Source organism: Helicobacter sp. MIT 00-7814 (assembly GCF_003364115.1).
Classification (GTDB): Bacteria; Campylobacterota; Campylobacteria; order Campylobacterales; family Helicobacteraceae; genus Helicobacter_F.
This window is the reverse complement of record NZ_NXLL01000012.1, coordinates 1-54,094: the sequence shown is the minus strand read 5'-3', so window position 1 is coordinate 54,094 and position 54,094 is coordinate 1. Positions and strand designations below refer to the sequence as shown.

Genomic DNA, 54,094 nt, shown 5'->3' with positions numbered 1-54,094 from the left:
AAACTTCACAAAAACGCTAATATAAGGCGTCATAAGCACGACTGCAACGACATTGTAGAATGTATGAAACACCGCGATTTTAAGCGCGTAATCCGTCTCTTTTATCCCGGCAAATTCGCTAATCACCTCCACAATCGCCCTAAAATAATCCAAAAAGATAAGCGCCACCGCCGCGATGATAAGGTTAAAGATAGTGTTAACAATCGCCAAACGCTTGCCCTCGATATTTGAGCCAAAGGACGCTACAAGCGCGGTTACGACGCCACCGATATTTGTGCCGATGACAAGCCCTAGCGCATTATCATAAGTGATAGTGTTTGACACAAGCGCAGAAATGATAATAGTGAGCGTGGCAAAGCTTGACTGCACGATGGAAGTGATGAGAATCCCAGCCATCACAAAGATAAATAAATCTTTCCCTCCACCGCTTGCATACGCGCTTAAATCCAGCGCGCTTTTGTAGCCTTCAAAGCCACTTTTAATCTCTGCAATTCCTAAAAAGAAAAACCCAATCCCAGCGCAAATATTCCCTAAACTTTTAATGTTTTTGTCTTTCTGAAAAGTGAGCAAAACCGCGATGACGATTAAAGGCATGGCGATTTTTGCGATATCCATTTTCATACCAATGCCAGCGATGATCCAGCCTCCGGTAGTCGTGCCAAGATTTGCCCCAAAGACAATGCCAATGGCTTGTGCGAGGCTGATAAGCCCGGCAGAGAGGAAAGAAATTGAAATGATTGTCACAAGCGTTGAGCTTTGCATTAAAATTGTCGTAACAATCCCAAAAAACAGGGCTTTGAGCTTGCTGTTTGTCCATTTAGCGAGAATCTTTTCCAAAAGCCCGCCACTAAAGCCCTTAAAGCCATTTTCTAAAAAAATCATACCAAACAAAAAGATCCCCACACCCGCGAAAATCTCTGTCAAAGACGCATCTGTGCTCATCAAATAAATCGCCACCGCACAAATTAAGGGCAACCAGCTGTGTCGCGCTAGATTTCTTAGATTCTCTTTCAAAGCCACTCCTTTAGATTCTTTAAGATTTTTAAAATCGTGCCAAAAAATCCTGTATAATATTTAAAAAATACTTAAAAGACAAGCAAGGAAAAGCAATGTATCATCTCACTCATGCCCCGATTTCTTTTGTGTTTTCCCCAAGTGCGCGGGATTTTGTCGTGCGTGAAAACGCCTTGTATGAGCCAAGCGGAAAGGGCGAGCATCTCTATATTTTTGTGCGTAAAAAAAACTTAAGCACTTTTGAGTTGGTGAATATTTTTTCAAAGATTCTGGGTATAAAAGCGCAAAATATCGGCTACGCAGGGCTTAAGGATAAACACGCAACAACTTATCAATTTCTCTCAATCCCGCGCAATAAAGAGCGCGCATTGAGTGAGAATCTAGCGCGCTTGGAGGAGCAAAATATTAAAATTTTAAGCACAAATACACATGAAAATAAGCTAAGAATCGGGCATTTGAAAAGTAATACTTTTTTTATGCGCTTAAAAAAAGTTACGCCCTTGCACGCTCAAAAGCTTTGCAATGTTTTAAGCACGCTCACAAAAGAGGGGATTCCTAATTATTTTGGCGCGCAGAGATTTGGGAAAAATGGGGATAATCACAAAGAGGGCGAGCAGATTTTGGAAAATCTCTTGCATTTTCGTAACAAAAAAATTGAAAAATTTTTGCGCTCGAGCTTTCAAAGCTATTTGTTTAACCTTTGGCTACAAAAGCGCGTGCGCCTAAGTAAGTATATAGAATCTTTTAGCGTGAAGGAATTGCTAGAGATTGAGGAGCTGCGCGCGCTTGAGCTAGGGAAAAATGAGCTAGATTCTTTAAAAGCGCAAACGCAGTTTTTTAAGCTTTTTAGCGGTGATGTGGCGATGCATTATCCACATGGCAAGGTGTTTGTTTGTGAGGATTTGGAAGCAGAGTGTAAGCGCTTTAGTAATCGCTTGATATCCCCAGCAGGCGTACTAAGTGGCAAAAAGCTTTTTGAAAGTAAAGGCATGGCACACAAAATTGAGGAGCCGTTTTTAGATTCTCGTTTTAGTGAATCTGGCTCAAGGCGCTATGCGTGGGTGTGGGCGGAAGGAATTGAGTTTAATTACAAGCAAGAAGAAGCGCAGTTTGACTTGCATTTCACACTTCCCAAAGGCTCATACGCGACAATTTTCCTCGAAGCGGTGAAAAATGAGAAGTTGGATTCTCATTTGGAAGCCTAAGATTTTTAATCAAATAATTAGAATTTTGCAAAGGAGAGTGAAAATGAAAAAAATTCTTTATGCATGCTGGGCGCTTTTTGGCGTGTATTTTTTGAGCTTTTTTGGTATGCGTTTAGCGATGCAAAATGCCTTTTTGCCACCATTACCTGAACTTAGGATAGATGAAGTTTTTGCGCTGTATAAAATGGGTGCATTGCTTGATATGCGCGCGATTTGTCCTATTTTGCTTGCACTTTTGGCGCTTTTTTATGCCGGGGAGATTCTAAAAATTACAACGCAAGCCACACAGAAACTTTTCCCTAAAATAAAATCCTATATATATATATATATATATATATAGGATACTTGCTGTGCGTGGGCGTTTGTAGCTTTCTTGTCATTTTTAGCGCTCTTGGGAATTTCTACTACTTCAAAACCTACCATACAAAAATCGATATTTTTATTTTTGGATTTAAAGACGACGACACAACCGCGATTTTAAAGATTATTTGGCAGGATTATCCTGTGCTTGTGATTTTGCTTGTGTGCGTGATTTATACGCTATTATGCGTGAGAATGACGCATAAGATTCTAAAGACGTACGATAAGTTTTGCAATGCAAGAGAATCTGACAAGCCTCGCAAGAATTTTAAGGCTATTTTTGCGCTTGTTTTGGCTCATCTCCTTACCATCGCGCTTTTAATCATCGGCGCAAGGGGCAGTGTGGGGACATTTCCTTTGCGTGAAGATTCTCATCATATCTCCCAGCTTCCGGCGCTAAACCACATTGCTACAAATCCGATACTCGCCTTTGGCTGGGCTTTGGGGCATTATGCAGAGCAAGAAAAGCTTCAAGTTATAGATGATGCAAAAAGTGTGCAATTACAAAAAGAGCTTTTTCCTATTTTTTCGCACAATGTTTCACTTTTAAGCCCTAAAACTCCGCCAAATGTGGTGTTTGTGCTGATGGAGAGTTTTGGAGCAAATATGCTTTCTTTGGATTCTCAAAAAGATTTTGATTTGCTAGGTGAGTTTCGACCCTATTTTGAATCCGGCAAAAAGCGCCAACAAGCACAGCAGGACTTTACTTTCACAAAGTTTTTATCTCATCATAATGGCACTGCGCCAAGCTTTGCCTCGATATTTTTTAACGCGCCTTTAAGCACGATTTCACTTTCTCGCTACAAGAATAAAACGCTCGCTCTTACGCCAATGCAAGTGTATAAAAACGCCGGCTACAAGGTGATTTTCATCACTTCTGGCAATCGTGCGTGGCATAATTTGGGCGATTATCTTTTGACGCAAGGCGTGGATTCTGTCTTTGATAGCGGTTTTTTGCTTTCTCATTATCCGGCAAGTAGGCAGAGTCAAAATACCTATGGTGTGAGTGATGAGTTTGCATATAAGTTGGCGCTTGAGCTTTTAAATGAAGCGCAGGAGCCACTTTTTATTTTTATGCTAACTACGACAAATCACCCGCCTTTTTCCCTGCCAGCGCATTTTAGCGCGCCACAATACAATTTAGAGGGCAAAAAAGAGTTTTTTAAAACCACCGATGAAGCAAAAATGCGCCTTATTAGTGGTGTTTTCACTTACTCAAGCAACGCGTTTGGCGAGTTTGTCGCGCAGGTGCGCCATTCCTCTTTGCAGGAAAACACCATTATTGCCGCAAGCGGGGATCATATGTGTAGGGATATCGCCACGCCAGAAAATCTCGCACTTGCCCATGGTGTGCCTTTATATCTCTCAATCCCGCGCGCAATTGCTAAGAATCTGGATTTTAACCCAAATACGCTTGGCTCGCATAAGGATATTTTCCCAACACTTTATGCGCTAAGCCTTAAGGAATACGATTATATGTCGCTTGGCGGGCGCAATCTTTTTGGGGATTCTCAAATATCTAGTCAAAATGCGCGCTCTAACTTTGCCTACAATGACGCCTTATTAATCACACCTGATTTTATCTTGCCAAATGGCGCAAAGGAGGGAATCGCGTATGAAATAAAGGGGGATTTTATTACCCCAACTTCGCAAAAAGTGGCTTTGCCAAAAGAGTTTGCGGATTTTTTCACGCGTATGCAAGAGCTTGATTGGTGGCAGTTGGGGTATCGATTGATGAAAGATGCGCGATAATTAACCAAATCAATGCCACAGCATAAAAACAGCTGGGGAAATATTAAACACCACATGAATGCCGTGCATAGTGGAATCTGCCCCAGCCATTTGCACGCGCTCCGCCCAGCGTTCGCCATAGAAGCTAGCTCTATACAAAATATCGATATTTACCAAAGGATAAAGCTTCAAAAGCCCAATGCCTGCTTCTATGTAGCCGCCATTAAATCTATGATTGTCTATTTTTGAAAAAAGCGCACCACCACCAAAGATAAGCGAAAAATATGGCTGTTGTTCGTAGTCCTCTCTATTGCCTAAAATAAAAGGCATTTCATAGTTTTGAAAAGGGTGGATATAGATGGCGGCTCCTATGCTGTGCGTATCGGCAAAAGTGTGAGAATACAAATACCGCAAGCGCGCGTCAAAATCCACACAGGAGGGTGGATCTTCTAAATATAGCAGGTAATTTATCCCAATGCTAGCACCTACATTGATTCCTGTTTTGGTATCGATATTTGCATGGGGCAAGCCAAAATCAGTGCTAGGACCCACATGAAGTGATAAAAATTGCAAGATTGTATTTGTAGTCTTAGAGTCAAATTTATCAGCAAACGCGGGAGCATTTAGGCAGAAAATTAGAATACAAATGAGCCTATACATTGAATCTAAAATGCATCACATCGCCATCTTGCACGATGTATTCCTTGCCCTCACTTCGCATGGCACCCGCTTCTTTTGCCTTTGCCTCCCCGCCGTATTTGATAAAATCGCTGTAGCTAATCGTCTCTGCGCGGATAAAGCCTTTCTCAAAATCCTTGTGTATCACGCCAGCGGCTTGCGGGGCTTTGGCGCCATTTTTGATAGTCCATGCGCGCACTTCTTTCACACCTGCGGTAAAGTAGCTAATAAGCCCTAGTGTGTGAAATCCTGTGCGGATAATCTGTTCTAAACCAGATTCTGCGCTTTTGCTTCCTGTGAGCTCGCACAAAAACTCTGCGCGCTCCTCATCGCTTAGCCCCACCATTTCTTCTTCGATTTTTGCGCAAAGTTTGATAACTTCATAGCCTCGCTTTGCGCCATATTCGCGCACCTCTTTGACAAAGTCATTATCTTCTGCAAGCGCGCTTTCATTGACATTCGCACCATAAATCACGCGCTTATTGCTTAAAAATCTTAGCTCTTTATCAAGTGTTAAGAATTCCTCGCTCTCGCGGTTTTCAAAGCTACTTGCTGGCGCGCTAGATTCTAAATGTGCTAAAAGTGCTTGCGCGATTTCTAGGGATTTGAGCGCGCCTTTTTGGGCTTTGGATTCTCGTGTGAGCTTTTCGATGCGTTTTTGCAAACTTGCAATGTCTGCTAGAATCAGCTCCAGCTCGATAATCTCAATATCTGCGATTGGGTTAATGCGATTTTCCACATGTGTAATGTCAGAATCTTCAAAACAGCGCACGATATGCAAAATCGCGTCCGCCTCTTTAATATTTGCCAAAAACTGATTTCCTAGCCCTTCGCCCTTGCTCGCCCCGCGCACAAGCCCGGCGATATCGACAAACTCGACTTGTGAGTGCAACACGCGCTCGGGATTTACGATTTTGCTTAGCTCGCTAAGCCTAGGATCTGGCACCTCGACGATGGCTTTATTTGGCTCAATCGTGCAGAAAGGATAGTTTGCTGCCTGCGCACTTTGGGTTTTGGTTAGCGCGTTGAAAGTGGTGGATTTGCCGACATTTGGAAGTCCTACGATACCGATGGAGAGCGCCATTTTAAGCCTTATTCTTTTTGGAATTTTTGTTTTGGGAATTTTTAGAATCTTGCTTGTTTTTTGGCGCGCAATTTTTTGAATCTCCTAAAATTTGCCTAGATTCTAAACTTTCTAAAAACTCCACGCACGCGCGCACACCAGCGCCGCTCGCGCCATAAGGGTTTATATCCCATTCCCTCTCCACAAAGGCAGGTCCGGCGATGTCGATATGTAGCCATTTTTGCTTGTATTCCTCGCGGATAAACTCGCCCAAAAACATTCCCGCGCTTATCGCGCCACCATAGCGGCTTGAGCCGACATTGCAAACATCTGCGATTTTGGATTCTATGAGTTTTTTTAGATGGCGGTTAAATGGTAGGCGCGCCATGAGTTCACCACTTTTGAGCGCGCTTGTTTCAAAATGCGCCTTTAGCTCCTCATTGTAGCCCATAATGCCGCTTGTATATTCCCCAAGTCCCACGACACACGCGCCTGTGAGCGTTGCAAAATCCACCAAAACATCAGGTTTCAAATCCTGCGCATAGCTTAGGCAATCACATAGCACCAAGCGCCCTTCAGCGTCAGTATTGCGTACTTCGATACTTTTACCTTCCCTTGAGAAAAGCACATCATCGGGCTTGTAGGCATCGCCACCGATCATATTTTCTGCTAAGCCTAAGATTCCATGCACTTCGATATCTAGCTTTAAATTAGCAATCGCATTCATTATGCCAAGCACTGCACATGCGCCACTTTTATCAGCCTTCATCGTTACCATATAATCCGCTGGCTTGAGGCTTAAGCCCCCGCTATCATAAGTAAGCCCTTTTCCGACAAGCACGACTTTTGCGCGCGCGTTTTTACTTTTATAGCGCAAATGCACGAGGTAGGGCTTATGCACGGAAGCGCGATTTACCGCAAGATACGCGCCCATGCGCTCTTTTTCTAGCTCTTTGTGCCCAAGTATTTTGCAAGTTATGTCAAGCTCCTGCGCCTTCTCTTCACAAATATTTGCAATGTATTTTGGCGTGGCAACTTGTGGCATTGTGTTGATAAGATCGCGTGCGATATTAAGGCTTTGGGTGAGAATCTGCGCTTTTTTACAAAGTTTTGGCAATTCTTTGTTATCCCCGATAATCTCCACCAAACGCAAGGCTGATTTTTTTTGCTCGCTTTTGTAAATCGCGCTTTCATACGCTCCAGAAGCAATCCCAAGTAGCAGCGCATAAGCAAGCTCGTTATCTGCAGGCGCTTTAATGCTTAGAGATTTGAAAGGAAGATTTTTTGCGTATCTTGTGATATTCGCGCCTGCTTCACGGATAGAATCTGCGTTTAGCTCATCGATTCCAACCAAAAGCAATTTTTTTGCTTGCAAGAAAAAAATCCCCTTGCCCTCAAAACCTAGCTCTTTGGCACTTATGATATCCATAGAATCTTTGCCTTTTTTAAGATTCTCAAAAATTTCCACGCGCAAAGGCGCGCTTGCGTTTTGGACTATTTTAAGCTCTAAATTCATTTTGTCTCCTTAATTTTTATTTTGCATAGTTTTTTGAATGCGCTTGATGCTTTTATCCACGCGCTTTGTTTGACTTTTGAAATACCACAGCACGCCACCGCCAAAGAGCAAGGCAAGCGGGATAAGTAAATAAGGGTGATTTTTAAACCAATCAAGCGCGATGAAAATTTCCTCGCCAAAAAACCAAGTCAGCACAATCGTAACCGCCGCCCACACCTGCGCGCTAAGGAAATTTATAAACGCAAATTTGCCCGCATTATAGCGCGTGGTGCCTATACTCATAGGGATAATCGTCCGCATACCATACATGTAGCGCTGGATGAAAATAATGCTCCAGCCGTATTTTTGCAAAAGAAGATGGGCGAGGGCAAATTGTCGGCGCTGGGCTTTGAAGCTTTTTTGGATTCCGTTGCGATTGAGTCGCCCAATGTAAAAATAAATTTGATCTCCCACAAATCCGCCAAATCCCGCAACAAAGATTGCCAAAGGCATAAACATTTTTCCATCATGCACAGCAAGCCCAGCAAAGATAAGCCCAAGCTCGCCCTCCAAAATCCCCCAAAAAAATAAAATCACATAGCCCCAGCGCTCGACATGCTCTTCCCAAAGTGTGGTGATAAACTGCTCGAGCGAAAATCCTGTACTTTTATAATACACCACAAGCGCGATGAAAAGTACAAAGAATCCGCCCCAAATAATGGCTTTTTTGGGTTTTTGTTTGATGAAGTTTGAGAGTTTTTTCATAATGCGAAATTCCTTAATTTATAGTCCCTTAAATATACGCCTAAATATCTAAAATATAAAAAACCTTAGCAAGTTCTTGCAATTTTTTTGCACCCTCAAGCTCTGCAAGATTTAAGATAAAAGTCGCTTCCACGCATTGTGCGCCTGCGCTTTGGATAAGCTTTACCCCCGCATGCGCTGTGCCACCTGTAGCGATTAAATCATCAATAAGCACCACGCGCGCATTTGGCACGCTTTCAAAGGCATCAATGTGAATCTCTAACTCATCAAAGCCATACTCAAGGCTGTATTTTTCGCTGATTGTGGTGAAGGGAAGCTTGCCTTTTTTGCGGATTGGGACAAAGCCGATATTAAGCGCATGTGCTAATGCCGCGCCAAAAATAAATCCACGAGATTCAATACCGGCGATAAAATCGATCTTTTGCCCTTCATAGCGCTTTTTCAAAAACTCAATAAGCTCATTAAAAACTTCTTTATTGCCAATAAGCGTGGTGATATCATAAAACAAAATGCCCGGCTTTGGGTAGTCTGGGATTTTGCGTAGAGAATCTGAAAGTTTTTTTATATCCATTGTTTGCTCCTTAAAAATTTAGAGTAGCGCTTCGATTTTTTGCTCGAGCTCTTTAATACGCGCTTTGTATTTGTCAGTTTCGATTCTATATTGAGAATTGCGCGCTTTGAGAAGTTTGACTTCATTTTTAAGTGCGTTCATTTCTGTTTGCATATTGTCAATATTTCCTAATGCGCGTTGAAGTTGCAGCTGGTGCTTGCGCACGAGAATCTCTGCTTCACTTAGCGTGAGCTTCATCGATGCCGAGCTTTTCTCCTCCTTGCGCGCGACACTTTTATAAAAAAATGTCCGCACAATCATATACAGCACAAAAAGTATAAAACCCGTAAGAAAAAACCATTGCGCAAAAAAAGTCCCTGTCATTATTGCCCTCTTGCTTTACAAAACTTGTGAATCTAGCTTTTTAACACGCTCGCTATGGCGTCCGCCCTCAAACTCTGCGCTTAAAAATGCCTCTACAATCTCTTGCGCCATTGTCTCGCCAATCAAACGCCCGCCAAGGCAAAGCACATTTGCATTATTATGCGCGCGCGAAAGTTTGGCAGAAAGAGATTCTGAACAAAGTGCGGCGCGAATGCCTTCAACGCGATTTGCAGCAATACTCATACCAATGCCACTTCCACAAACAAGAATCCCGCAAGCGCGCGGGATTTCTTTCACTTTTTGCGTAAGTGCAAAAGCATAGTCTGGGTAATCCACGCGCTGTGTGTCGCTTGTGCCTAAATCTTGTGCGTTTATGCCATTTGCTTGTAAGAATTTCACAAGAGAATTTTTCAGCTCAAAGCCGGCGTGATCGCTTGCGAGGAAAATTGTGCTAAAGGTTTTAGATTCTAAAGACATGGCTAATCCTTTTGCGCGTCTTGTGCGCTTTGCATATCGCGCTTTGATGGGATTTCGTGGTAGTAAATTAGTGGTGGCAGTTTGTTTCTTGAATAGTCAATCATCGGCTGATAGGACTTGGCATGCAAAGGTCGCGCGACAAATTCTTCACCAAAAGGAGAATCTGTCCTCTTGTCACGCTTATCTTTAGCAAGCTTATTTAGAGAATCCACGCTTTTAAACATTCTTTCCCAGCGCACTACATAGCGTTTGTTTCTATCCATATCAGCGCCTGCTTCTTCACTATTTGCCTTTGTGAAGCTTAGGTAGATAAACCACGGCGTGCCGACAATATTGCTATAAGGCACACTTCCCCAAAAGCGCGAGTCATAGCTGTTGTTGCGATTATCCCCCGCCATGAAAAAAGAATCTTCTGGCACTTTGTAATAAAAAATCACTTCATTATCGCTTGTGAGCCTATCCATTTTCGTGCCTATCCCATAGGGTGAGAGCATTTCTAAGAAGGTGATATTTTCTACCTCTACAAAAGAATCTTCTGGCGCATCTACAAAAGATTTCTTAAACAAATCGCAGTCTTTGCGCGAATCGGCTATGGATTCTCTTGTCTCGCCATCGCATATTTTTTCAAAAAATTTCTCACTTTTAGAATCATAGTAGTATTTTTCAAAATGCAGTGGGCGCGAGACTTGCAGTTTTGGCAAATCCTCAATTTTCCAATAAATAGGAGTGTATTCAATCCCGCCATACTGCCTAATAAAAGGATCTTGAATGTAGAGCTTGCCAAAAAATTCTTTCGTGCCATAATCTATTTTTGCGTAAAATAGATCGTTTTTAATCTGCTCAAGCTCTTCATCGCCACCTTTTGGACGCAGGAAATAGCCATCTTTGGTGAAAATCACTTCATCGCCACCTGTGGCAAATACGCGCTTGACATAGTAGGTATCTTGCTCTAATGGCGGGATAAAGACGACAACTTCCCCGCGTGCAGGACGCGGACCCTCAATCAAATGCCCGTTACCAAAAATATCAGGCATAATCGCCTTATCAACGATAGGCATTCTAGGAAGCGGGATTCCATAGCTAAACTTTTTTGCTAGTAATAAATCGCCCTCAAAAAAGCTCCCAACCATCGAGCGTGTGGGAATCACAAAAGGCTGCACGACAAAAAATATTAGTAGCAACACGATAATAATCGTGCCAACCCAGCTCGAGCAAAAATTCTTAAATTTTGTAAAAAAACCCATTTATTTCCTTTATTTATGAAAGTTTTTCGCGGCTTTGAGCGTGTTTTGCAAAAGTGTAGCGATTGTCATCGGACCCACACCACCGGGCACAGGCGTGATGAAACTGCATTTTTTGCTTACAGATTCAAAATCCACATCGCCCACCAAGCGCCCATTTTCCAAGCGATTAATACCAATATCTACCACAATCGCGCCTTGCTTTATCATCTCTGCATTTAGCAAATTTGGCTTGCCAACGCCTACGCACACGATATCTGCTTCGCGCGTGTAGGTGCTAATGTCGCGCGTTAAGATATGACAAAGGCTAGGCGTGGCGCCAGCATTTAGCATAAGTGCTGCAAGTGGCTTGCCTACGATATTGCTAGCGCCAATGATGGCGACATTTTTCCCGCGCACTTCGATTTTGTGATGCGCTAAAAGATTCATAATCCCAAGTGGCGTGGCAGGGCAAAAGCACTCTAGCCCCACATGCAAACGCCCGACATTGTAGGGGTGGAAGCCATCGACATCTTTTTGCGGTGCGATAGATTCTAGGATTTTAGAAGTGTCAATGTGCTTTGGCAAGGGAAGTTGGACTAAGATTCCATGCACGCTTGCATCATTATTAAGTTTTTGCGTAAGAGAGAGAATCTCTCCTTGCGTGCAAGTTGTGGGTAATTCAAACTTTAAAGACACAAAGCCAACTCTTTCGCACGCCTTTTGTTTCATATTCACATACGCCCTACTCGCGGGATCATCGCCTACTAAAATCACTGCCAAAGAGGGCTTTAAATTATGCCCTTTTAGCTCGGCGATGATTTGAGATTCTATATTTTGCGCTAGATCTTTGCCATTTAAGAGTTCCACTTTGTCCCTTTTTTGCTTTGGAATAAAATTTGTATTATACTATGATTACATTTCAAAAATACTTTTTGGCGGTGTGTATGTGCAAATTTATGTATAAATTTTTGTTTTGTGTGATTCTTTTTTGCGCGCAGATTCTAGCACAAAATGTAGAATCTAGCGAGCAAAATACGCAAAGTGATGAAGCGGAGGTGCTAGATTCTCAAAGTGCGGAATCTGGGGATTTTGTGGATTCTGCGCTGGATATTTTAGGCAATGAGGAAGAAGAGTTTGAGGGCTTTATAAGCTTTAAGGATTATGGAAAAAATCTCTACAAAAATCCGCGTGGCATAGGCTGTGATAAATGTCATGGTGCAAATGGTGAGGGCGGGATCATCGCAAGCTACACGCATAAAGGAAAGCTAAAAACGCTCAACGCGCCTTCAATCAAGAATCTAGAATTTAGCATTTTCCGCAAAGCGCTAGATTCTAAAAAGATAGGTGTGATGCCAAATTATTATTTGACAGATAAGGAAATCGAGGCGATTTATTTTTATTTGTATGAGTGATTTATTTTGAAGTGATTTTGCTTCGAGCAGTGCTGTTTTAAGATTCTAATGTAGGCGTGTTTTTATTTTGCAAGCTATTTTGTATATATTTTATATCTTGGAATTGCGTTTTGTGAATTTGAGAATCTATTGTGAGAGGTGAAACCCCCTTACAGATTGCTACGGCACACAAAAAGACGAGGTGCTCTGCTGTGTTCCCACCCTGAAGCGTTGCCTAGAATTTCCATTGCATAGGTCTATAAAGAGGCGGGCGCAATTATACACCCCTTAGCCTTAAAGAAAAATTACGAGCTTTCTTAGTTTTCTGTTGGGGCTTTTGGATAGCAGAATCTATAGCCTCTGCGGCGCACGGTTTCAATCGTGGCGATACCTAGAGGTTTGTCCATTTTTTGGCGGATTTGATTAATCGCAACTTCAATCACATTTGGCGTTACAAGCTCTGGCTCCTCCCAAATCGCATCAAGCAGCTGCTCTTTTGAAACAATTTGATCCCTGTGGCGTGCCAAATGCGTAAGCACTTCAAATGGTTTGCCTTTCACCTCGATTTCCTGCCCTTTGTAGGTGATTTTTTCTTCATCTGGATTGATGGTAAGTTCTTCAATCTCAATCACACTTGAGCCCCAAAACTTCAAGCGCGCCTCCATACGCACGAGCAAAACCTTAAGATTGAGCGGTTTTGCCACAAAGTCATCAGCACCATGTTTAAACGCTTGAATCTCGCGCTCGGGATCGTTTTTTGATGAGATAATGATTACAGGCGTGCGCGGGGATTTTTCTTTGATTTGTGTAATGATATCAAGCCCAGAGCCATCGCTCAAAGACCACTCGCTCAAAACCAAGTCATAATTTCGGATACTAATATAGTATTCCCCGTCTTTGAGATTTTCAGCCACATCGGTTTGATAACCATTTGTGTTTAACACTTCGCTTAGTGATTTATTAAGCGCAGAGTCGTCTTCTATGATTAAGATACGCATAGACTTTCCTTTTTATTGTGTTATCTGTAAAATAATTTCGGCGGGTATTATAGCGTAAAGATTGCAATTTTTTCAGAAAAATTTAATTTTTTGAAACTTAAAAAATGTTGCAATCCCCTAACTCTTAGTTTAAAACTACCTTAAGGAATTATTAAGAGTTAGGGCAAGAATCTTAGCTGTGTATTTGTGTTTTTAAGAATCTGATATGGCAGTGATAAATTGCGCGCACTCATAAATTTCAAAAGGACTATTTTTTGGGAAAAGCAATACATCATAGTAGTAGATGTTTTTATTGCTGTATAAAGTGTAGTCCAAAAGTAATTTAAGATTTTGGGTGTCAGAGAGTTCTACCGCGCAAAGCAATGTGCCAAAGTTATCAAAAATTAGTGCTTGATGGTAGCCTAAAGATTCTAAATAGCTGAAAATGCTTAAGGGGTTTTCATCTTGAGCTTGAAGGTGAAACATATCCCATTCAAACAAAACAAGGCTCTGAGTTTCTTTGAGCGTTTGCTGTGCGCTACGAAGCACTTTAAAATCAAATCCATCGGTATCGATTTTGATAAAATTTGGCTTAAAATTATGCTCTGACACGATAGAATCAAGTGTTTTGAATATAAGAGAATCGCTATGATTTGTAGGGTTTGATGAATCTGCGTGGTGTTTGGATTCTAAAGAATCTGCAGGAGTGATTTTTTCTAATCGTCCGCTACCTTGAGCAAGGTTAATATTGTATGTGCCATCTTTATCGGTTATGAAGCAGTTTTCTATTTTTATCCCCCCCCCCCCTTGTTGCTCTTTAAGGGTTTTTGCATAGTGTCTAAAGACATTCTTTTTTAACAAGTCAAAATAGCTTTTTTCTCCCTCAACCAGCAAAAAATCTGCATGCGCAATATTTGTCAAAACAGCGGTATCGCCAATGTTTGCACCAATATCAATCATTCTAAGCTGACCAGTTTTGCTTTGGATATACGAAGCAATTTTATGCAATTGCATATCGTAATTTGGATAAAGCTTTTGGTTGATAAAAAGTGTGTGCGAAAAAGGCATACTAAGTGTGAATCCGCGAAATTCTAGCGTGATAATAGGGTCACTAAATCGCAAAAATAATGCACGAAGTTTGGAGAATATCCTAAAACCCAATCGCGTTCTTGAAGAAAGAATTTGCCCGTAAATAAATGTAGCGAGTGATTTTGCTAACATTAAAACTCCTTTTGTTTGTGTGTTTGAAATATCTTCTTGTTTTTGTTTAAAACAAGAAGTTTTGTGATTATACAAGAAATCTTGCTAAATTTTTAATTAGAAATTTTCTGTAAAATATCCTTATTAAAAGGAAATAAATTTTTAATAAAATCGCGAAAATGTGGGAAAAGTATTGCTAAAAAAATCATTTTTTACTATAATTGCGCGCTTTGAAAATACATTGCATTGCAATGGGTTCTTTAATGAAAAGGATAGATTATGGAAAAGATTAGACTAAAACTCAAAGCCTATGATCATAGGGTTTTGGATCGTTCTGTGGCTGCGATAGTAGAGGCTGTAAAGCGCACTGGTAGCGAGATTAGAGGGCCGATTCCTCTTCCGACTAAAAAGCGACGCTACACGGTGCTTAAGTCTCCGCATATCAACAAAGATTCTCGCGAGCAGTTCGAGATTAGGGTGCATCACCGCATCATTGATATTATGTCTGCTACGCCTGATACCGTTGATAGCCTTATGAAGCTTGATTTGGCTCCTGAAGTTGATGTAGAAGTCACTTCTATGAGCAAATAAGCAATTTTATATGTTAAGTTAAGGATTGAGTTATGGAATTTATCGTTGAAAAAATCGGCATGAGCCGCACGATAGGCACAAAAAGCGAGGCAGTAACTTTATTGCGCGTGCTAAATGCTAAGGTGTGCGAGGTGTATGAGAACGGAAAAGCTCTTGTTGCCTATTCTAAAGGAAAGGCGCTTAATAAGCCAATTGCTGGGATTCAGAAAAAATACAATCTAAGCAAAGAATTTAATACATTCGCAACACTTGAAGTTGCTAATAAAGAGCAAGGCGATTTGAGTTTGGAAGCGCTTAGCGAGGCAAAAAGTGTCAAAAGCATTTTTAATACAAAAGGGCGCGGTTTTAGCGGTGCGATGAAAAGATGGAATTTTCAAGGTGGTCCTGCTGCGCATGGTAGCAGATTCCATAGAAGATTAGGATCTATTGGTAACCGCGAATGGCCGGGTCGTGTGCAGCCGGGCAAAAAAATGGCTGGACATTATGGTAATGAGCAAGTGAATCTAAGAAACGATGTGCTTTCTTTTGATAAGGAAAGTAATATTTTGGTGCTCAAAGGTTCTGTGGCGGGCTACAATGGCGCGTATGGCAAAATCAAAATTACCAAATAGCCAAAATAAATAGTTAAGAAGTGAGGGGTTAAAGTCAATGAGCAAAGCAATCGTATTAGATGCAAATCTAAAAAAGAGCAGTGAAATCGAGCTTCCTAAAGAATATGCGCAGGTAAATGAGCACAATCTCTACCTTTATATAAAGTCTTATTTGGCGTCATTGCGCTCAAATACTGCGCAAGCAAAAAAGCGCGGAGAAGTAAGCGGCGGTGGCAAAAAACCATGGGCGCAAAAAGGTGGCGGACGCGCAAGAGCTGGAAGTATCACTTCACCTGTATTTGTAGGTGGTGGTGTGGCGCATGGTCCTAGCAAAAGAAACTATGAACTTAAAATCAATAAAAAGCAAAAGCGCCTAGCCTTAGAATGTGCGCTTGCACAAAAAGCAGAATCCGGAAAGCTTTTTGTAGTGGATTCTGTAGCTGTGGCTAGCGGGAAAACAAAAGACGCATACGCGAAGTTTAAAACTTTTAATGAAAAAAATGTGCTTTTTGTTTCGCATTTTAGCGATGAGCCAACTTTCTTGGCGTATCGTAATTTGAGAGAGTGTGGGCTTGTAGATTCTAATGAATTGAATGCGTATTTGGTAGCGGCATTCCGCTGTGTGGTAATAGAAAAGGCTGTTTTTGATGAAATAACTCAAAAAGCGCCTAAGCAGGCATAAGGAGGCGTTATGGCAGACATTACAGATATCAAAGCAATCCTTTATACAGAGAAATCTCTTTCTTTGCAAGAAAATGGAGTGATTGTCGTGCAAACTGCAAATGGAGTGAGCAAAAACCAGCTTAAAGCGGTATTTAAAGAATATTTTGGCTTTGTGCCTTTGAAAATTAATTCTCTTAAGCAAGATGGTAAAACAAAGCGCTTTAGAGGCAAGGAAGGCAAAAGGGCTTCATTTAAAAAATTTTATGTAAAAGTTCCTGAGGGCGCAAAAATCGATGCGCTATCAGTGTGAGAAGGAGTGAAAAATGGCAATTAAAACTTATAAGCCCTATACGCCTAGCAGACGCTTTATGAGCGTTTTAAGCTCAAAAGATATCACTGCAAAAGCAAGCGTGCGTGGTTTGCTAACTAAGCTCGCGGTAAGCTCTGGGCGCAATAATAATGGACGAATCACAAGTCGCCACAAAGAAGGCGGAGCGAAAAAACTTTACAGAATCATTGACTTCAAGCGCAATAAATTTGGCATACAAGGCAAGGTTGCGGCGATTGAATATGATCCATACAGAAATTGTAGAATCGCCCTCATCCATTACCCTGATGGCGAAAAGCGCTATATTATCCAGCCTTCTGGTTTGAAAGTGGGCGATGTGGTGCTTGCAGCAGAATCTGGACTAGATATCAAAGTCGGCTTTGCAATGAAGCTTAAGGCAATCCCTATCGGAACAATCGTGCATAATATCGAAATGCACCCCGGCGCTGGCGGACAGCTTGCTAGAAGCGCAGGTGCAAGCGCACAGATTATGGGGCGCGAGGGCAAATACATTATCCTAAGAATGCCAAGTGGTGAAATGCGCTATATTTTAGAAGAATGCATGGCGACAATCGGCGTTGTGGGAAATGAAGACTTTATCAATATCTCTATTGGTAAAGCTGGGCGCAATCGTCATCGTGGTATCCGCCCACAAACGCGTGGAAGTGCAATGAACCCTGTAGATCACCCACATGGTGGTGGTGAAGGTAAAACCGGCTCAAGCGGACACCCTGTATCGCCTTGGGGCATTCCAGCTAAGGGCTTTAAAACTCGCAAGAAAAAAGCAAGCGATAAGCTCATCATCTCAAGAAAGAAAAAGTAAGGAAAAGCAATGTCAAGATCAATTAAAAAAGGTCCGTTTATTGACGCATGTTTGTTGAAAAAGGTGCTAAAAGCCAAAGATTCTAAAGACAATAAGCCTATTAAAACTTGGTCAAGAAGAAGCACGATTCTCCCTGATATGATAGGTTTTACTTTCAATGTGCATAATGGGCGCGCGTTTGTGCCAGTGTATGTGACAGAAAATCATGTCGGCTATAAGCTTGGGGAATTTGCTCCTACAAGAACTTTTAAAGGACACAAAGGCAGTGTCCAAAAGAAAATCGGTAAGTAAGGGGTAGGAAAATGAGTAAAGCATTATTACGACATATTAGGCTTTCTCCGACTAAGGCACGCCTAGTAGCTAGAGAAGTGCAGGGAATGAATGCCGAGCTTGCGTTGGCAAGTTTGGAATTCACGCCAAATAAGGCAGCAAGAGTGATTGCAAAAGTTATCGCTTCAGCCGTGGCAAATGGAAGTTACGACGCGCAAGAAGTGGTTGTGCTTTCATGCCGTGTTGATGCGGGTCCTGTGTTGCGTAGATTCACACCGCGTGCAAAAGGTCGCGCTACACCTATTCGCAAGCCCACTTCACATATTTTTGTCGAAGTAGGTAGCAAGAAGGCAGAGCAAAAGGCGCAAAAAGCGGATTCTAAAACAGAATCTAAAAAAGTAGAATCTAAAAAGCAAGCAACCAAAAAGGTAGAGCCTAAGGCAGATTCTAAGGTCGCGTCAAAAGATTCTACAGAATCTAAGCCAAAAGCGCCAAAAGCTACCAAAAGCACAAAAACAGCAGGTGAGACAAAGCCAAAAAGCACAAAAACACAGGCAAGCAAAAAATCAGAAGGTGAGGGCAAATAGTTATGGGTCAAAAAGTTAATCCGATAGGTCTAAGATTAGGAATAAACAAAAATTGGTCTTCGCGTTGGTTTCCTTCCACGCAGGTAGCACCTTCTAATATTTTGGAAGATTACAAGATTCGCAAATTCTTAAAAAGCGAAATGTATTATGCAGGTGTGAGTGAGATTATCATTGAGCGTGCAGCGCACAAAGTGCGTGTAACCGTGGTTGCATCAAAGCCCGGGCTTATCATTGGTAAAAAGGGCGTGGATATTGACAAGCACAAAGAATCTCTTAAAAAACTTGTACAAAAAGATGTTTCAATCAATATCAAAGAAGCAAAACGCCCACAAACAAACGCACAGCTTGCAGCGGAAAATATCGCAACACAGCTTGAAAAGCGTGTGGCTTTCCGCCGAGCGATGAAAAAAGTTATGCAAACGGCGCTTAAAAGCGGTGCGAAAGGCATTAAAGTAAAAGTTTCTGGACGCTTGGCTGGTGCTGAAATGGCAAGGACAGAATGGTATATGGAAGGGCGCGTGCCACTTCACACATTGCGTGCGAAAATTGATTATGGCTTTGCTGAAGCGATGACAACTTATGGAATCATCGGCGTGAAAGTGTGGATTTTCAAAGGTGAAGTCTTGCAAAAAGGTATCGCTCAAGAGCGTGAGGGTAGAGATTCTCGCGAAGGTAGAGATGGCAGAGAAAGAGGTGAGCGAGAGCCTAGAGAGAGCAGGGGCGAAGAAAGAAGTGAGCGCGCTAGATCAAGAAGAGGGAGGCAATAAATCATGTTGATGCCAAAAAAGACGAAATACAGAAAACAAATGAAAGGGCGCAATCGCGGGAAGTCTTTCCGCGGTGCGAGCTTGGCTTTTGGTGATATTGGGATTAAAGCCTTAGAGCATGGGCGCATAGATTCTCGACAAATAGAATCTGCGCGTATTGCGATGACTCGCCATATTAAAAGAGCTGGTAAGGTGTGGATTCGCGTGTTCCCTGACAAGCCTTTGACAGCGAAACCTTTGGAAGTGAGAATGGGTAAAGGTAAAGGTGGCGTTGAAAAATGGGTGATGAATATCAAGCCCGGTCGTGTAATTTATGAAATGATAGGGATTGAAGAGAATCTAGCGCGTGAGGCGTTGGCTTTAGCGCAGAGCAAGCTTCCATTTAAAACAAAAATCATAACGAGCGAGAGTGAAAATGAAATTTACTGAGTTAAAAGATAAGGACATTGCCGAGCTGCAAAAGTTGCTCAAAGAGAAAAAGTCGTTGCTATTTGAAACTAAGCTTAAGCTTAAGACAATGCAATTAACAAACTCTAGCGAATTACGCGTGGTGCGTAAAGACATCGCTAGAATCAATACCGCCTTAAATGCTAAAAAGGATACAAAATGAGTGAAAAACAAGCACATAAAAGAGTAATTCAAGGTCGTATCGTAAGCAAGGCTGGGGATAAAAGCGTTGTGATGTTGGTTGAGCGCAAAGTGGTGCATCCAAAATACCGCAAGATTGTAAAGCGCTTCAAAAAATACACAATCCACGATGAGCAAAACGCCACAAAAGTGGGAGATGTAATAAGCGCTATTGAGTGCAAGCCAATATCAAAACGCAAAGCTTTTACCCTGAAAGAAATTATTACTAAAGGAGTGGAGCTATGATTCAGAGTTTTACAAGATTAAGCGTAGCTGATAATAGCGGTGCTAAAGAGCTTATGTGTATTAAGGTGCTTGGCGGTAGCCATAGACGCTATGCACGCGTGGGTGATGTGATTGTAGCTTCTGTCAAAAAAGCTATACCAAATGGAAAAGTAAAAAAAGGTCAAGTTGTAAAGGCTGTCATCGTGCGCACGAAAAAAGAGATTCATAGAGAAAATGGCTCACTTGTGCGCTTTGATGAAAACGCAGCAGTTATACTTGATGCAAAGAGAGAACCGATAGGCACAAGGATTTTTGGTCCTGTAAGTAGAGAAGTGCGATACGCGAACTTTATGAAAATTGTATCGTTAGCTCCGGAGGTGTTATAGTGATAAAGTATAAAATCAAAAAAGGTGATATGGTTAAGGTTATTGCCGGTGATGATAAGGGCAAAAGTGGCAAGGTGCTACAAGTGCTTCCTAAAAAAGGGCAAGTAGTTGTGGAAGGCTTAAAGCTTGCAAAAAAAGCAATCAAGCCAAGTGATAAAGATCCCAAAGGTGGCTTTATTACAAAAGAAATGCCGATGAGTATTTCTAATGTAGCAAAAGTAGAGGGAGATAAGTAATGTTTGCACTAAGAAAAAAATACAAAGAGGAGATTTTTGAGAATCTCAAAAAAGATTTGGGTATTAGCAACGCGATGCTTGTGCCAAAATTGGAAAAAATCGTTATTAGTGTGGGTGCTGGCGATTATGCAAAAGACGCAAAGGTTATGCAAAATATCGCTGATACTATCTCGCTTATCGCAGGACAAAAAGCCATCATTACAAAGGCAAAGAAATCTGTCGCAGGATTCAAAATGCGCGAGGGAATGCCTATGGGTGTGAAAGTCACACTTCGTGGAAATATGATGTATAACTTTTTGGAAAAACTCATCGTCATTGCTTTGCCTAGGGTGAAGGACTTCCGCGGGATTAAGCGCAATGGCTTTGATGGGCGCGGGAATTATAGCTTTGGGCTAAACGAACAGCTTATGTTCCCAGAAGTCGTATATGATGACATTATGGTAACTCATGGTATGAATATTACGATTGTAACTTCAACTAATAGCGACAAAGAGGCATTCAGATTGCTTGAGCTTTTTGGTATGCCTTTTGCAAAAGGAAGATAATATGGCAAAAAAATCAATGATAGCAAAGGCTAAAAGAAAAGCAAAATTTAGCGCAAGGGCATACACAAGATGCCAAGTGTGTGGCAGACCACATTCTGTATATAGAGATTTTGGACTTTGTCGCGTGTGCCTTAGAAAAATGGGCAACGAAGGGCTAATCCCCGGACTTAGAAAAGCAAGCTGGTAAGGAGTAGGATATGGTAAATGATATTATCGCAGATTCTCTAACTAGAATCCGCAATGCTTCAATGAGACGCTTAGATTCCACGACTTTGTATTATGCAAAAATCGTGGTTTCAATCTTAGAAGTCTTTAAAGCAAAGGGTTTTGTGAAAGATTATCAAGTGATTGATAAGGACGGCAAGCAGTCTATTAGCGTGCAGCTTGAATATGATGAGCAAGGCAAGAGCGTTATTAGCGAGATTAAGCGCATTAGCACACCCGGAAGACGCGTGTATAAAGGGCATAATGAGCTAAAACGCTTTAAGAATGGCTACGGCACAATCGTAGTTAGCACGAGCAAAGGTGTAATCGCAAACGATGAAGCATACAAGGCTAATGTCGGTGGCGAAGCACTTTGCAGTATTTGGTAGGAGGGTTGTATGTCAAGAGTTGGAAAAAGACCTATTGCTATTCCAAAAGGCGTAGAAGTAAGCTTGCAAGGGAGCAAACTCACTTTCAAAGGTGCAAAATCTCAACAAGAGCTAGAAACTTTTGGGCGTGTGGGCATTGAGATAAAAGACAATAGCATTTGCTTTGCAAAAAGCGATGACACACCACAATCTCGCGCATATTGGGGCACATACCGCGCGCTAGCGAACAATATAGTCGTTGGCTTAAGCGAAGGATTTGTAAAAAATCTTGAAATTAATGGCGTGGGCTACAAAGCAAATGTAAATGGTAAGAATCTCGAGCTTTCACTTGGATTCTCTCACCCTGTGGTATATCCAATCCCTCAAGGTATTGAGATGAGCGTAGAAAAAAATGTCATCACCATCAAGGGAAGCGATAAGCAACAAGTGGGGCAAATCGCCGCTGAGATTAGAAAATTTAGACCACCAGAGCCATACAAAGGCAAGGGTATCAAATACAGCGATGAAGTCATTATCCGCAAAGCCGGAAAAACTTCTAAAAAATAAGGTGTGAATGATGAGAGAAAATATACAAGAGAGAAAAAAACTTTTGCGCGCAAAGCGCAAGCTACGAACACGCGGTAAAGTGTATGGAAGCAGAATCTATGGCAGTGCAGAAATGCCTAGAGTGAGTGTATTTCGCTCAAATCGCTATTTTTACGCACAAGCTATCAATGATACAGAATCTAAAACACTTGCCGCAAGCGATGGTAAGCAATTAGGCGTTGGAAATAACAAAGAAGATGTGAAAAAAATCGCCAAAGATTTTGCGCTCAAATTGCAAAAACTTGGCATCTCTAAAGCAGTGTTTGACAGAAATGGCTATTTGTATCATGGCGTTGTTGCGACATTTGCAGAAACTTTACGAGAAAACGGCATTACGCTGTAATTTAAAGGAAAGCTATGGAAATTAATAGAGAAGAATTTAGCGAAGTTGTTGTAAATATTGGTAGGGTTACAAAGGTTGTCAAAGGCGGACGCCGTTTTAGATTTAATGCCCTTGTGGTGGTTGGAAATAAAAATGGGCTTATTGGTTTTGGCTTGGGCAAGGCAAAAGAAGTGCCAGACGCGATTAAAAAAGCAATTGATGATGCGTTTAAAAACATTATCAAAGTCAATGTAAAAGGCACAACAATCGCACATGATATTGAATGCAAATATAACGCAAGCAAAATCTTACTAAAACCAGCAAGCGAGGGAACAGGAGTTATCGCTGGTGGTTCAGCGAGATCAGTTATCGAGCTTGCGGGGATTAAGGATATTTTGACAAAATCTCTTGGCTCAAACAATCCTTACAATATCGTGCGCGCGACCGTTGATGCCCTTTCAAAGATTAAAGCGTAAAGTTTAGAGAAGGAGAAATTATGGCGTTAGAGAAAATTAAGCCAGCACAAGGTAGCGTAAAGGACATTAAAAGAGTAGGGCGCGGTCAAGGCAGCGGTATGGGTAAAACCTCTACACGCGGTGGCAAAGGACAAACAGCGCGCACAGGCTATAAAGCAAAAAGAGGATTTGAAGGCGGACAGCAACCATTGCAACGCCGTTTGCCAAAAGTGGGTTTTACTTCTAAGGTGGCAAAGCCTTATGTTATCAATGCGGACAAAGCAAAAGTGCTAGATTCTTTGCAAGAAATCACTATGGAATCTTTGCGTGAGCATTTCAGCATTCCTTTGTATGTTAGCAAAGTTAAGCTCATCGGCACAAAGGCAAAAAGCTTTGCTTCTAAGATTAAAGACGAAGCAATCAAAACTAGTGGAAGCGCTCAATGAATAGAGCTATTGTAAATAAGATTCTTGTCACTCTTGCTTTTTTATTTGCATACAGAATCTTAGCTCATATCACCACGCCCGGCGTTGATGTCGAGGTTATTAAAAGCATCGTTAATCAATATTCCGATGGCGTGCTTGGCTTGTTTAATATGTTTAGCGGAAACGCGGTTGAGCGTTTTAGTATCATCTCACTTGGCATTATGCCCTACATTACAGCTTCTATTATTATGGAATTACTCTCTGCGACTTTCCCCGGACTTGCAAAGATGAAAAAAGAGCGCGATGGTATGCAAAAATATATGCAAATTATCCGCTATGCGACTATTGTCATTACAATCATTCAAGCAGTTAGCGTAAGCATCGGACTTGGTAGCGTGCAAGATGGTGGAAAAGGCGCGGTGGTGATTGATTTGCCTACTTTTGTGTGTGTGGCGGTTGTTTCGATGCTTGCAGGCACAATGTTGCTTATGTGGATTGGTGAGCAAATCACGCAAAGAGGCGTAGGAAATGGTATTAGCCTTATCATTTTTGCGGGTATTGTTTCTGGGATTCCATCAGTGATTGGCAATGTGTTTGATTTGGTGAGCACAGATCAAATTAGCATTCTTGTGTTCCTTGGGCTTTTTGTGGTGGTGATTCTAACCGTGCTAGCGATTATTATCGTCGAGCTTAGCGAGCGTCGTGTGCAAGTTTCTTATGCGCGTAAGGTGATTATGCAAAATCAAAATAAGCGCATTATGAATTACATTCCGATTAAAATCAACCTTAGCGGGGTGATTCCGCCTATTTTTGCTTCTGCGATTTTGGTGTTCCCCTCTACGCTTTTGCAAGCCTCTTCAAATGAAGTGGTGCGCGCGATTGCAGATGTGTTAAGCCCGCATGGATATGTGTTTAATGCGCTTATGTTTTTGCTTGTGATTTTCTTTGCGTATTTTTACTCATCAATTGCTTTTAATGCAAAAGACATTGCGGATAATCTCAAGCGACAAGGTGGCTTTATCCCCGGAATGCGTCCGGGCGAAAATACCGCAAGCTTCCTTAATGGCGTAGCAAGCAATCTTACTTTTTGGGGCTCGCTATATCTTGCGCTTGTGACGACTTTGCCTTGGATTATTATCAAACTCACAGGCTTGCAGCAGTTTGCTTTTGGCGGGACAGCTGCGCTTATCGTGGTGCAAGTGGCGATTGATACAATGCGTAAAATCGAGGCGCAAGTTTATATGAATAAATACAAAACGCTTAGCGCGGTGGGATTGTAGAGAATCTATGGCAATCAGCATCAAAAGTCCCAAAGAAATACAAGCCTTGCGCTTGCCAAATAAAATTGTCGCGCAGACTTTGGCTTTGGCGCAAAAAAGCGCAAAAGAAGGTATGAGTCTTTTGGAGCTAGATTCTCTTATTGAAGATTCTATCCGATCGCTTGGCGCGCGTCCGGCATTCAAGGGATTGTATGGATTCCCAAATGCGGCGTGCATTTCAGTAAATGAAGTCATCATCCATGGAATCCCAACAGATTATAAGCTTAAAAGCGGGGATATCGTGGGCGTGGATATTGGCACAGAATGCAATGGCTGGTATGGCGATGGCGCGGTGACTTTTGGTATAGGGGCAATTAGCACGCAGGATGAAAAGCTTATCGCTTGCTCGAAAGGCGCGCTTGAAATGGCTATTAGCACTATAAAAAGCAATATGCATTTTAAGGAACTTAGCAAGGCGCTTGAAGATTTTATTTTGCAATCTGGCTTTGTTCCGCTAAAGGGCTTTTGTGGGCATGGCATAGGGCGCGCACCGCATGAGGAGCCAGAGATTCCTAATTATTTAGAATCTTCAAATCCTAAGCAAGGTCCTAAAATCCGCGATGGTATGGTGTTTTGCATTGAGCCTATGATTTGTCAAAAAAATGGAGAGCCTAAGATTCTCAATGATAAATGGTCGGTAGTTTCGGCAGATGGGCTTAATGGAAGTCATTATGAGCATACAATTGCGGTGATTAATGGACGAGCAGAGATACTAACGGAGGTATAAATGGCAAAAGATGATGTGATAGAAGTTGATGGCAAGGTGATTGAGACATTACCAAATGCGACTTTTCGCGTGCAGCTTGAAAATGGGCATGTTGTGCTTTGCAGGATTGCGGGGAAAATGCGTATGAATTACATTAAAATCTTGCTTGGTGATAAGGTGAAAATCGAGCTCACACCTTACAGCCTTGATAAAGGACGCATTATTTATCGCAACAAATAGCGCGAAAAGTGCTAAAAGTATAGTCGCAAAAGTAGGTGCTAAAAGCCAAATAAGCGAGAATGTAGCCGTAAGAATTTTTGTAAAAAAGAATTTTTACCGCTGGATTCTTAAAATTTACAGAATCTAAGTAGCTTTTAATGATTAATTGCGTAGAATCCGCAGTTTTATTTCAAGATTCTAGCAACAATCAAAGCAAAGGAGTAGGTATGAAAGTGAGACCTTCGGTCAAGAAAATGTGCGATAAATGTAAAATCATTAAACGCAAAGGCGTGGTGAGAGTGATTTGCTCAACCCCAAAACATAAACAAAGACAAGGATAGAAAATGGCGAGAATTGCTGGTGTAGATTTGCCAAAAAAGAAAAGAGTAGAGTATGCGCTCACCTATATTTATGGGATTGGGCTTAAGAGTTCAAGGGACATACTTAAATCTGTAAATATCTCTTTTGATAAGCGAGTTAATGATCTCAGCGAGGACGAAGTTTCTTCGATTGCAAAGAAGATTCAAGAAGGCTATATGGTCGAGGGAGACTTGCGTAAGAAAGTAACAATGGATATTAAGGCACTAATGGATTTAGGAAGTTATCGTGGTTTGCGCCATAGGAAGGGCTTACCCGTCCGCGGTCAGACGACTAAAAACAACGCCCGCACACGCAAGGGCAAGAAAAAAACGGTCGGAAGTAAGTAAGGAGTAACTCATGGCAAAACGCAATGTAACAAAAAAACGAGTTGTAAAAAAGAATATTGCTAGAGGCATCGTGTGTATTTCTGCTTCATTTAACAATACAAATGTAACAGTAACTGATGAAGCTGGAAATGTGATTTGCTGGGCGACAGCTGGTGGATTAGGATTTAAGGGAAGTAAGAAATCAACCCCTTATGCCGCACAGCAAGCTGTTGAATCTGCTTTGATGAAAGCAAAAGAACATGGTGTCAAAGAAGTTGGAATCAAGGTTCAAGGTCCCGGCAGTGGGCGCGAAACAGCGGTTAAAAGCGTTGGCGCAATCGAGGGAATCAAGGTTTTATGGTTAAAAGATGTAACACCATTGCCTCATAATGGTTGCAGACCGCCAAAAAGAAGAAGAGTGTAAGGGAGGAAATCAATGGCAAGATATAGAGGACCTGTTGAAAAATTAGAAAGACGCTTTGGCGTGTCCTTGGCATTAAAAGGTGAGCGCCGATTAGCTGGTAAAAGCGCACTTGATAAGCGCCCTTATGGACCCGGACAGCATGGACAAAGACGCGGGAAAGTTTCAGAATATGGCTTGCAGCTTGCAGAAAAGCAAAAAGCAAAAGCAATGTATGGCACAAGCGAAAAGCAATTCCGCGCGCTTTTTAAAGAGGCAAATAGATTGGAGGGTAACACAGGGGAAAACCTTATCCGCCTTATAGAATCTCGCCTTGATAATGTCGTTTATCGTATGGGATTTGCAAGCACAAGACGCTTTGCGCGCCAGCTTGTGACACATGGACATATTTTAGTCGATGGCAAGAGAGTGGATATTCCTTCGTATTCTGTGCGTGCAGGGCAAAAAATCGAAGTGCGTGAAAAAAGCAAAAAGAATCCGCAGATTTTGCGCGCGCTTGAGCTTACAGCACAAACCGGAATCGTGCCTTGGGTAGATATTGATAAAGACAAGATATTTGGAATTTTCACGAGATTTCCACAGAGAGAAGAAGTGGTTATTCCGATTGAAGAAAGGCTCATTGTCGAGTTGTATTCTAAATAATAATTTAAAAGGTGGTAAGAGATGAAAGTAATTAAAACAGAGCCTTATATTCCCGAGAATATCGATGTGCTCGAGGTAGGTCCTAATCGTATTACAATTGCAGTTTCACCTTTTGAATCTGGGTATGCGATCACTTTCGCGCACCCTTTGCGCCGCTTATTGCTTTCAAGCTCTGTGGGCTATGCAGCTGTTGCGTTGAAAATTGATGGTGTAGCGCATGAGTTTGATTCTATTCGCGGTATTATTGAAGATGTAGCGCAGTTTATTACAAACCTTAAAAACATTCGCTTCAATATAAAAGACAAGGCAAATGATTCAAGTGTGGAGCTTAGCTATTCTTTCAAAGGTCCTATGGTGCTAAGTGGCAAGGATTTGGCAAATGAGGTGACTGATATTGTGAATCCTGATGTGTATCTTGCGACGATTAATGAAAATTTTAGTCTTAATTTTTCGCTTATCGTTAAAAAAGGTATCGGTTATGTGCCAAGCGAGACAATCAGAGGAGAAACAGCAGAGGGTTATATCCCGCTAGATGCGTATTTTACGCCTGTTAAAAGAGTGGTGTATGAGATTAGCAATGTGCTTTTGGAAGATAATCCAAACTTCGAAAAGCTCGTGTTTGATATCGAAACTGACGGGCAGATTAAGCCAATTGATGCGTTTAAAGATGCGATTGCAGTAATGTATAAGCAAATGAGTATTTTTGGCGTGGATTTGAATGAAGTTTCAGCGCCAAATCATAGCAATGACGATAGCGGCGAGCTTAAAGTGCTTTTCACACCGCTAGATTCTCTAAATTTGAGCGCGCGTTGCTTCAATTGCCTTGATAGGGCGGGGCTAAAATTTATCGGTGAGTTAGTAGCGCCAGCTATGCAAGAAAATGAGATTAAAAACATTAAAAATATGGGTAAAAAATCTTATGATGAGATTGCCGAAAAACTTCAAGAGTTGGGCTACCCTATTGGCAGTGAGCTAAGCGATGAAGTGAGCGCGCTTTTTAATCGCAGATTAGCTAAACTTAAAGCGTAAGGGAGAGAAAATGAGACATAATCATGGTTATAGGAAGTTAGGCAGAACTTCTTCACACAGAAAGGCGTTGCTTAAGAATCTAAGTATCGCCCTTATCACATATGAGAAAATCGAAACAAGCGTTTTCAAAGCAAAAGAGCTTCAAAGCTATATCGAAAAGCTCGTAAGTAGCGCGCGTGTAGAGGATCTTAACACGCATCGCTTTGTATTTGCGCATTTGCAAGACAAAGTAGCGACTAAAAAGCTCATCGCTGAAATCGCGCCAAAATATAAAGAACGCAAAGGTGGCTATACGAGAATCCAGCGCACAAGATTGCGCCGTGGTGATGCTTCTCAAATGGCGATTATCGAATTTGTGTAAGACTTTAAAAATGGCAGAGACAAAGGAATAAAGAAAAGGTTGATTTGTCGTATGCTTCAAGTCCTACAAAAACCTTTCTTTATAAATCTTAGATTCTCCAAACTCGCGCAGGACTTAGCGCTTGCGTTTTGGGAATCTTAAATAACGGATACTAAACGGATACTAATATGTATAGTGTTGATTTAGGCATAGAGTTAGACGATAATGCGCTTATTACTTCAAAAACTGACTTGAAAGGTGTTATTACCTACTGCAATCAAGACTTCTATAAATACAGCGGCTACTGCGAAGATGATGTCCTCCACAAACCCCATAATATCGTGCGTCACAAGGATATGCCCAAAGCGGTATTTAAGCTTTTATGGGAATACATACAATCAGGCAGGGAAATTTTTGCCTTTGTGAAAAATCGTGCTAAAGATGACAGGCATTATTGGGTGTTTGCAAATGTGACGCCCTCCATTGACGCACAGCGCAATATTATAGGTTATTATTCTGTGCGTAGGAAGCCAAATCCTAAGGCACTTAGTATCATCGAGCCGCTCTATCAGCAAATGTATGCCATTGAGCATTCCCAATCCGTGCATGCGAGCACGCTTATCCTTAATAAAGTCTGTCAAAATTCTCAAAAAACCTACAACCAACTTATTTTCGAGCTGCAAAGGAATAGTTAATGCGGAATGCGTTGTTTGATATTGTGCTTGTAGGCATTGGTATAATCGCGGGTATTGCAAGTGCGATTTTAGGCTTGTGGTGGGTATGTGCGCTTTTTGGCGCGGTGGTTATTATCGCGTTTGTGCGTTTTGTGCTAGTGCGCAAAGAGGCGTATTTGATAGATTCTCTAAAAAATGTCAGCGCGCAATACGCACAAGGAAAGTTTGAAAGCAGAATCGTGCATATTAAAGGCACAAGCGCGATTGCAGATATTTGTGAGAATCTAAACAACTTCATCGATCATCTCGAAGCCTTTTTGCGCGAAACGCAAACTGCTATTGAATGCTCGCAAAAAGGTGAATATTTCCGCTATGCGCTAAAGCGTGGGCTTGAAGGGACATTTGCGCAAAATATTATAAATCTCAACCACGCCCTTGAAAAAATCGAGCAAAACGCCAAGCAAAGCGTTACGAATGCACTTTCAAAAAATCTTATGAATCTTAACCTTAGTCACCAAACGCACAATCTTAGCGAGATTGCCAGCGAGCTTAATGAGGATATTTCATTTATGAAAAAAGTGGATTCTAATATCCACGAAATCCGCAATTCTTCTCAAGAAAGCAAGGACACCGCAAGTATTCTCGTGCGCTCTATCCAGCGACTTTCGGAGTTGATAGAAAACAACAATGCCCTTTGAAGGCTTTGTGCAAAAGTCAAAGGATATTGATAATGTGGTGAGTATGATTAGCGACATTGCCACGCAGACAAATTTACTCGCGCTCAATGCTGCTATTGAGGCAGCGCGCGCAGGTGAGCATGGCAGGGGCTTTGCAGTGGTAGCCGATGAAGTGAGAAAGTTAGCAGAAAAAACCCAGCAAGCTACAAATCAAATCTCTACTTCCATGCAAACCATGCAAGAAGAGATACAAGCTATCCAAGATGGTAGCCAGCAGGTGAGCCAAATCGCCCAAGATTCAGAATCTAAAATTACAGAATTTAATGAAGTCTTTGGGCGCGTGGATACAAATAGCACTTCGCTTGAAAGTATCTTTTCAGAGCTTGCTGAAGGGCTTGTGCTTTCTGTTACAAAGCTTGATCATATTTCTTTTAAATCTAAAATTTATGAGAGCTTAAACACACAGCGCGCGATACAGACAGATGCGCTTGCGCCAATTTCCTTGCTTGTAGATGATGCGAGCATAGCAAATATTTTTGAGAAGCGCATTTCACATAGTGAGATTGCGCGCTTTAAAGAGGATTTGTTGCACTCTTGCAATGAGGCGCTAAAAGACATTACACAGCCAATTACGCAAGAGAGTTCAGAACATATTATCGATTGTGTGAAAGCGCTTGAGGACACTTCCGCCACGCTTCTAAAAACGCTTAAAAGCTAGTGCGGAAGTTAAAAAATTGAAGTCTGAAGTTATCGCGCGATTTTTAGGCATTTGCTTATAAAAAGCACGATAAGGCTCACAAAGAGAATCTTAAAGCAGAGCTCGCTTTGGAAGTGGATTGATTGAAATTCTGGCGTGCTAAAATCTGTCGCCCCAAGAATTGCTGGCGTGTAATAAAGCACAAAAAGCAAAATCGCAATCACGCTAATGCCACCGCTCAAGCTTGTAAGGAGCGTCGAAGTGCGGAAAATACGCATACCGAGCAACTCAAAAACTATAATCGCCACAGCAATAATCAAAAAGACATAATTTGTTTTTACAAAAATATCTCCCATAAGCTTGCCACTTTCAGCATTTGTCAAAGATGGCATGTTCAAAATGTCCCCAGCGTGAAACACCACAGACGCGCTAAATACACAAGTAATAATCGCGCCTATGCCCACGCCAACTAGCAAAAGATAGATAGATTCAAAGAATCTTAGAAACTTGAAATTTCCCATTGTTTTTCTCCTTAAAATAAGATGCAATCTCAATTCTAGCTTTTAAATGCTTAAGGGAATATGATAGCGCGCGTATTTTGCGCTTTTTAGAGAATCTCAAGGGTAAGTTTTGCACTGCGATAAAGCAAAGAGAGCGCAAAGACAAAAAACAGCACGCTACAAATTTTATCTATCAGCGCGAAAGTTTTGTTGCTAAGGTATTGCTTGCAAAAGATAGAGGCAAAAATCACCACCAAAAACGCGCTAAGAAGGCTCACAAAAAGCACGATAAGGCTTAGGCGCAGGTTTGTATCCATAAATGGCGTTATGATAACGCCAAAAAAGAGGATTGCCTTTGGGTTGCTTAGGTTAATAAGAAGCGCTTTGAAAAAGCCTGTGGCTTGGTGAGAATCTGCCTGCGTGTCCGAAGGTGGCTTTTTATAAAGCATAAAGGCGATATAAAGTAAATACAGCCCTCCAGCAAAACCGATGAGAATCTGCACAGGCGCGCCTTTAAGCACATTTGCAAAACCAAAATAAATAATGCCTAAAAATACCACCCACCCAGTAGCGATGCCACACAGCGCGCGGATTCCAGCGAGTGCGCCAAAGCGCAAGGAATTGTGCATAACAAGCAAAATATCAGGTCCGGGCGTAATCGCCCCGATAAACCCCACGGCAAAAAGCATGACAAAATCCATCTTTCCCCTCTTTGTGTGTTTTGTTTGTGGGTATTTTAGCGTATTTTGCGCCAAAGCCGTTGTGTTCAAAAAAGTTTGGTGATTGAGCTTTAGTTGTTGGGAGCTAACTAATTGTGTTATAATGCAAAAAAATCAAAGGACTTTAAAGGAGTTTGAAATGGCTTTAAAGATTGAAATTAGCGGGTTTGACAAAGAGTTTTTACCTGTTTTTGAGAGCTTAGCAAAAAGCTTAAAGGCTTCTTATAAGCTGATTAACTTTGAAACACAGCAAGAGCAAAAAGAAAATTCTATGCAAAAAGCCATTAAAGAGCTAAAAAATGGAGAATACGAAACCTTCAAGGGTTTTGACGAATACAAAAAGGCAATGCGTGGAATATGAGATTAGAATCTCAAAGGAATACAAAAAGAACTACAAAAAGCTAACTTTGTATGAAAAAGACTTAGTAGATGAGATAGTCTGTCGTCTTTCCAAAAATGAAATTCTTGAAAAAAAGTATAAAGATCATAAACTCAAGGGAGAATTTAAAGACTACAGGGAATGCCACATAAAACCAGACTTGCTTCTTGTCTATCAAAAGCAAGATAATATACTTGTGCTAACTTGTATCAATGTGGGTTCACATAGTGAGTTGTTTTGATTGTTTTTGTGTTTCTCTTTTTACCAGCCCCCCCCCACTTTCAGGCATAATTCATAAAATACTAGACTTTAGCTCCCCTATTTGCATTTTTCCCTAAATATCCCTATAATGCCCCTAAAATTTAATAAACGAAAGGAGAACACCACTATGGCTAATGGTATAACACAAGCAGCACTTTGGGCAGCAGTCTTTACACCTACAGCTGATGAGATAGCACGAGAAATCGTGCAGCAAGAATGGGAAATGAGACAAGAGGAGGAAAAGGTTTATTGGATAGGTTGGGATAGGGAGTTTAAGAGAGGCTTTATTCAAGACTTAAGAGAGCATAAAGCAGGAGTTAATCTACTTACTTTCAATAAGCAACCACTTTATCCTCATATAACTCAAGATATGCAGGCTGATATGATTGAAAGCGGGGAATTGAAAATTATAGATCTTAAAAGTATTAATACCGTAGTTGCTGTTTGGGCTGATGAAAATAGAGAGGAAGCAAAAGATCCTATCTACCAAGAATATTTTTCTAAAGTCAAAGATTTACTAACCACAGAAAAACACAGAATTATCTCTTAAGATTTCTTAAGGGACAATTCCTTTAGCCGAACCGAATGTTTCCATTGTTACATTTCCCCCATTCCCTCCATTAGTCAGCGCATTATTAGCCCTGAAAGCTTTATTCTCCATCATTTGGTTATATTTCCCTAGACCTACAGCATATCTACTATTTGCACTAATTACTCCAGTATTCGTAGCTAGTTTAGCCACACCACCACCAGGAGCTATCATAGCTACATTTGATACAGTAGCAGTAGCAAAGTTCCAGCCTGACTCTACCGTACCCATAGCTCTCATACCTGTAACACCTCCTGCTTGATAAGAAGCTGCAGCTGTAACATCTCCCATATCTACTCTATATCCACCCTGAACGCTTAACCTACTATCAAAACTTCCATGATATTGTCCATCTACACCAGAAGCAAGATTAAAGCTTCTACCTTGGAAAGTCCCTCTTAGGGTAGAACCTCTTGTAGCTGCAAAGAAGCGGTTTGCAACTTCAGCAGGAAGCTTTTTTTACAAAAATTAAATTTTGCGAAAAAATAGAAAATCTGCAAAAATTTCATTGATTTAAAAATGCGGAAGTATGTGGTGGAGTTGTGGGGAATCAAACCCCAGTCCAAAAATCAAATCCCCTAAGAATCTACATGTTTAGACAAGATTTTTAGTCTTTTTATCTAGCAAGCAAATCTCCAAACTCCGCTAAATAAGCAACCTCATTTGTCTTTTTGTCTGTGCGAGGTGATACAGCCAAGCACCTAGCCGCGTTACGACTAATGATAAAACGCTAGGAATTCTATCTTAGTCGGCTCCTAAAGAGTAGTTAAACTTATGCTACTTTTGCATAAGCTGGAGCGTAATTTGTATTGTTTGCGTTTAATTTTAAAAATGGCAGTTTTAGAGCATGCCAGCTCACATGCACTTAGCTTTTTTGACTCCTGTCGAAATTCTTTTCAACCCCATAAGCCTTGAGCTCTGAAATCCTTTTTGAGAATCTCACAATCTCTAAGGAAGGCGCGGATTGTAGCTAAAAAGAGAATCTAAGTCAAGCCCGCCCCACGATATTTGCGCGAGATTTGCCAACCCACGCAGATTCTTATATATTGCGCACAAATCCACGCAAACCGCCTAGATTCTTAATCCCCTAAGCTGTATTTTTCCAAAACCTCTCTTAGCTCTTCTTCCAAATCCTCTAAACTAATATCATCAGTGCTAATGACTAATTCAGCGTTAATCACGACACGCACTTGCGTTGCAGAACGCTTGCCCTCGCTACTAAGCGGCTCAAACTCCAAATTCAAATCCATTGTCTTAATCTCCTAATTTAGACTTTATTATTTCTCATACATGCCTTCTAGAGCCTTCCACACGACTTCTAGATTCTTACTTTTAAAGCCTCTTTGCACATAGTAAGCGCGCATTTTACGCAAAGTCTCTTTCTCAAAATACGAGCCAATGCGCAAACCTTCCGTCCCTTTCACCACGACATAAAAGCCCAAATCGCGATTATTTGCATACTGCTTCAAATGCCCGAGGTTAGCGTAAGTCACCAAATCATTTAAGCGCACGCATTCTTTTTCAAAAAACTCCAAAAGCTCGGGTGTGGATTCTGTGATTTTTTTAGCATGTTTGTAATGCTTGAATTTTTCTTTCATTGTTTCTCCTTGTAAAACGCAAAATCGCCATCAATTGTATAATAATTTTTTCTATTTTTTGAAGTTTTTTTTAAAAAAATCTCTTAAATTTTTTTAGAAAAGTTACAGAAATACAAACTCTTAAATAAAGTTAATAAAAGAAAACTTGTAATACAATCGCACGCACAAATCCAAAATTCATTACGGAGTAGGCAATGAAAAAGAAGGTGTATGCCTCTAGGGTGGAGCTTTTAAGTGAGTCTGCGACTATCGCGATAAGTTCTTTGGCGCGTGAGCTGAAAGCGCAAGGGAAAGATATTTTGAGTTTTTCTGCGGGAGAGCCGGATTTTGACACGCCTCAAGCGGTGCGCGATGAAGCCGTGCGCGCGCTTAATAGCGGTTTTACGCATTATACTGCAGTTGCTGGGATTCCAGAATTACTCAAAGCCATAAGCGGAAAGCTAGAGCGTGAAAATGGCTTGTCCTATGCGCCAAATGAGATTCTTGTGAGCAATGGCGCGAAGCATTCACTTTTTAATATTTTCCAAGCATTGCTAAATGATGGCGATGAGGTTATTATCCCTGCACCATTTTGGGTGAGTTACCCAGAGCTAGCCACTTATTGTGGGGCAAAAAGTGTGATTTTGCAAACTGATGAAAGCACAAATTTTAAAATCACGCCAAAGCAGCTAAAAGACGCTATCACGCCAAAGACAAAGATTCTCGTGCTAAACTCGCCTTCAAATCCCACCGGAATGGTGTATTCCAAAGAGGAGCTAGAAGAGATTGCAAAGATTCTCAAAGGAAGCGATGTGTGGGTGGTGAGCGATGAAATTTATGAAAAGCTTGTGTATGACGCGCAGGTGTGCTCTATCGGCTCGCTTAGTGCGGATATGCTAGAGCGTAGCATTGTGGTGAATGGACTTAGCAAGGCTGTGGCGATGACTGGCTGGCGCGTGGGGTATCTTGCGTGCAAGGATAAGCAGTTGCTAAAATATATGAATAATTTGCAAAGTCAATGCACTTCAAATGTCAATTCTATCGCGCAAAAAGCAAGTGTCGTCGCGCTTAATGGCGAATGCGATGCGGATATTGAGGAAATGCGCCTAGCGTTTAAAGACAGAATGGAATCTGCATTTAAGCTTTTTAACACACTTCCGGGATTTAGCGTGCTAAAGCCACAGGGCGCGTTTTATTTGTTTGTGAATATTTCAGGCTTACCGCGTTTTGGCGGGGATTCTATGCGATTTTGCAAAGAATTGCTTGAAAATGAGGGCGTGGCACTTGTGCCCGGCTGTGCGTTTGGCAAAGATGGCTATGTGCGTTTTTCATTTGCGTGCTCGATTGATGAGATAACACGCGGAATCGAGCGCATTGCGAAATTTACGAAATTTTAAATTTATAAGGTTTTTGGGCTAGAGGGATGAGGCAAAAGGCTATTTTGTTTGCATTATGCGTTTTTTTTGTAGGCGTTGGAAGTTATTTGCGCCTGCGTGAAAGTGGCTTTGAGGTAAATAATGCGCGCTTTGTCACTACGCATTCCCCGCTAGATTCTAGCCATGTGCTTTTAAAATCAGATTCTCAACCTAAGCCCTACAATCTCACGCGACAAATTGACATTCCCACAGACAGCGACATTTCCCAGCTCAATTTTTTTGAATCTAACACTTACACGCTCATCCCAAATTTTGAAAAAAGCGCGCATGCAAGCACTTTGGTTGATTTAGATTCTCGACTTATGGTGCTATTTTTTGCCGGGAGCAAGGAAGGTGCGCGCGATGTGAAAATTTATCAAAGCTTTTTACCCAAAGGGAGCGTGCATTGGAGCGAGCCTAGGGCGATTTTGGATGCACCTACGCTTTCACGCCTAAGCGGGAAATTTATAAAAAAGCTAGGCAATCCGATCGCGTTTAGGGATTCTCTTAATCGCGTGCATGTGTTTGTCGTGGGCGTTAGCCTCGGTGGCTGGGCGACAAGCAAGGTGTATCAATTCCTTTTTGATGAAAATTTTGAAGGACTACAATACAAGGGCGAACTACATTTGGGCGCGTTTTTGAACTTTTCTCATCTTGTGAGAACGCCTGCTGTGGCGCTTGAAAATGGCGGCTTTATGCTTCCGCTTTACCATGAGCTGGCGAATAAATATCCGCTTGTGGCGTTTTTTGACGCGGATTCTAAATTGCTTTTTACAAAGCGCCTAAATTCCTTAAAATCCCAGCTTCAGCCTAGCATTATCGCGCTCAATGAAAGCGAGTGCTTGGCAATGTTTAGAATCCATCGAGGATACGAGAATAAAGCCTTTTTGCAAAAATGCAAGGATTTTGGCAACACTTGGGAAGCGCCAGTGCAGAGCAATATTCAAAATTTTGATAGCTCAAGTGTGTTGCTTGCATTGCCCAAAAATCCACCAAAAACGCCATTAAAGAATCCAAAACAAGCACAAAAAGATTCTAAAAAATCACAAAAGCCCCAAAATACACAATCACAAGAGCCACAAGAGCCAAAAAGCGAAGTGCTATTAATCCACAATGATGGGCTAAATAATCCGCTGCTTTCAATGTATGATCTCTTTTATGAAAAAGTGAGAATCCACCCGCGCGCGAGCATTAGCCTTTTTTACTTGCGCGATGCGGAGAAGGGGATTTTTGAGCGATTGATGACAATTGATGCACTTAAAAGTGGCGAGGTGAGCTATCCATCTGCAAGCCTAGATTCCCAAAATCTCTATATCACCTACACTTATGATAGAGCGCAGATAAAATATTCCGTAATCCCGCTAGATAGCATTTTTGAGCTTATCCGACAAAGTCGAGAATCCCCACAAGAGATAGAATCTGCGCGTGATATTTCGCTTGTCAAACCCCAAAATGCGTTGCAAGATTCCCAAAATTCCGCAGATTCTCAAAATCCGCAATTCCAGCAGGATTTGTTAGATGATGATGAGGATTTGCCACAAAAAGGGGATTTTATGCAAATCATAGAATACCACTATATGAGCGATGTAGGATAAGTGATGTTTGGCGTTGGCGTGTTGAGTTTAGGGATTTTAGCGTTTTTGTCGCAAGTGCTTTTTAGGCATAAGTTTGCGCGCTTTGTGTTTGTGGCGCTATTTTTTGCGCTAAGTTTTGTGCCATTGGTTGAGGGCTTTAACACAAATGCTTTGATTTATTCATTTTTTGGCGCACCGAGTGTGTTTTGCACACTTTTGCTGATGATATTTGTTTTGAAAAGCTTTGGGCTTACATTTTCTTTTTTAAACCACTCACTCAAGCCCCAAACGCTTTTTGTATTCGCGCTTTTTGGTGTGTTGCTCTATCTTAGCGCGCTTAATCTTTTGCCTTTTGATTTGGCGCATTTATCAATTTTGGTGCAAGGTGTGGTTGTGCTAATTTTTATTTTTTGCATTGCGTGCGTTGATAGATTTGCGCTTAAACTCCTTTGCTTAAGTCTTGGGCTGTATGCGCTTGCGCTTTGTTTAGAATCTTTTAATCTTATGCCCCCCCCCTTCGATGGCAATATTTATCTTTTTAGCCTTTATGAAGTTATCATTTGCCCTTATTTGTGGCTGTATGCGCTTGGATTCTCAATTTTTGCGCTATTTAGGCACCCATTTTGCGCACTTTGGGGCAAGATTTTTAATTTATTTTTTCGCAAGGACAGATGATGAAGCGTAGTTATTTTTTTGAAAAACTTTTATGGAAAAGCTTGATTTTTTTTATCTTTTTGTATGTTGTGTGTTTTGGATTCCGTGCGTTTTTTATTTTGTATCTTGGCGTGTGGGGTGGCGCGATAGGGGAGAGTAGCGGGGAATATTTACAGACTTTTATTAATGGCGCACGCTATGATGGGCAGATTGTTGGCGCTTTGGCGGTGGTGTATTTTGTCCTTGCGCTTTTCCTTGGGACAAGTAGGATTGGTGAAGGCATAAGGAAGCTTTTTGTAAGTCTTGTTATTTTTGTTTTGTGCTTTGTGAATATCGCAAATATCGGCTTTTATCAAATCTATGGCGATGTGTTTAATACAAATCTTTTGGGGCTTGTGTTTGATGATAGAATGGCGATTTTTGAAACTGCACTTAGCGGGCAGTATCATTTGGGTGTGAAAATCTTTGCCTGCATTGTGATAAGCATTGCGCTTATGTGGATTTTGCGCGCGTTTTTTAGTTTGGTTGATTTTGTGTATTGCACAAATGAGCTTATAAGCTCGCGTATGCGCCAGAAAAAAGAAAATCATTTGTGGAAAAATTTAGCGCTTTTTTGCGTGTTTGTGTTTGGTGCGCTTTTTGCGATTAACGGGCATTTTGGCTTGCAAGGGATTTCGCTTGGCAAAGAGATTAAACCTGTGGAAAATGTCTTTTTACGCAAGGCTACAAGTGGCGCACTGCGTGATTTGCACCTTGTGTATAGGGCGTATAGCAAGATTTCGCATTCTTCTTTTGATGATTATGTGGAGGAAAGCCCGATTGTGGCGACGCAAAAATATTTTAATCTTCCTAGCGCGCCAGAAAATACAGAATCTTCGCATTCTTACAATCTCTTAGAATTGCTACAAAAAACCTCAAGCAATACAAGCGATGTGCAGATTAATCATATTTTTTATATTGTTGCTGAAAGTATGAGTGAGTGGCATTTTGATAAAAAATTTGATGAGCTTAATCTCACAAGCGAGCTTAAAAAGCTTGTTGAACAAAAAGGCGCATATAAGGCAGATGTGTTTTTGCAAGGCGCGGGAAATACGATTGGGAGCTTAGATTCTCAAATTAGCGGGCTTTTGCATACAGAGATTCCGCTAAGCCTTATGGTTGGGCGTATGGAGGAATTTAAGAGCGCGCCAGCGGTGATTTTTAGGGATTTGGGCTTCAAAACACATTTTTATTATGGTGGCTCGGGCACTTGGCAAAAGCTTGATAGCTATATCACCGCGCAGGGCTTTGATGATATTTTATACTCTACGCATATTATTCAAAATGCGAAAAATCGCGACTACGCGCAACCTTACGAAAACTCATGGGGCGCGTATGATCATCTTTTGTTTTTGTTTGTGCGCGATAGAATCTTGCTCAATAACGAGCCAAAAACTTTTAATATGATTATGACAACTTCAAATCACCCGCCCTATGATGTCCCACTGCAAAGCTTTGGCGCGCCGATGGAAGAGATTGAAGCGTTTTTGAAAGCACACCCAGAAATCACGCAAAAATCCACAACAAAGCAGATTCTAGGGCATATTTGGTATCAAGATAAGATGATTGCGAAGTTTGTGGAGGAGATGAGCGCGCGATTCCCAAATAGCATTTTTGTGATAACAGGCGATCATTATGATAGGGAATATCCCTTTGCCGGGGCAAATGTGCGCATAAACAATAGCGTGCCACTTATCATTTATGCGCCAAAGCTTAATCCAGTGCTAATTTCTGGCGTTGGCTCGCATATTGATATTACGCCGACTTTGGTTGAGCTCACCGCACCAAATGGCTACAAATATGTGAGTTTTGGCGCGCCACTTTTGAGCAATAAAATGATGGTGTATGAGGACAAAAATGAGGCGCTCGGGCTTAATGTGGTCGCTACGGATAGATTTATTTATGATGGCTATAAGGTTGAATATTTTGGCGATGGACTGCAACGCGCTAAGGACACGCAACGCGCGCAGGAGCTTTTTTCTGACTTACAGCGTGCAAAGGCGCTGAGCTGGTGGATTCTCAAAAATGGCTACAAAATAGAGCAAAATTAAGGAAAACGCATGAAACTACTTTCTTTGGATTTGATTACGCAAGCGCATAAACGCTTGGAAGGCATTATCACGCATAACGCACTTGCTTACGCACCGCGCCTAAGCAAAATGGCAAATGCGCAGGTTTTTTTAAAAAAAGAGAATCTTCAGCTCACAGGCGCATTTAAAATACGCGGGGCGTTTAATAAACTCGCATGCCTTAAGGAAGCAGATATTGCGAATAAAACGCAGATTCTCGAACAGGGCGTGATTTGCGCAAGTGCTGGGAATCACGCGCAGGGCGTGGCGTATGCGGCACAACACTTCAAAACGCGCGCGGTGATTGTGATGCCTGAAGCCACGCCTTTGCTTAAGGTTACGGGCACAAAGGCGATGGGCGCGGAAGTCGTGCTTGCGGGGAATAACTATGACGAAGCCTATGCCTACGCGCTCAATCTTGCCAAAGAGCGCAATCTCACTTTTATCCACCCCTTTGCAGATAGCGAAGTCATCGCAGGGCAGGGCAGTATCGCGCTTGAAATGATAGAAGAAGAAAAGCTTGATATTGTAGTCGTGCCAATAGGCGGTGGTGGGCTTATTAGCGGGATTGCGAGCGCGTATAAAGCGCTAAGTCCTAACACAAAGATTATCGGCGTGAATGCCAAGGGTGCAAACGCGATGAAAAATAGCTTTTATCAAAAAAAGATTCTCAACTCTCAAGCTGTGCGCACTATCGCTGATGGCATTGCTGTGCGCGATGTGAATGAGGGCGTATTTGAGTGCATTTTGCAGGGCGTTGATGGGATTGTTGAGGTTGATGATGAAGAGATTGCAAGTGCGATTCTCTTTTTGTTAGAATCCCAAAAACTCGTCGTTGAAGGCGCTGGGGCTGCTGGTGTGGCGGCACTTTTGCATCATAAGCTTGATTTGGAGCCACGCCAAAAAGTCGGCGTTGTACTAAGTGGCGGAAATATCGATGTGACGATGCTAAATATCATCATCGAAAAGGCGCTGTTAAAGAGCGACAGGAAGATGAAGTTTCAAGTTATTTTGGTTGATAAGCCCGGAAGTTTGCAAAAACTCACAGAATTGCTCACAAAAGAGGGTGCAAATATCGTGTTTATCAACTATTCTCGCGTAAGCACGAAGCTTGAATACGGCGATGCGATCGTCGAGCTTGCACTTGAAATCAAGGGCAAAGAACATAAAGAATCTGTCCAACGCGTGCTTTTAGAGCATGGATATAAATTTAGCGAAATGTTTTGAATTTTGTGAAATATCAATCCCCCAAGCGCAAAATCCCGGTTTGCGCTTGGATTTGTTTTGTTTAGAATCTACTTCTCACTTTTCACCCCGCGTGTCATCATAAAGCTTTGTTCATAAAAGATAATAAAAGTTATCAACGCGCCTGCCACAAGCAAAACAGAGACAAAAAGCATAATTGTGAGGTTATTAAAAAACGCAAGGAGATAATCTAGTTGGTTTGGTGCATCGGCGTTTTTGGCAAAGGCGAGCAGGGAAAGAATGCTTTTATACCCATAGCTTCCGGGGAAAAGTGGCAAGAGCGAGGGGAAAACAATCGTTTCTGTCGGCACTTTGGCGCGTTTGGCGATGAGAAATGCCACAATCCCCATACAAAAACTCGCGCAAAAACTCGCGCCAGCAAGGCTAAAGACGGGGATTTGCAAAAGCATAGAGCGGATAAAATACCCCAGCCCAGAAATGAACATAATGCCCCAAAGTATGTGCCTTGGCGGATTAAAAGGGTATGAGAAGCCAAATCCTGCTACCATCGCAAAAAGCATACGCAATAAAATGTCGCTAATGTCGTTGCCTTCGAAAAATTCCGCGTGTAAAATGGCGAGAATCTGCGGGTATTCTTGCAAAAAATCAGACATGGATAAGGCTCACTTTTGCGATGCTTAGCGTCATATACGCGCCAAAGGAAATGCAAATCAGCAAAATCATCATATTAACGCCCCGACTTAGCGCCATCAGCGTGTATTCGTGCAGCACATCTGCAAGCGCGTTGATAATCTGAATGCCGGGTATGAGGTAGAGAATGCTAAGACCTATGGCGATTTCTGGCGTGCCTGTGATGCCAAAATGCACACCGATATAAGCGACAAATGACGAGATAAACGCCACGAGGACATAGATTCCGCGCACATCGACTTTGAGTTTGGTTAGGATATGTTTGCTTGCAAAGCCTGCAAATGTCCCTAAAAAGACGCATAAAAGTGTGCCCACATCACCGCCAAAAAGCTTGCAAAAGGCGGTGTTTGCGAGGCTTGCAAAAAGGAGCGAGTAGAAAAAAGTGTAATTTTTAGATTCCATAATATTTTTAAAATGCTCTTTGGCGCGCGTGAGCGAGATTTTTTCATCATGTATTTGCCAGCTAAGCGCGCTTAAGTCTGAAATTATACGGAAATTTGCGCCAAGTGGCGGATTTGAGCTTACTTGTGTGCGACGATTTTGGTAATTACTGCGCTCAGAAATGCTAAGAGTGATGTTTTTTAGCCAAATAATCATGCTCACATCATAGCCATAGCTTTCGCCTATGCGCTTTGTGCAACGCGAGACTCTTGAGGAATATGCGCCATTTGAAAGGAGTGCTGCGGCGTATTGAGCCAAAAATACGCTTAGCTCTTCTATTTCGCTTTCGTGGTTTTGCTCACTTTTACGATTTTGCTTATCCTCGTAATTTTGCTCGCTTTTGGCGTGCTTGTCTTTTATAACTTGGCTTTTTGGCTTTTGTTTAGGGGTTTTCGCACTCATTTGATAAACCTTAAAGATTCTCTATTTGTAGAGAAAATAAGCGCAATCATAACGCTAAAATTTTTAAATCTTTTTTAAAAAGCTAGAATTTGCTAGCGTAAAATCTTTGTTTGGATTTTTTGTAATTTTAGTTTGAATCCGCAGTGTTACTTTCTTGCAATATGTTTTATTTTGTATAGTTATGGATTTGACAAGTCTTTGAAGTTGTTAGTTTTTGCTTCCTATAATAAGCCTAAATCAAGAAAAGATAAGAAAAACTTTACCTAAATTACCAAAAGGTAAAGTAAAGTTTAATTCCCAATAAACCACACAAAGAGGACACATGCAAGGACATTTAGCGCTTTTTGAAAGCAATGTATATGATATTTTTTTAAAAAGCGATATTTTTTCTCCGCAGACTTGCGAGATTCTAAACGAAGTCAATGAAACAAGGCTTGATTATCTCCCGTTGCATTCTCATAAAAGCCAATTTATTAAGCCAATCATCGCGGTGGTGGGCAGTGGAGAAGTGACTGAAGATTTTTTGAGAGAACTTGTGGAATCTAAGCAAAATCCCGCTTTTAAATACTTTTCAGAGTTAGAGATTTTCAATGTTTTGCCACAAAGTTTTGTTGGGCTAAATGGGAATTTTGGGAATTTTAAACTTCTTTATACAGAATCTAGCGCGCAAAAACCGCTTGTGCTTGAGGTTTCTCAAGTGGTATTTTTCACAAAGTTTGAATCTGTGGCAAGCATTAAAGGCGTGCATTGGGTGAGTGAATATGCGAATGCAGACGCGCTTATTAACGCACTGCATGGGAATTGTGGCGTATATAGCTATGAAGCGCCTATTGTTTTTAGTCCAAATCTTTGTGACTTCCAACATCGCAGGGCTAAAAGTGATGGAAGTGGCTACTGCTCGGCGTGTGTGAGCACATGCGCGACACGCGGGATTTTTAGCGACATGAAAAAGATGGAGATTCTCTTAAGTCCGCTAGATTGCGTGGCGTGCGGGGAGTGCGTGAGCGTGTGCCCTACAGGTGCGCTTATGCGCGAGAGTGAGAGTTTGCTTTCCCTCACTTCTCAAGCGCGCGTTTGCAAGGGATTTTCACTTATCGTGCATACAGAATCTGCCAGCGCGCAGGTTTTGCAAGCTCTTGCAAAAAATACAAATGAAGGCGCAAATAAGGGCGCATTGCCTTTTGTAATGGGACAGCCACATATTTTGAATGAAACTTATTTGCTAAGTCTTGTGCAAGAGAGCGCTAGCACGCTTATTTTGTATGGTGAGATAAACGCGCATATGGCTGAAAGCATAAAGGCAGTAAATGCGCTTTCTCAAGCAATTTTCGGCAAAAGTTGCATTTTGCTAGCAAGTAGTGAATCCGAGCTAGATTCTGCACTTTTGCAGATAGAGCCTTTGGAGCAAGCGCATTACATTTACACACCGCGCGAAAATGAGGGACTAAAAGAGGTTTTTTCACAAAGGGCGTTTGCGTGGGTGCGGGGCAATGACTTTGGCAGAATCCACATGCCAAGATCTGGCAATGTGCTGATAGATTCTCAAGGTTGCACGCTGTGTCTTTCCTGCGTGGAGGCGTGCAAGACAAAGGCGCTTATTAATAACACTTCGTCTTTTGAGTTGCTTTTCAAGCAGTCTCTTTGCACAGGGTGCAACTACTGCGCGGACGCGTGTGCGGAGAAAGTCATAAAGATAGAATCTAGCGTGCTTGATGTCAAAGCAAGTAGCTTTGCGTATGAGACAAAAGCGCAAGATGAGCCTTTTAAATGCGTGGAATGTGGGAAAATCTTTGCGACAAGCAAATCGATTGCAAGGATTAAAGAGCTTTTAAGTAGCGCGTTTGCAGGGGATTCTATGAAGCAAAAAAGTATCGAATGCTGTGCGGACTGCAAAGTGAAAATCATCTTTGCGCCAAAAGAGCATTCTTAAAAGGAAAAATATGGAATCCACACTTTCAAATCAAGAACAAACTTTCAGCCAAACGCTCAATTCTGCGCGTGCGCTGTATTATGACTTTTTTGCGGGATTTTTCTTGTTTGAGTTGTTGCCAAAGCGCAAAGAGCTGTTTTTAAAGCAAATTGACATTTTGTCGCAAAGCCCGATTACAAGCGAAGATTCTGCGCGATTTGCAATGCTTAAAAGCTATTTGCAGCAAACAGATACACAAAGTCTCGTGCGCGAGTATAGCCAGACTTTTAACCTTCCTTTTGCAACAAAGAATCTACCGGCTTTTGTCGGTGGGCGCAAAGGACAGCGCGCAAATGTGCCAAATCCGCAGGTGTTTTTATACCTTAGCCATTATAAAAATGGTTGCCTCAATGGCGAGGCGCTTTTGGAAGTCAAAAAGCTTGTAAAACAAACGCATTTTAGGCTTAATAGCAAGGAGTTTAAAGAGAGCGAGGATCATTTTGGATTTTTGCTACTTTTGATGCGTTATTTACTGCAAGATAGCGCGGAATCTACAGATTCTAGCCACGCATCAGAGGCGCTTTCAAGGCAGATTTTTACGGAATGTATTAAACCTATGGGCGTAGAGATTGCAGAGATTCTAAGCATGAGGGAGGATTTGGCTTGCTATAGCTTGGTGGGTGCGTTGCTTGCAAGCTTTTTGCAGTTAGAAGAATACGCGTGATGTCCTTATCTAAGGGCTTTTGAAATAGAGCCTTTAAATGGGGACACCCAAGCACAAATCTCATCAAAAGGAGGAAAAATGTCTCAAGCACAAGATAAGAATCTTAGCGCGCGCCGTAAGATTCTCAAAAATGCAGGACTTGGCGCGGCGGTTGTGGCGGTAGGTTCTGTGGCGCTTAGTGGCTGTAAAAGTGGCGTAGAGCAAAAAGAAGTCATTAAGGGAAAGAGCAAGAAACAAGAAGTGCTTTATCGTAGCGATACGAAGTATTGGCAGGAATATTTTGCAGTAGCAAAATAGCGTGTAAAAAGCGCAAATTAAGGCAGGCGGTGGCTTTTTTGAAAATCCTTGAAATCTTAAGGAATCTAAAAAGCTTAGAACAACAAATTTAGCAAGGAGAATTAACATGAGCGAAACAACAAGACGAAACGCTCGCCGTTCTTTCCTAAAGCTTTCTGCATTAGCGTCAGTTGCTGGTGTGGGAAGTGCGTTTGGAAATGATAGTGAGCGTGTGATTCGCCAAGCAAGCCAAGCGGAAATCAAAGAAATGTTCCCTAAGGCAAAGCGTGTGAAAACAATTTGTACGCATTGCTCTGTGGGCTGTGGCATCATCGCAGAAGTGCAAGATGGCGTGTGGGTGCGTCAAGAAGTGGCGCAAGATCACCCAATCTCACAAGGCGGGCATTGCTGTAAAGGTGCGGACTTAATCGATAGAGCGAGAAGTGAAACACGCTTGCGCTATCCGATGGAAAAAGTCAATGGCGAGTGGCAGCGCACAAATTGGGAATCTGCGATGGATAAGATCTCAAAACAGCTTATGCAAATTAGAGAGGAGAGCGGACCTGACGCGGTTATGTGGATAGGAAGTGCGAAACTCTCAAACGAGCAATGCTATTATTTAAGGAAGTTTTCGGCATTTTTTGGCACAAATAACCTCGATCACTGCAATCGCGTTTGACATTCCCCAACAGTCGCCGGTGTGGCGAATACATTTGGATATGGCGGAATGACAAACCATTTAGGTGATATGATGTTCTCAAAATACATTCTTATCATCGGAGCAAATCCAGCGGTGAATCACCCTGTGTCAATGGTGCATATTTTGCGCGCAAAAGAGCGTGGCGCAAAGCTTGTGTGTATCGATCCGCATTTTAGCAAGACAGCGGCGAAATGCGATGAATTCCACAGAATCCGCAGTGGCACGGATATCGCGTTTGTGTATGGATTGCTTCATGTGATTATTGAGAAAAAACTCTATGATGAAAAATATCTCAAAGATAGGGTGCATGGGTATGAAGAGATTATGAAAGAAGCCAAGAAATTCCCACCAGAAGTGGTAGCGGATATCACGGGGATTCCAGCGGATTCTATTATCCATATTGCTGAAGAGATGGCAGCAGCAAAGCCAGCAAGTGCGATTTGGAATCAAGGGCTTACCCAACACACCGTTGGCACGAGCAATACGCGTATCGTTCCGATTTTGCAAATGTTCTTAGGAAATATTGGCAAAAATGGCGGTGGCGTGAATATTTTGCGCGGACATGACAATGTGCAAGGAAGCTCGGATATGGCGGCAAATCCAGATGTTTTGCCCGGATATTATCCGCTTACAGAGGCAGCGTGGAGACACTTTGCAAAACATTGGCGCGTGGATTATGAGTGGCTGCAAGGACGCTATAAGAATAAGCAAATGATGGAAGCAGGCGGTTTTGCGCATTCTACTTGGAAATTTGGTGTGCTTGATGAAGAGAATGCAAAAAACAATGGCGGAACAATGTTGCGCGCGCTTGTGGTGATTGGCACGGGGATGACGAGCGTTTCATTGCTTGACTTGCAACGCAAGGCGATGAATAAGCTTGAGCTTGTTGTGTTTATCGATCCATATGTTAATGACTTGGCAATTTATTGCGAAAAAGAGAATAATCTTTTTGTATTGCCTGCAGCTAGCCAAATGGAGACTTCCGGCTCACTTGCCGCGACAAATAGAAGCTATCAATGGCGCTCAAAAGTGATGGATCCGCTCTATGAATGCCGCGAGGATCAAGAGATTCTTTTTGATTTTGCAAAGCGCATGGGCTTTTTGGAGGAGTTTCAACGAAGCTTGTATGAAATTGCAAAAGCTGATGGTAGGGATCAATTTATTTGGCCTGAAGATGCGACTACAGAGCTTACGCAAAGTGTCCGCAGTATCGGCTTGCAGGGTATGAGTCCTAAGCGTTTGAAGGCGCATCAAGAAAATTGGCATATGTTTGATAAAGTCACGCTCATGGGTAAAGGTCCATTCAAGGGCGAATATTATGGACTTCCATGGCCTTGCTGGAGTGAGAAACACCCCGGAACGCCGGTATTTTACGATGATAGCAAGCCGGTTATGGAAGGCGGAATGGGCTTTAGGGTGAATTGGGGCGTGAGTGCGCCAGATGGTGCTACGATGCTTTCACCTCATATTCTGCCCGGTGCAAAAATCGGCGGTCACCCAGCTGTAAGCGCGCAAAATATAGAATCTCTGGGCGTAAAACTTACAGATGAGGAAAAAGAGGCGATTAAGGACTTTAGCGCGTATTCTTTTGGAATGGGGAATAATATCCTTGTTGAAAAGGCGCTAGAAGCGGGACTTTGCCCTTATGGCAATGGAAAAGCGCGCGCGATAGCGTGGAACTGGTATGATAAGATTCCATTGCATAGAGAGCCGATACATTCTGTGCGTCCGGATTTGATTGACAAATATCCAAGCTTCCCGGATAAAGAGAATCTTTTCCGCGCAAATGTGAAGTATCGCACACGCCAAAAAGAGAAAGATTGGACAAAAGATTATCCTATCAATATGCTAAGCGGGCGTTTAGTCGCGCATATGGGAACAGGGACAGAGACAAGAAGTGCAAAGTATTTGGCTGAAGTCTATGGCGAAATGTTTGTAGAAATCCACCCAGACAAGGCGTTTGAGCTAGGTATCAAAGATGGTGATATGGTATGGGTGCATGGCACAATGGAGACAAAGATTCTCACCAAAGCCAAACTTTCATATCGCGTGGATTACAACAGCGTGTGGTTGCCACAAAACTTCTCTGGAATGGATCAAGGTAAGAATCTGCTTAAAAACTATCCAGAAGGCACAGCGCCTTACGCGATTGGCGAGTCAGCAAATATGATTTCAAGCTATGGCTTTGATTACAATTCAGGCTGTCCAGAGACAAAATGCGGACTTTGTCGCATAGAAAAAGCATAAGGGGGAAACTATGAGTGAAAATCTAATGAATGGTTTTAATGATCCCGGGCATGCGCGTATAAAATTCTATTGCGATGATACGCGATGTATTGATTGTCATGGTTGCGATGTGGCTTGTAAAGAGGCGCACCATTTGCCGGTGGGTGTCAATCGCAGACGCGTTGTAACGCTCAATGATGGAATCGTGGGGGCGGAAAAGTCAATTTCTATTGCTTGTATGCATTGTGCGGACGCGCCTTGTGCGAAAGTCTGCCCAGTAGATTGCTTTTATATCCGCGCTGATGGCATTGTATTACATGATAAAAAAACTTGCATAGGCTGTGGCTATTGCTTGTATGCTTGTCCTTTTGGTGCGCCACAATTCCCTAAATCTGATGTATTTGGCTCACGCGGTGCGATGGATAAATGCACCTTCTGCGCGGGCGGTCCAGAGGAAACACATAGCGAGGAAGAATGGCATCTTTACGGACAAAACCGCATCGCAGAAGGCAAAGTCCCAGCATGCGCGGCAATGTGTAGCACAAAAGCATTGCTTGCAGGTGGTAGCAATGATGTGAGCGCGATTATCCGCGAGAGAGCTTTGACAAAAGGTGAGGGTGCGCCACGCATTCCTTATACTTGGAAAAAAGCCTATGGCGACTAAGAACGCAAAAGGGGCGAACATGAAAAAACTAGTATTGAGCCTTTTTGCGGTGGTACTTATGGCAAGCGCTCTAAGTGCAGATTCTCAAAGTGCGCAAAGTGATGGCGCAAAAAAGAATTATGTCACGCCTGATCATATCGGAATCCACGATAAAGAAGTCGATCTTTCCTACAATAAGCACATTTATGGCACGCGCCAAATTGAGGCGATTAAAAATTGGGGTTTTGATACCAAAACTTCAGGCGTCGTGCTAGGCGCGGTAGTTCCCGGCGATGGCGGGAGCATCGAGCCTTTAAGCATGGGAGAGGAAATCAAGGGCATTCGTGGTTGGAATGGCTTAGGCGAGGCTTTTACGACTTTGCAAAATGGTTGGTTTGCGCTTATTTTCTTTTGCATTGTGCTTTTTACGCCATTGGCGTTTTTCGGACATTACAAAATCATTGGCGCGAGGAAATACAACCATGAGCCAAAAATACGCGTTTTTAGCAAATACAATATTTTCGTGCATTGGTTTGCTGCTGTGCCTTTTGTGTTTTTGTGTATAACCGGGCTTATGATGGTTTTTGGCGATAAGCTCGGCGGTGGCGCGCTTATACGATTTGCACGCGATTTGCATGGTATTAGCACGATTGCTTTTGCGATTTTTGGTCCGCTTATGTTTTTGATGTGGGTGAAAGACTGCCTACCACGCTTATATGATATCAAGTGGTTTGTGATTATGGGCGGATATTTGGATAAGGTAAATCGCATTATCCCCGCGCATAAATTTAATGCCGGGCAAAAAATGTGGTTTTGGATAGCCACACTTGGCGGGGCTGTGATGGTGATTAGCGGGGCGATTATGTTCTTTCAAAGGGCGGATATCAACACCTTGCGCCTTATGGCGTTAATCCACAATATCCTTGGTTTTGGCGTGGTGGCGTTGCTTATTACGCATATTTATATGGCGGCATTTGCGATTGAAGGCGCGTTAGAATCTATCATCAATGGTTGCATGGGCGAAGAGGAAGTCTCAATGCTTCATAGCTTCTATTATGAGGATTTGAAAAAGCAAGGCAAGCTAGATTCTATGCGCGTAGCAGGGCATCATCATTAAGATTCTGTCTTTGTGGCTGTTTTGCGTAGTGATTTTTGTCATTGCGAGGGCGCAAGCCAGAAGCAATCCATAAAAGATTCTCAAACCACCAAAGTGCGTTAGAGAATCCGCAGAATTTTGTCAAACAAAAAAAGGTTTTGTGTGTGCGTGAAGCTGGAAACAAAGCGGAATTTATTTCCGCGAAGTTGGAAGCGGAGCGGAGCTTTGGCTTTAGCCAAAGTGATAGTTTAAAAGGAATAGGCGAAGCGGAATTTACTTCCGCGCAGGTGATACAATTTAAAGGAATACTATGTTTTTTACCAAAATCCCCATTGTGAGCTTAAAAAAGGGTGAAAATACCGCTCAGCACACAGAGGATATTATTATCAAAGAGCAAAGAATTGCCTTGTATCTTAATGGTAAAAAACTGCTTTCCACTATGTCTTTGCCAAAGGAGCAAGACGCGCATGCAGTGGGTTTTTTGATGAGTGAGGGCGTGATAGAATCTGTAGATGATATTACGCATCTTAGCATCGCAAAAGATGGCTTTAGCGTGTATGTCGAAGCAAAAATTAATGAAGAAAACATTAACAACCTCTTTCATGAAAAAACCTTGACTTCAGGCTGTTGCGTGGGCGTGAGCGCGAATTTTGAAGGCAAAATTATAGAAAAATTTATTTCTACAGATTTGCATCTTTCAAAGGAGCGTCTTTGGGAACTTATTGAAAATTTCGAGCGCAATACGGATTTATTTGAAAAAACAGGCTGCGTGCATAAGGCGATTTTGGTGCTTGAAGATGGCAGCGAGCTAGCGAGTGAAGATGTCGGGCGTCATAATGCTATTGACAAAGTCGTGGGGAAAGCGCGCTTAAAAGGCATTGACACTTCAAGGGCGATTTTAGTTGTGAGTGGGCGCTTGTCAATGGAGATGGTGATAAAAGCGGCAATGCATAATATCGCCATTGTGATTTCGCGATCCGCAACTACTGAACTAGGTGTCAAATCCGCGCAATTGCTTGGCATTACACTTGTTGGCTTTGCGCGTGGTGGGCGGTGCAATATCTACACGCATTCTTATAGAATCTTAGGCGAGAGTGAAAATCTTAGCGCGCCACAACTCAAACCTTGTGAAAAATACGCTCAAGCGCAGAAATTTTTTGGGTAGGGTTGTATTAATTGTATCGCCTTTATAGAAGCGGATTCTGCCTTGGTTTAGATTTAGTTTTACTTCGCTTTTGCCTATACTTTGTATTTTTTGGTTGATAAAGTTGTGATATTCTACCGCGTTGGTTAGATTTTTTCAGAATCTCATTTGATTATCTCTTTGTTTTATTCTGCTACATTATCTTATGTTTCAAAATTACACATAAAAGATTCTCATTTATTAAAGTCTCCACAATTCCGCACACTACGAGATTCCACTCTTTGTAAAATTTTTTAAAATCACCTTTTTATTCTTAAAAGTAAGATTTTTTAAGAAAATGCTAGCTTTTTTTGATTTTTTAAACAAGGGCGTTTTTTTTTTTTTGTCATAATTAGGGGTTTAAAAATCCAAAGCTTAAAGATATTTAAAAAATATTTAGATGTCTTTTTCACAACAAATACAACATCAGGAGGAAAAATGAAGTGGTTTAGTTCTTTAAGTATCGGCGTAAAGCTTGTATTGACGATAGTGAGCAGTGTTTTAATCGGTATGCTTCTTTTAAGCGCAATCATTCTTAATAAAGTTGGTGAAAATATGCGGGAGAGCATAGAAGAGACGATTGCAAATGCGTCTAAGAATTACGCAACCTATATGAAAAGCGTGCTAGATGAATCAATCGTGCTAAATAAAGGCGTAGCAACCACGCTCAATGCGATATTTCAGAGCGAGGAAAAAGATGAGGTGGATTTTGGTGATGTGCAAAATATCGTAAAAAATATGTTTGATAATAGCGCATATGCAACCTACACTTTTCTTTATATGCTAGAAACGCCCAAAAATTTTCGCAATCTTGACAAAAAATACTATACGCAAAGCGGTAAATTTGCAATGCTGTATCAAAATACCAATGAGTTTGCTAATAGCGCTGTGCTACAGCAAAGCGATGATGCGTTGTTGCAAAGCCCGATAATTGAAAAGATTATTAAAGAAACCAAAGAATCTGGCAAGAATTCGCAAACTATCTATGTAGGGAATCCAAGGGCTTTGCATATTGCTGGAAAAGAGATATTGGGCTTAAATATCGCCGCACCTATATTTGATAAAGAGAAAAATCTTATAGGAATCATTGGTTATAACTTTGATTTTGTGAATATTTCTGGTGTGCTAAATGATCCTAAGCTTGATCTTTTTGAGGGTGATATACGCGCCTTGGTGACGAGAGATGGCGTTATTACGATACATAAAAACACGGATCTTATTTTGCAAAATATTTTCGAGCGTAACGCGCATGAAGAGGCAAAGCCTGTATATCAAGCTGTGAAAGATGGCGAAACGAGGGTTTTTGATAATTATAGGACAACAAGCGGACTTGATAGCTATGCAAGTGTGCATTCTTTTCAAACGGTGGGCGATACGAGCGAATGGGCGATTTTAGTCACCACGCCAAAATCTTCTGCACTTGCTGCACTCAAAGACTTGCAGCAAACCATCATTATAATCGCGCTTTGTGTTTTGATTTTTGTAAGCATAGCGGTGTATTTTTTCGTGCGTAAGATTGTCGGCGCGAGGCTTCCTATCATCCTCCGCACCCTTCAATCTTTCTTCCGCTATCTTAATCATGAATCTAAAGAAGTGCATACTATTAAGATTAGAGCTCAAGATGAATTAGGTGCAATGGGACAAATCATTAATGACAACATCTCCCGCACTCAAAAATCTCTCCTTCAAGATGAAGAAGCCATTGCACAATCAGCTCAAACAGCTAAAGAAATAGAAAGTGGGAATCTTAAAGCAAGGATTATTAAAAATCCTGCTAATCCGCAATTAGTAGAATTAAAAAATGTGCTTAATACAATGCTTGATGTATTAGAGCATAAAATTGGTGGTGATACTAATGAGATAGCAAGAGTATTTGATTCT

At 41.8% G+C, this 54,094-nt stretch carries 69 protein-coding genes, 2 other RNA genes and 3 pseudogenes (1 of these 74 cut by a window edge); 53 read left to right on the top strand and 21 right to left on the bottom strand.

Features of this window, described 5'->3' with window-relative positions; genetic code table 11:
• A protein-coding gene (locus CQA49_RS05230) for a Na/Pi cotransporter family protein (RefSeq protein ID WP_115574914.1) crosses the window boundary here: on the bottom strand, positions 1-1,014 show its 5' portion. Its footprint begins 957 nt before the window's first position; only the first 1,014 of its 1,971 coding nucleotides appear in the window; the start codon lies at positions 1,012-1,014; the stop codon falls past the left edge of the window.
• Positions 1,015-1,109: 95 nt separating this feature from the next.
• On the opposite strand from CQA49_RS05230, the gene truD reads away from it, so the two are divergent.
• The 3 genes from truD to CQA49_RS05215 are packed head-to-tail and all read left to right on the top strand — an operon-like array spanning position 1,110 to position 4,331.
• Positions 1,110-2,219 (top strand): tRNA pseudouridine(13) synthase TruD, encoded by a 1,110-nt coding sequence (gene truD, locus CQA49_RS05225; RefSeq protein WP_115574913.1) that lies wholly within the window; start codon positions 1,110-1,112, stop codon positions 2,217-2,219.
• A 43-nt stretch (positions 2,220-2,262) separates the two neighbouring features.
• The gene (locus CQA49_RS05220; RefSeq protein ID WP_115574912.1) at positions 2,263-2,559 is read left to right on the top strand and encodes a hypothetical protein; all 297 of its coding nucleotides are present in this window, start codon (positions 2,263-2,265) and stop codon (positions 2,557-2,559) included.
• Positions 2,560-2,573: 14 nt separating this feature from the next.
• Positions 2,574-4,331, top strand: a complete 1,758-nt coding sequence (locus CQA49_RS05215) for an LTA synthase family protein (protein ID WP_115574911.1) — start codon at positions 2,574-2,576, stop codon at positions 4,329-4,331.
• A gap of 9 nt (positions 4,332-4,340) precedes the next feature.
• Here the strand turns inward: CQA49_RS05215 and CQA49_RS05210 are convergent, their stop codons facing one another.
• The 9 genes and pseudogenes from CQA49_RS05210 to folD all read right to left on the bottom strand — a co-directional run bounded on the left by CQA49_RS05210 (position 4,341) and on the right by folD (position 11,812).
• The gene (locus tag CQA49_RS05210) at positions 4,341-4,970 is read right to left on the bottom strand and encodes a hypothetical protein (RefSeq protein WP_115574910.1); all 630 of its coding nucleotides are present in this window, start codon (positions 4,968-4,970) and stop codon (positions 4,341-4,343) included.
• Positions 4,963-6,072, bottom strand: a complete 1,110-nt coding sequence (gene ychF / locus CQA49_RS05205; protein WP_115574909.1) for a redox-regulated ATPase YchF — start codon at positions 6,070-6,072, stop codon at positions 4,963-4,965. Before ychF ends, CQA49_RS05210 begins: the two co-directional genes overlap by 8 nt.
• Before the next feature lie 91 nt (positions 6,073-6,163).
• Positions 6,164-7,567, bottom strand: a pseudogene (locus tag CQA49_RS05200) (leucyl aminopeptidase); the annotation flags it as partial.
• A 9-nt stretch (positions 7,568-7,576) separates the two neighbouring features.
• A complete protein-coding gene (locus tag CQA49_RS05195; RefSeq protein ID WP_115574907.1) occupies positions 7,577-8,311 on the bottom strand; it encodes a DedA family protein in 735 nt (244 codons plus the stop codon).
• Positions 8,312-8,351: 40 nt separating this feature from the next.
• Entirely contained in the window at positions 8,352-8,882 is a 531-nt protein-coding gene (gene apt, locus CQA49_RS05190) for an adenine phosphoribosyltransferase (RefSeq protein WP_115574906.1), read from the bottom strand.
• 18 nt (positions 8,883-8,900) lie between these two features.
• Entirely contained in the window at positions 8,901-9,245 is a 345-nt protein-coding gene (locus CQA49_RS05185) for a hypothetical protein (protein ID WP_115574905.1), read from the bottom strand.
• 15 nt (positions 9,246-9,260) lie between these two features.
• Entirely contained in the window at positions 9,261-9,722 is a 462-nt protein-coding gene (rpiB, locus tag CQA49_RS05180; RefSeq protein WP_115574904.1) for a ribose 5-phosphate isomerase B, read from the bottom strand.
• Between the two features lie 2 nt (positions 9,723-9,724).
• Entirely contained in the window at positions 9,725-10,966 is a 1,242-nt protein-coding gene (lepB, locus tag CQA49_RS05175; RefSeq protein WP_115574903.1) for a signal peptidase I, read from the bottom strand.
• Positions 10,967-10,975: 9 nt separating this feature from the next.
• Positions 10,976-11,812, bottom strand: a complete 837-nt coding sequence (gene folD, locus CQA49_RS05170; protein WP_115574902.1) for a bifunctional methylenetetrahydrofolate dehydrogenase/methenyltetrahydrofolate cyclohydrolase FolD — start codon at positions 11,810-11,812, stop codon at positions 10,976-10,978.
• A gap of 77 nt (positions 11,813-11,889) precedes the next feature.
• Here folD and CQA49_RS05165 point away from each other — a divergent pair, with 77 nt between their 5' ends.
• Complete coding sequence (locus CQA49_RS05165; protein WP_309544435.1) at positions 11,890-12,357, top strand: c-type cytochrome; 468 nt, start codon at positions 11,890-11,892, stop codon at positions 12,355-12,357.
• Between the two features lie 145 nt (positions 12,358-12,502).
• Here CQA49_RS05165 and ffs read toward each other — a convergent pair.
• The 3 genes from ffs to CQA49_RS05150 form a co-directional block, all read right to left on the bottom strand.
• Positions 12,503-12,600, bottom strand: an RNA gene (gene ffs / locus CQA49_RS05160) — signal recognition particle sRNA small type.
• A 53-nt stretch (positions 12,601-12,653) separates the two neighbouring features.
• The gene (hsrA, locus tag CQA49_RS05155) at positions 12,654-13,334 is read right to left on the bottom strand and encodes a homeostatic response regulator transcription factor HsrA (RefSeq protein WP_115574901.1); all 681 of its coding nucleotides are present in this window, start codon (positions 13,332-13,334) and stop codon (positions 12,654-12,656) included.
• Positions 13,335-13,526: 192 nt separating this feature from the next.
• Positions 13,527-14,534 (bottom strand): FkbM family methyltransferase, encoded by a 1,008-nt coding sequence (locus tag CQA49_RS05150; RefSeq protein ID WP_115574900.1) that lies wholly within the window; start codon positions 14,532-14,534, stop codon positions 13,527-13,529.
• Between the two features lie 258 nt (positions 14,535-14,792).
• On the opposite strand from CQA49_RS05150, the gene rpsJ reads away from it, so the two are divergent.
• The 32 genes and pseudogenes from rpsJ to CQA49_RS04990 form a co-directional block, all read left to right on the top strand.
• Entirely contained in the window at positions 14,793-15,104 is a 312-nt protein-coding gene (gene rpsJ, locus CQA49_RS05145) for a 30S ribosomal protein S10 (protein WP_066387832.1), read from the top strand.
• A gap of 32 nt (positions 15,105-15,136) precedes the next feature.
• Complete coding sequence (gene rplC / locus CQA49_RS05140) at positions 15,137-15,715, top strand: 50S ribosomal protein L3 (protein ID WP_115574899.1); 579 nt, start codon at positions 15,137-15,139, stop codon at positions 15,713-15,715.
• 37 nt (positions 15,716-15,752) lie between these two features.
• Positions 15,753-16,376: a 50S ribosomal protein L4 gene (rplD, locus tag CQA49_RS05135; protein ID WP_115574898.1), complete on the top strand. Its 624-nt coding sequence runs from the start codon at positions 15,753-15,755 to the stop codon at positions 16,374-16,376.
• A 9-nt stretch (positions 16,377-16,385) separates the two neighbouring features.
• Positions 16,386-16,667, top strand: a complete 282-nt coding sequence (locus CQA49_RS05130; RefSeq protein ID WP_115574897.1) for a 50S ribosomal protein L23 — start codon at positions 16,386-16,388, stop codon at positions 16,665-16,667.
• A gap of 13 nt (positions 16,668-16,680) precedes the next feature.
• The gene (gene rplB / locus CQA49_RS05125) at positions 16,681-17,508 is read left to right on the top strand and encodes a 50S ribosomal protein L2 (protein WP_115574896.1); all 828 of its coding nucleotides are present in this window, start codon (positions 16,681-16,683) and stop codon (positions 17,506-17,508) included.
• Between the two features lie 9 nt (positions 17,509-17,517).
• Positions 17,518-17,799, top strand: coding sequence for a 30S ribosomal protein S19 (gene rpsS, locus CQA49_RS05120; RefSeq protein WP_066387845.1), 282 nt, complete (start codon positions 17,518-17,520; stop codon positions 17,797-17,799).
• Between the two features lie 11 nt (positions 17,800-17,810).
• Positions 17,811-18,173: pseudogene (gene rplV / locus CQA49_RS10475) on the top strand (50S ribosomal protein L22); the annotation flags it as partial.
• 194 nt (positions 18,174-18,367) lie between these two features.
• Positions 18,368-19,132 carry a 30S ribosomal protein S3 gene (rpsC, locus tag CQA49_RS05110; RefSeq protein ID WP_115574894.1) on the top strand — a complete coding sequence of 255 codons (765 nt, stop codon included), beginning with the start codon at positions 18,368-18,370 and terminating at the stop codon, positions 19,130-19,132.
• Between the two features lie 3 nt (positions 19,133-19,135).
• Entirely contained in the window at positions 19,136-19,561 is a 426-nt protein-coding gene (rplP, locus tag CQA49_RS05105) for a 50S ribosomal protein L16 (protein WP_115574893.1), read from the top strand.
• Positions 19,548-19,742 carry a 50S ribosomal protein L29 gene (rpmC, locus tag CQA49_RS05100; protein ID WP_181882613.1) on the top strand — a complete coding sequence of 65 codons (195 nt, stop codon included), beginning with the start codon at positions 19,548-19,550 and terminating at the stop codon, positions 19,740-19,742. Before rplP ends, rpmC begins: the two co-directional genes overlap by 14 nt.
• Positions 19,739-20,005, top strand: a complete 267-nt coding sequence (rpsQ, locus tag CQA49_RS05095) for a 30S ribosomal protein S17 (protein ID WP_115574891.1) — start codon at positions 19,739-19,741, stop codon at positions 20,003-20,005. The genes rpmC and rpsQ overlap by 4 nt, the downstream gene beginning before the upstream one ends.
• Positions 20,002-20,370 (top strand): 50S ribosomal protein L14, encoded by a 369-nt coding sequence (rplN, locus tag CQA49_RS05090; RefSeq protein ID WP_066387863.1) that lies wholly within the window; start codon positions 20,002-20,004, stop codon positions 20,368-20,370. The genes rpsQ and rplN overlap by 4 nt, the downstream gene beginning before the upstream one ends.
• Positions 20,367-20,606, top strand: coding sequence for a 50S ribosomal protein L24 (rplX, locus tag CQA49_RS05085; RefSeq protein WP_115574890.1), 240 nt, complete (start codon positions 20,367-20,369; stop codon positions 20,604-20,606). Before rplN ends, rplX begins: the two co-directional genes overlap by 4 nt.
• Positions 20,606-21,151: a 50S ribosomal protein L5 gene (gene rplE, locus CQA49_RS05080; RefSeq protein ID WP_115574889.1), complete on the top strand. Its 546-nt coding sequence runs from the start codon at positions 20,606-20,608 to the stop codon at positions 21,149-21,151. The genes rplX and rplE overlap by 1 nt, the downstream gene beginning before the upstream one ends.
• 1 nt (position 21,152) lies before the next feature.
• Positions 21,153-21,338 (top strand): type Z 30S ribosomal protein S14, encoded by a 186-nt coding sequence (locus CQA49_RS05075; RefSeq protein WP_066387869.1) that lies wholly within the window; start codon positions 21,153-21,155, stop codon positions 21,336-21,338.
• A 10-nt stretch (positions 21,339-21,348) separates the two neighbouring features.
• Positions 21,349-21,744: a 30S ribosomal protein S8 gene (gene rpsH / locus CQA49_RS05070; RefSeq protein WP_115574888.1), complete on the top strand. Its 396-nt coding sequence runs from the start codon at positions 21,349-21,351 to the stop codon at positions 21,742-21,744.
• Between the two features lie 9 nt (positions 21,745-21,753).
• Positions 21,754-22,290: a 50S ribosomal protein L6 gene (rplF, locus tag CQA49_RS05065; RefSeq protein WP_115574887.1), complete on the top strand. Its 537-nt coding sequence runs from the start codon at positions 21,754-21,756 to the stop codon at positions 22,288-22,290.
• A gap of 10 nt (positions 22,291-22,300) precedes the next feature.
• Positions 22,301-22,672 (top strand): 50S ribosomal protein L18, encoded by a 372-nt coding sequence (gene rplR / locus CQA49_RS05060; RefSeq protein WP_115574886.1) that lies wholly within the window; start codon positions 22,301-22,303, stop codon positions 22,670-22,672.
• Positions 22,673-22,686: 14 nt separating this feature from the next.
• Positions 22,687-23,127 carry a 30S ribosomal protein S5 gene (gene rpsE / locus CQA49_RS05055; RefSeq protein WP_115574885.1) on the top strand — a complete coding sequence of 147 codons (441 nt, stop codon included), beginning with the start codon at positions 22,687-22,689 and terminating at the stop codon, positions 23,125-23,127.
• Positions 23,128-23,147: 20 nt separating this feature from the next.
• Positions 23,148-23,552: a 50S ribosomal protein L15 gene (gene rplO / locus CQA49_RS05050; RefSeq protein ID WP_115574884.1), complete on the top strand. Its 405-nt coding sequence runs from the start codon at positions 23,148-23,150 to the stop codon at positions 23,550-23,552.
• A complete protein-coding gene (secY, locus tag CQA49_RS05045) occupies positions 23,549-24,811 on the top strand; it encodes a preprotein translocase subunit SecY (protein WP_115574883.1) in 1,263 nt (420 codons plus the stop codon). Before rplO ends, secY begins: the two co-directional genes overlap by 4 nt.
• A gap of 7 nt (positions 24,812-24,818) precedes the next feature.
• Positions 24,819-25,577: a type I methionyl aminopeptidase gene (map, locus tag CQA49_RS05040; RefSeq protein ID WP_115574882.1), complete on the top strand. Its 759-nt coding sequence runs from the start codon at positions 24,819-24,821 to the stop codon at positions 25,575-25,577.
• Positions 25,578-25,796, top strand: a complete 219-nt coding sequence (gene infA, locus CQA49_RS05035; RefSeq protein ID WP_115574881.1) for a translation initiation factor IF-1 — start codon at positions 25,578-25,580, stop codon at positions 25,794-25,796.
• Positions 25,797-26,002: 206 nt separating this feature from the next.
• Positions 26,003-26,116: a 50S ribosomal protein L36 gene (gene rpmJ, locus CQA49_RS05030; protein WP_023927895.1), complete on the top strand. Its 114-nt coding sequence runs from the start codon at positions 26,003-26,005 to the stop codon at positions 26,114-26,116.
• Between the two features lie 3 nt (positions 26,117-26,119).
• Positions 26,120-26,482, top strand: a complete 363-nt coding sequence (rpsM, locus tag CQA49_RS05025) for a 30S ribosomal protein S13 (protein WP_115574880.1) — start codon at positions 26,120-26,122, stop codon at positions 26,480-26,482.
• Between the two features lie 10 nt (positions 26,483-26,492).
• Entirely contained in the window at positions 26,493-26,885 is a 393-nt protein-coding gene (gene rpsK / locus CQA49_RS05020; RefSeq protein ID WP_115574879.1) for a 30S ribosomal protein S11, read from the top strand.
• Between the two features lie 12 nt (positions 26,886-26,897).
• On the top strand, positions 26,898-27,524 hold the full coding sequence (gene rpsD / locus CQA49_RS05015; protein ID WP_115574878.1) for a 30S ribosomal protein S4: 627 nt from the start codon (positions 26,898-26,900) through the stop codon (positions 27,522-27,524).
• Between the two features lie 21 nt (positions 27,525-27,545).
• Positions 27,546-28,553: a DNA-directed RNA polymerase subunit alpha gene (locus tag CQA49_RS05010; RefSeq protein ID WP_115574877.1), complete on the top strand. Its 1,008-nt coding sequence runs from the start codon at positions 27,546-27,548 to the stop codon at positions 28,551-28,553.
• Between the two features lie 10 nt (positions 28,554-28,563).
• Entirely contained in the window at positions 28,564-28,914 is a 351-nt protein-coding gene (gene rplQ / locus CQA49_RS05005; RefSeq protein WP_115574876.1) for a 50S ribosomal protein L17, read from the top strand.
• A 167-nt stretch (positions 28,915-29,081) separates the two neighbouring features.
• Positions 29,082-29,588, top strand: a complete 507-nt coding sequence (locus tag CQA49_RS05000; protein WP_115574875.1) for a PAS domain-containing protein — start codon at positions 29,082-29,084, stop codon at positions 29,586-29,588.
• A complete protein-coding gene (locus CQA49_RS04995; protein WP_115574874.1) occupies positions 29,588-30,265 on the top strand; it encodes a hypothetical protein in 678 nt (225 codons plus the stop codon). The genes CQA49_RS05000 and CQA49_RS04995 overlap by 1 nt, the downstream gene beginning before the upstream one ends.
• Positions 30,266-30,308: 43 nt before the next feature.
• Positions 30,309-30,962 (top strand): annotated as a pseudogene (locus tag CQA49_RS04990) (methyl-accepting chemotaxis protein); the annotation flags it as partial.
• A 29-nt stretch (positions 30,963-30,991) separates the two neighbouring features.
• Here CQA49_RS04990 and CQA49_RS04985 read toward each other — a convergent pair.
• Together CQA49_RS04985 and CQA49_RS04980 are read right to left on the bottom strand one after the other, a co-directional pair.
• Entirely contained in the window at positions 30,992-31,462 is a 471-nt protein-coding gene (locus CQA49_RS04985) for a DUF4149 domain-containing protein (RefSeq protein WP_115574872.1), read from the bottom strand.
• 86 nt (positions 31,463-31,548) lie between these two features.
• A complete protein-coding gene (locus CQA49_RS04980) occupies positions 31,549-32,142 on the bottom strand; it encodes a LysE family translocator (protein WP_115574871.1) in 594 nt (197 codons plus the stop codon).
• A gap of 157 nt (positions 32,143-32,299) precedes the next feature.
• Here CQA49_RS04980 and CQA49_RS04975 point away from each other — a divergent pair, with 157 nt between their 5' ends.
• From CQA49_RS04975 to CQA49_RS04965, 3 genes are all read left to right on the top strand, one after another.
• Positions 32,300-32,521: a hypothetical protein gene (locus tag CQA49_RS04975; RefSeq protein ID WP_115574870.1), complete on the top strand. Its 222-nt coding sequence runs from the start codon at positions 32,300-32,302 to the stop codon at positions 32,519-32,521.
• Positions 32,511-32,780, top strand: a complete 270-nt coding sequence (locus CQA49_RS04970) for a type II toxin-antitoxin system YafQ family toxin (RefSeq protein ID WP_115574869.1) — start codon at positions 32,511-32,513, stop codon at positions 32,778-32,780. Before CQA49_RS04975 ends, CQA49_RS04970 begins: the two co-directional genes overlap by 11 nt.
• A gap of 147 nt (positions 32,781-32,927) precedes the next feature.
• Complete coding sequence (locus CQA49_RS04965; RefSeq protein ID WP_115574868.1) at positions 32,928-33,350, top strand: hypothetical protein; 423 nt, start codon at positions 32,928-32,930, stop codon at positions 33,348-33,350.
• A gap of 6 nt (positions 33,351-33,356) precedes the next feature.
• On the opposite strand, the gene CQA49_RS04960 is transcribed toward CQA49_RS04965, so the two are convergent.
• The 4 genes from CQA49_RS04960 to CQA49_RS04950 form a co-directional block, all read right to left on the bottom strand.
• Positions 33,357-33,680, bottom strand: a complete 324-nt coding sequence (locus CQA49_RS04960) for a hypothetical protein (protein ID WP_115574867.1) — start codon at positions 33,678-33,680, stop codon at positions 33,357-33,359.
• Positions 33,681-33,921: 241 nt separating this feature from the next.
• Positions 33,922-34,293: a transfer-messenger RNA gene (ssrA, locus tag CQA49_RS04955) on the bottom strand.
• Positions 34,294-34,468: 175 nt separating this feature from the next.
• On the bottom strand, positions 34,469-34,639 hold the full coding sequence (locus CQA49_RS10005; RefSeq protein ID WP_181882611.1) for a hypothetical protein: 171 nt from the start codon (positions 34,637-34,639) through the stop codon (positions 34,469-34,471).
• Between the two features lie 27 nt (positions 34,640-34,666).
• Positions 34,667-34,987, bottom strand: a complete 321-nt coding sequence (locus CQA49_RS04950; protein ID WP_115574866.1) for a hypothetical protein — start codon at positions 34,985-34,987, stop codon at positions 34,667-34,669.
• Between the two features lie 194 nt (positions 34,988-35,181).
• On the opposite strand from CQA49_RS04950, the gene CQA49_RS04945 reads away from it, so the two are divergent.
• The 5 genes from CQA49_RS04945 to ilvA are packed head-to-tail and all read left to right on the top strand — an operon-like array spanning position 35,182 to position 41,944.
• Complete coding sequence (locus CQA49_RS04945) at positions 35,182-36,363, top strand: pyridoxal phosphate-dependent aminotransferase (RefSeq protein ID WP_115574865.1); 1,182 nt, start codon at positions 35,182-35,184, stop codon at positions 36,361-36,363.
• Positions 36,364-36,407: 44 nt separating this feature from the next.
• Entirely contained in the window at positions 36,408-37,976 is a 1,569-nt protein-coding gene (locus CQA49_RS04940; protein ID WP_181882610.1) for a sialidase family protein, read from the top strand.
• A gap of 3 nt (positions 37,977-37,979) precedes the next feature.
• The gene (locus CQA49_RS04935) at positions 37,980-38,630 is read left to right on the top strand and encodes a hypothetical protein (RefSeq protein ID WP_115574863.1); all 651 of its coding nucleotides are present in this window, start codon (positions 37,980-37,982) and stop codon (positions 38,628-38,630) included.
• Complete coding sequence (locus tag CQA49_RS04930) at positions 38,630-40,699, top strand: LTA synthase family protein (protein ID WP_181882609.1); 2,070 nt, start codon at positions 38,630-38,632, stop codon at positions 40,697-40,699. Before CQA49_RS04935 ends, CQA49_RS04930 begins: the two co-directional genes overlap by 1 nt.
• A 9-nt stretch (positions 40,700-40,708) precedes the next feature.
• The gene (ilvA, locus tag CQA49_RS04925; RefSeq protein WP_115574861.1) at positions 40,709-41,944 is read left to right on the top strand and encodes a threonine ammonia-lyase; all 1,236 of its coding nucleotides are present in this window, start codon (positions 40,709-40,711) and stop codon (positions 41,942-41,944) included.
• A 68-nt stretch (positions 41,945-42,012) separates the two neighbouring features.
• Here ilvA and CQA49_RS04920 read toward each other — a convergent pair whose 3' ends face one another.
• Together CQA49_RS04920 and CQA49_RS04915 are read right to left on the bottom strand one after the other, a co-directional pair.
• Positions 42,013-42,576: a threonine/serine exporter family protein gene (locus tag CQA49_RS04920; protein WP_115574860.1), complete on the bottom strand. Its 564-nt coding sequence runs from the start codon at positions 42,574-42,576 to the stop codon at positions 42,013-42,015.
• The gene (locus CQA49_RS04915) at positions 42,569-43,456 is read right to left on the bottom strand and encodes a threonine/serine exporter ThrE family protein (RefSeq protein WP_115574859.1); all 888 of its coding nucleotides are present in this window, start codon (positions 43,454-43,456) and stop codon (positions 42,569-42,571) included. The genes CQA49_RS04920 and CQA49_RS04915 overlap by 8 nt, the downstream gene beginning before the upstream one ends.
• Before the next feature lie 322 nt (positions 43,457-43,778).
• Between CQA49_RS04915 and CQA49_RS04910 the strand changes: the two genes are divergently transcribed.
• The 9 genes from CQA49_RS04910 to CQA49_RS04870 form a co-directional block, all read left to right on the top strand.
• A complete protein-coding gene (locus CQA49_RS04910) occupies positions 43,779-45,386 on the top strand; it encodes a 4Fe-4S dicluster domain-containing protein (RefSeq protein WP_115574858.1) in 1,608 nt (535 codons plus the stop codon).
• Between the two features lie 10 nt (positions 45,387-45,396).
• Positions 45,397-46,089 (top strand): molecular chaperone TorD family protein, encoded by a 693-nt coding sequence (locus CQA49_RS04905; protein WP_115574857.1) that lies wholly within the window; start codon positions 45,397-45,399, stop codon positions 46,087-46,089.
• Positions 46,090-46,167: 78 nt separating this feature from the next.
• Positions 46,168-46,386: a hypothetical protein gene (locus CQA49_RS04900; RefSeq protein WP_115574856.1), complete on the top strand. Its 219-nt coding sequence runs from the start codon at positions 46,168-46,170 to the stop codon at positions 46,384-46,386.
• A 106-nt stretch (positions 46,387-46,492) separates the two neighbouring features.
• Positions 46,493-49,312, top strand: coding sequence for a molybdopterin-dependent oxidoreductase (locus CQA49_RS04895; RefSeq protein WP_115574855.1), 2,820 nt, complete (start codon positions 46,493-46,495; stop codon positions 49,310-49,312).
• Positions 49,313-49,322: 10 nt separating this feature from the next.
• Positions 49,323-49,955 (top strand): formate dehydrogenase FDH3 subunit beta, encoded by a 633-nt coding sequence (fdh3B, locus tag CQA49_RS04890; RefSeq protein ID WP_115574854.1) that lies wholly within the window; start codon positions 49,323-49,325, stop codon positions 49,953-49,955.
• 19 nt (positions 49,956-49,974) lie between these two features.
• Positions 49,975-51,051, top strand: coding sequence for a formate dehydrogenase subunit gamma (locus CQA49_RS04885; protein WP_258864200.1), 1,077 nt, complete (start codon positions 49,975-49,977; stop codon positions 51,049-51,051).
• Positions 51,052-51,092: 41 nt separating this feature from the next.
• Complete coding sequence (locus tag CQA49_RS04880) at positions 51,093-51,368, top strand: hypothetical protein (protein WP_147288654.1); 276 nt, start codon at positions 51,093-51,095, stop codon at positions 51,366-51,368.
• Entirely contained in the window at positions 51,341-52,195 is an 855-nt protein-coding gene (gene fdhD / locus CQA49_RS04875; protein ID WP_115574852.1) for a formate dehydrogenase accessory sulfurtransferase FdhD, read from the top strand. The genes CQA49_RS04880 and fdhD overlap by 28 nt, the downstream gene beginning before the upstream one ends.
• Before the next feature lie 456 nt (positions 52,196-52,651).
• Positions 52,652-54,094 (top strand): cache domain-containing protein (locus CQA49_RS04870; protein ID WP_115574851.1); only part of this gene is annotated, 1,443 nt, incomplete at its 3' end.

Coding starts and splice junctions, on each gene's coding strand:
- map (WP_115574882.1), top strand. CDS start 24,819: ATGGCAATCAGCATCAAAAGTCCCAAAGAAATACAAGCCTTGCGCTTG.
- CQA49_RS04900 (WP_115574856.1), top strand. CDS start 46,168: ATGTCTCAAGCACAAGATAAGAATCTTAGCGCGCGCCGTAAGATTCTC.
- CQA49_RS10005 (WP_181882611.1), bottom strand. CDS start 34,639: ATGGATTTGAATTTGGAGTTTGAGCCGCTTAGTAGCGAGGGCAAGCGT.
- CQA49_RS04920 (WP_115574860.1), bottom strand. CDS start 42,576: ATGTCTGATTTTTTGCAAGAATACCCGCAGATTCTCGCCATTTTACAC.
- rpsD (WP_115574878.1), top strand. CDS start 26,898: ATGGCAAGATATAGAGGACCTGTTGAAAAATTAGAAAGACGCTTTGGC.
- lepB (WP_115574903.1), bottom strand. CDS start 10,966: ATGGGTTTTTTTACAAAATTTAAGAATTTTTGCTCGAGCTGGGTTGGC.
- CQA49_RS05075 (WP_066387869.1), top strand. CDS start 21,153: ATGGCAAAAAAATCAATGATAGCAAAGGCTAAAAGAAAAGCAAAATTT.
- rpiB (WP_115574904.1), bottom strand. CDS start 9,722: ATGTCTTTAGAATCTAAAACCTTTAGCACAATTTTCCTCGCAAGCGAT.
- rplF (WP_115574887.1), top strand. CDS start 21,754: ATGTCAAGAGTTGGAAAAAGACCTATTGCTATTCCAAAAGGCGTAGAA.
- CQA49_RS04950 (WP_115574866.1), bottom strand. CDS start 34,987: ATGAAAGAAAAATTCAAGCATTACAAACATGCTAAAAAAATCACAGAA.
- rplO (WP_115574884.1), top strand. CDS start 23,148: ATGGCGTTAGAGAAAATTAAGCCAGCACAAGGTAGCGTAAAGGACATT.
- rplP (WP_115574893.1), top strand. CDS start 19,136: ATGTTGATGCCAAAAAAGACGAAATACAGAAAACAAATGAAAGGGCGC.
- rplE (WP_115574889.1), top strand. CDS start 20,606: ATGTTTGCACTAAGAAAAAAATACAAAGAGGAGATTTTTGAGAATCTC.
- rplB (WP_115574896.1), top strand. CDS start 16,681: ATGGCAATTAAAACTTATAAGCCCTATACGCCTAGCAGACGCTTTATG.
- apt (WP_115574906.1), bottom strand. CDS start 8,882: ATGGATATAAAAAAACTTTCAGATTCTCTACGCAAAATCCCAGACTAC.
- CQA49_RS05210 (WP_115574910.1), bottom strand. CDS start 4,970: ATGTATAGGCTCATTTGTATTCTAATTTTCTGCCTAAATGCTCCCGCG.
- rpsE (WP_115574885.1), top strand. CDS start 22,687: ATGGAAATTAATAGAGAAGAATTTAGCGAAGTTGTTGTAAATATTGGT.
- CQA49_RS05150 (WP_115574900.1), bottom strand. CDS start 14,534: ATGTTAGCAAAATCACTCGCTACATTTATTTACGGGCAAATTCTTTCT.
- rpmJ (WP_023927895.1), top strand. CDS start 26,003: ATGAAAGTGAGACCTTCGGTCAAGAAAATGTGCGATAAATGTAAAATC.
- rpmC (WP_181882613.1), top strand. CDS start 19,548: ATGAAATTTACTGAGTTAAAAGATAAGGACATTGCCGAGCTGCAAAAG.
- ilvA (WP_115574861.1), top strand. CDS start 40,709: ATGAAACTACTTTCTTTGGATTTGATTACGCAAGCGCATAAACGCTTG.
- CQA49_RS04915 (WP_115574859.1), bottom strand. CDS start 43,456: ATGAGTGCGAAAACCCCTAAACAAAAGCCAAAAAGCCAAGTTATAAAA.
- CQA49_RS04910 (WP_115574858.1), top strand. CDS start 43,779: ATGCAAGGACATTTAGCGCTTTTTGAAAGCAATGTATATGATATTTTT.
- rpsK (WP_115574879.1), top strand. CDS start 26,493: ATGGCAAAACGCAATGTAACAAAAAAACGAGTTGTAAAAAAGAATATT.
- hsrA (WP_115574901.1), bottom strand. CDS start 13,334: ATGCGTATCTTAATCATAGAAGACGACTCTGCGCTTAATAAATCACTA.
- CQA49_RS04905 (WP_115574857.1), top strand. CDS start 45,397: ATGGAATCCACACTTTCAAATCAAGAACAAACTTTCAGCCAAACGCTC.
- ychF (WP_115574909.1), bottom strand. CDS start 6,072: ATGGCGCTCTCCATCGGTATCGTAGGACTTCCAAATGTCGGCAAATCC.
- CQA49_RS04945 (WP_115574865.1), top strand. CDS start 35,182: ATGAAAAAGAAGGTGTATGCCTCTAGGGTGGAGCTTTTAAGTGAGTCT.
- CQA49_RS04985 (WP_115574872.1), bottom strand. CDS start 31,462: ATGGGAAATTTCAAGTTTCTAAGATTCTTTGAATCTATCTATCTTTTG.
- rplD (WP_115574898.1), top strand. CDS start 15,753: ATGAGCAAAGCAATCGTATTAGATGCAAATCTAAAAAAGAGCAGTGAA.
- rpsJ (WP_066387832.1), top strand. CDS start 14,793: ATGGAAAAGATTAGACTAAAACTCAAAGCCTATGATCATAGGGTTTTG.
- CQA49_RS05220 (WP_115574912.1), top strand. CDS start 2,263: ATGAAAAAAATTCTTTATGCATGCTGGGCGCTTTTTGGCGTGTATTTT.
- rplN (WP_066387863.1), top strand. CDS start 20,002: ATGATTCAGAGTTTTACAAGATTAAGCGTAGCTGATAATAGCGGTGCT.
- rpsH (WP_115574888.1), top strand. CDS start 21,349: ATGGTAAATGATATTATCGCAGATTCTCTAACTAGAATCCGCAATGCT.
- CQA49_RS04960 (WP_115574867.1), bottom strand. CDS start 33,680: ATGGGAGATGTTACAGCTGCAGCTTCTTATCAAGCAGGAGGTGTTACA.
- CQA49_RS04930 (WP_181882609.1), top strand. CDS start 38,630: ATGAAGCGTAGTTATTTTTTTGAAAAACTTTTATGGAAAAGCTTGATT.
- CQA49_RS05185 (WP_115574905.1), bottom strand. CDS start 9,245: ATGACAGGGACTTTTTTTGCGCAATGGTTTTTTCTTACGGGTTTTATA.
- infA (WP_115574881.1), top strand. CDS start 25,578: ATGGCAAAAGATGATGTGATAGAAGTTGATGGCAAGGTGATTGAGACA.
- CQA49_RS05000 (WP_115574875.1), top strand. CDS start 29,082: ATGTATAGTGTTGATTTAGGCATAGAGTTAGACGATAATGCGCTTATT.
- rpsQ (WP_115574891.1), top strand. CDS start 19,739: ATGAGTGAAAAACAAGCACATAAAAGAGTAATTCAAGGTCGTATCGTA.
- rpsM (WP_115574880.1), top strand. CDS start 26,120: ATGGCGAGAATTGCTGGTGTAGATTTGCCAAAAAAGAAAAGAGTAGAG.
- CQA49_RS04885 (WP_258864200.1), top strand. CDS start 49,975: ATGAAAAAACTAGTATTGAGCCTTTTTGCGGTGGTACTTATGGCAAGC.
- CQA49_RS04980 (WP_115574871.1), bottom strand. CDS start 32,142: ATGGATTTTGTCATGCTTTTTGCCGTGGGGTTTATCGGGGCGATTACG.
- CQA49_RS05195 (WP_115574907.1), bottom strand. CDS start 8,311: ATGAAAAAACTCTCAAACTTCATCAAACAAAAACCCAAAAAAGCCATT.
- rplR (WP_115574886.1), top strand. CDS start 22,301: ATGAGAGAAAATATACAAGAGAGAAAAAAACTTTTGCGCGCAAAGCGC.
- truD (WP_115574913.1), top strand. CDS start 1,110: ATGTATCATCTCACTCATGCCCCGATTTCTTTTGTGTTTTCCCCAAGT.
- fdh3B (WP_115574854.1), top strand. CDS start 49,323: ATGAGTGAAAATCTAATGAATGGTTTTAATGATCCCGGGCATGCGCGT.
- secY (WP_115574883.1), top strand. CDS start 23,549: ATGAATAGAGCTATTGTAAATAAGATTCTTGTCACTCTTGCTTTTTTA.
- fdhD (WP_115574852.1), top strand. CDS start 51,341: ATGTTTTTTACCAAAATCCCCATTGTGAGCTTAAAAAAGGGTGAAAAT.
- CQA49_RS04935 (WP_115574863.1), top strand. CDS start 37,980: ATGTTTGGCGTTGGCGTGTTGAGTTTAGGGATTTTAGCGTTTTTGTCG.
- CQA49_RS05130 (WP_115574897.1), top strand. CDS start 16,386: ATGGCAGACATTACAGATATCAAAGCAATCCTTTATACAGAGAAATCT.
- CQA49_RS04975 (WP_115574870.1), top strand. CDS start 32,300: ATGGCTTTAAAGATTGAAATTAGCGGGTTTGACAAAGAGTTTTTACCT.
- CQA49_RS04995 (WP_115574874.1), top strand. CDS start 29,588: ATGCGGAATGCGTTGTTTGATATTGTGCTTGTAGGCATTGGTATAATC.
- rplQ (WP_115574876.1), top strand. CDS start 28,564: ATGAGACATAATCATGGTTATAGGAAGTTAGGCAGAACTTCTTCACAC.
- CQA49_RS04965 (WP_115574868.1), top strand. CDS start 32,928: ATGGCTAATGGTATAACACAAGCAGCACTTTGGGCAGCAGTCTTTACA.
- rpsC (WP_115574894.1), top strand. CDS start 18,368: ATGGGTCAAAAAGTTAATCCGATAGGTCTAAGATTAGGAATAAACAAA.
- rpsS (WP_066387845.1), top strand. CDS start 17,518: ATGTCAAGATCAATTAAAAAAGGTCCGTTTATTGACGCATGTTTGTTG.
- CQA49_RS05165 (WP_309544435.1), top strand. CDS start 11,890: ATGTGCAAATTTATGTATAAATTTTTGTTTTGTGTGATTCTTTTTTGC.
- rplC (WP_115574899.1), top strand. CDS start 15,137: ATGGAATTTATCGTTGAAAAAATCGGCATGAGCCGCACGATAGGCACA.
- CQA49_RS05010 (WP_115574877.1), top strand. CDS start 27,546: ATGAAAGTAATTAAAACAGAGCCTTATATTCCCGAGAATATCGATGTG.